Raw genomic sequence first — 57,671 nt, 5'->3', positions numbered from 1 at the left:
GTCCATCGCTTTATGCAGCTCAGCCGCAGACTGACCAAAAGCGTAACATGACTGTTCATCTTCAAGGTTGTTCTCGATGCCCTCAATATACCGAAACATCACTGCAACCCGCTTGCCTTCCGCGGCCTCCAACACCGTATATCCTGTGCGATCTTTCTTCTCGATGTATTCTCCAATATCGGTATATACAGATGAACCTAGAATGCCCTTTAATTGGGATAACAGGGACAGTTCGTAACGTACATCGTTTTCCGCAATTTCAGTACGGTAGACACGTAGAATAAACATACCAGTGGATGTAGTTACCCGGTAGGTATCATTTAACCCTCTCAGCCAAAATAAACATTCTTCCCACGGTCCGATGTCGTATTGATCACTCAATACAAACTCCAGATATTTAGGGTTGAGCACTGAACGTATAACAGTCGCTTGATTGAACATATGTATGCTCCTTCAGTTTGATATGATCATCACTTTATTTATAGATAAATGATCCCTTCATCTATCAACCTATAACATAGTATATTTTCAATTTATTTTCCATAATTTAAATTTAATTGGGCGAATGCTGAATTACATAAATAAGACTACTACTGAAAAAAATCCAGAAAAATCTCATTCAGCACTTGTAAATTGTATTATTCCGGGTATAATACTCGGTATATAGAAAAGCGTAGCTGACTGGAGTGAATAAAGCCATGGATGCTTTGACACAAGCTTGGGTTAACGATTATTTGGACTTATATAATTATGCCCGTACCATAGAAGACTCGGAATGGGCTGAAGATATTCTCAGGAAGCTTCGAGATCAGAAGGACGCGTTACTGGAGGAAGAACGAAAAGCGATACTGCTCCGTGAGCTGCTTACCAGCTATGACCGAATCAACAAACAACTGGTGGACATTTTCAGCAAGCTGAGAGTCGCTTCAGAAGGTTCCCAGACTGAATCCCTACAAGAGCAATGGTTCAAATTGAAGCTAATGCGGATTGATGTCTCTCGGAAGATTCTTCAATATAAATAAAAAAATAAGAAAAAAGCCGGTCTGCAGTTCGTCTGCTTAACCCGCCTTGATTAAAGGCTTACTATTCTTTTGATGCGTACAGTCAACTGTTCCACACATATGTAAAGCCCGCCAGCTTTACATGAAATGAATGATCGATAATTACATGGATGCTTTCTTCATGTTGCTCATCATGCCCATCATTGTTGTCATCATTTCGTCGCATTCTTGCATACAGGACATCATTTTATTCATGTCCATGCCTTCCATCATGCTTTTGTCTTCCATGCATTCCATCATCATCTTCATGGATTTCATCTTGCACATCATTTCTTCCATACACATGTTCATCATCATATTCATACACATATTTTCCATTTCAACTTCCTCCTTTCAAATATAGTAAACTTCCTTTTTTTAGCATAAACGATTCCCCACTTAAAAGCAATCTTTTTCCTCTTGCCTTTTCTGTAAAATCGATGTATAATACGCACTTCACTGATTAATCCAGTCGGAAATAAAGGCTTTTGTGAAGAGATGATCTCTCCGCAAAGGCCTTTTTGTATGCCTACCTAAGTCTTGAATAACTGGATGATCTATCAAATTTATCCTTGTTAGGCAAATGTGCGTCCTTTACAATAACTTTAGAAATTCCCGTATATCGATTTCTTTATCAAACGATATCCAGATATGGTATATGGCATAGCACTTCCTTAATTACGATATAAGCTCTTACTTGAGTTTATATAAAAAAAATGATACAGGAGGCTATCGAATGTTCAGATTCATTTTACCGTCTTCCAAGCTAGTATTGATTTGCTGTCTGCTGGTGCTTACAACGGTAAGCATGCTGTTCAACAGTCCAAAGGCGTTGTCACATGGTTACGTAGAGGGGCCAGCGAGCCGAGCTGCACTGTGTGCTTCGGGAGTCAATCAAGATTGCGGCAGTATCGTCTATGAACCCCAAAGTCTGGAAGCACCTAAGGGCTTCCCCGCTGCAGGACCTACGGACGGCCATATCGCAAGCGCTAACGGCGTCTTCCCTAAGCTCGATGAGCAATCCGCTACACGTTGGTCGAAAGTGAATATGTCTAGTGGCACGAATACGTTTACTTGGAAGCTAACAGCTAACCATTCCACGGCAAGCTGGAAATATTATATTACGAAAACGAACTGGAATCCGAATGCACCTCTATCCCGTGATTCGTTTGACCTGACACCATTCTGTTCAGTTCCTTATGATGGCAGCCAGCCACCATATAGCTACACCAACTCATGCAACGTACCCGAACGCAGTGGTTATCATATCATTCTAGCAGTCTGGGAGGTTGCGGATACTCCCAACGCCTTCTATAATGTCATCGACGTAAACTTCTCCGGGACGAACCCGGTTGATCATGTAGCACCCACACCTCCAGCTTCACTTGTGGCAACTGCAACGGCTGCGACCAGTACATCTTTATCCTGGAACGCTTCCACAGATAATGTAGGCGTAACGGGGTATAAAATTTACAACGGGACTTCCTTAATCGGCAATGTATCCGGCACAACTACAAGCTATACTGTAACAGGGCTGACAGCAAGCACGGCATATACTTTTACTGTCAAAGCAGTCGATGCAGCAGGCAACGAATCTGCAGCCAGTAATAGTGTAAGCGTTACCACGACTGCGCCTCCCGCAAACGACACTACCGCACCCACAGCTCCAGGCGGGCTGCATGTGATGGGAACACCAACCGCGTCCAGCATTCAACTGATGTGGACGGCATCTACGGATAATGTAGGCGTGACAGGGTACAAAATTTATAACGGCTCTACTTTAGTAACAACGACATCCGGGACGGCAACATCCTATACCGTAACTAATCTTGAAGCGAATACAACCTACAACTTCTCGGTTTATGCTGTTGATGCAGCAGGTAACCAATCTGCTGCCAGCACAGTCAGCGGTAAAACAGCCGCTGCTGCTACTGCACCTGCATGGGCAGCCAATACGCAATACACAGCAGGCACAATCGTGAGCTACAATAACCTAACGTACAAATGCCTCCTTACACACAAGTCTCAAGTGGATTGGATCCCTTCGGCAACACCAACCCTATGGCAGCTGCAATAACGGGATTGACTGGAGGATTAGTTAAAAAGAAGTCCATTTAGATTCTAATTACAACCATAGCCGGTCCATATTCAGAGGATCGGCTGTGTATTACACCATGCAAAATAAGACGCTTCAGGAATTAGTCCCGAACGTCTTATTGATTGCTTTTTATGTTTCTATACTGATTTTATTAAGCCAATATGGGTGATCTTGGTGTCATACGGATCTAATTCCACGGTTTGTTTTCCATAGTCGGTATCGATCGTCGTCGTTTGAACCTGATCACTATTGTTAATGACGACCAACATTTTACTCTCCGGATAATAAGTACACTCTGTAAATAAGTTATCCGTAATGTACTTCGTTTCATGAGATTCACGGCCCGTAAAACGAATCAGATTCAGCAGCAGCCTTGTGTTCTCCCAACTGAATTCGAATGAAGGCAGGTAGATTCCTTTCCCTTTACCAAAATCATGTGTAGACAATGTAATCATACCATCCGTTTCATCCACCACAGCAGCTGTTCCATCGGTAAGATATATGTTATTCTTCGGCGTTATTCTTGCCCCTTCCGGCAACAAACCATGCTCATCGCGAGTCTCATATGTCCATTTTCCATGAACCACCCTGGCGCCAGTATCCTCATCCACCCCAAGAACATGTGCCATTCTGAAAAAGCTGTCGTACCCTTCTACCGCCGATGGCTGGTTGATGCCAATAAAAGTACCGCCTTCATACACCCATTTGGTCAGCAGGTCCACACATTGGTGGTCATTCCAAAGTTCTCCGCCGCTCCAGGCTGAACCGGCAGAGCCGGCATTGATCACGACATCTATATGTTGCAGCATGCCCTGACGGATATCTTCAAAATCAATGAACTGCACTTCAACCGGTAAGCCTGACAAGGCTTCATTTACATGAATCAAATCATGCATAACCGTTTCATGGAAATGGCCGGACAACGTCCACGATCTTAGTTTGCCCCAGCTATGCAGAACCGCTACTTTTGTCTTTATTTGATAGGGCTTCCCTTCATGGTGAAGTTCTTTTATTTCCCTGAACTCGTTCGCAATCTTCTCAATATAATCGCAAAAGTCCGGGTAAGGCTCAACCAGATGCAGATATCCACCCAACCCAATCCGGTCAATCGGCTCTCTGAGCAAAGCTCGCCTGATATTGATCCAATACTTTTTGGCATCCAGCGTAGGGTCTCCACCCTCCTTAAAGGTAGGAAGCCCACCTAAGCCCACCGGAAACAAATAGGGATGCAGACGAATCTCATGGGTATCCACCTTGACACCAGAACACATTCTTGCCTCATAACCGGAGAACACACATTTAATCATCCCATCGAATCCAAACTCCTGAAAGCGGTCATTATAAGGCTCCATGCCAACCCAGCTATCATCATAGAAGACATACGCCAGCTTGCCGTGGTTATGCACGATATCAATTAACTTCTTACCGAATTCGATGACAAAATCATTGATAAACGCCATCCAGTCCAGCTTGCGCTGCTGCGCCGGGATATGACTTACGCGATATTTACCGCCATTCACAAAATCCTCAGCCGAGAGTGAATACCCATATTTTTGAGCAAACAGATCCAATGCTCTCGAACTTACCGTGAAATCGTATGAACCCCAGTCCGAGAAGAGATGGCGATTACGCTCGTCGCTGCCCCAGATCCAGGCGAAATTATAAAACAATGAGGTGAAACGAACCACCGTTGTTTCCTGATGCTGCTGACACCAATCCTCCATCCAATCCAGCAGATAGGTCTGCGTTTCAGAGTAAATCGGATCAATTTGCATCAAATGCTCCTTGTCCCAATGGTTCGTGGTGTGATTGTACATCGAAATCTCTTCCCAGATCCGATAGGCCATGAAGCTTACCGTATATTTATGCCAGGGGACGATGCCGGTAATGACTACATGGCCGGATTCCCTCTCATAATTCCACTGTCCTCTTGGCACTTCCTCCCCGGTTGTCCGGTCAAAGACCTGCCAATATTTAAACGCCTCTTTGGAATCATTTACCTTGAATTGTTCAGCAAAAAAGTCCTCCATCAGATAGAACGATACATAATCTTGTACAGCCACCTTCGGATTCGTAATTAAAAAACATTGCTGGAGTTTATCTTGATTTCGAGATGCCCACTCGTTATGATCCCGGATGATGCAGATCGTCGAATAAATGTCATACCCCGCGTTAATAATCTCATCGGATAATTGTGTGCCGTCACTGTCACGAATGACATCTGCCCCCCACCGTTCGGCAAGTTCCAAAGTCAGTGCCTCATAACCGGATTCGCCGGGTAGTGTAAAGGAGCCTTTGATTGGTTTGGACAACTTGGTTCCCTCCCTATCTCAACATATCGGACAGAAAAGCGAGCGCCAGGCCCTGACCCCAGCCCTGAATCCAGTCTTTTGGAATATTGCGATAACCTTCCCGATCTTTCATCACCGCCGTACCACCCGATACACCAAGCACACGTCCATCTTCACTAATGTTGTTCAGGATGCCTTCCAATGCCTTTTGCACGTATTTGGTATGTAGCGGATTACCGTTATTGATCATGGCTGCTGCAATACCAGCGGAAGCCGACACCTCTTCATACGACTCTTCGTCATCCAGGACTGTCCGCCACAAGCCATTCTCCGTCTGCACGAGCTTCAGAGCTGCCAGTTGATCCCGGAGCGAGCACTCCACGTCCATGCACTGTGGATATAAATACCAGTCCTTCAACTGTGGTTTTACTTGCGACATGGTGTAAGCGCCCCAGGCGTTCGCTCTACCCCAATATAATCCGGACATGTGGTCCTTGTTGACGTTATTGTAGCCATGGTACCAGAAACCGCTGCTCGGATCTTGCAGGTATTTGATATGCCAGTAATATTGATTCAGAGCATCCTGGATCATTTCCTGATCCTTTAATTTGCTTCCCACACGGAGCAGGAAAAATGCCGCCATAAATAAAGTATCCGCCCATGCCTGCTCGGGAAAATCATTGGAAATGGATACGGTATGCTGCAGCACGTTATCTCCAAATCTGAGCGCATGATTTTGAAGATAATCCACCTTGCTCATTACAATATCCCAGTATTTCTGGTTCCCTGTTTCTTCATATAAAGTAATCAGCATATGGCCCATCGCACATGTATTTACCGTCCAGTCCGGCAAGCCCAGCTCGATGTATTCATCCGCCCACTGGACAAGCCTGTCCAAATACTCTTGATTGCCTGTTGTTTGATAAGCTCTGGATACACCATAATACGCCACACCGCAAGGCCAATCCCACGTCAAATCCATCGCCAGTGTTTTTTTCGTAACGTTATCAATAACGTTTAAAATTTCTTCCCTGTCATATTTCACTTGAAGCATCGGTGATTCCCCTCTCGTGGCGCACATGCCCCCAAATGCGCTTGAGAGCTGTCCGTCCTTGGTTTGAAAACGCTTTACTTATTCCATTGTACGCAGTAAAATAGTGTAAATCTAAGCATATTCGCAACAAAACTGCGCAATTTCAATCATTTATGAATGGGAGTTATCGAATATGCCCAGAAAAAAGCAGCCTATTATTGAATACCGCCACTATAGCTTGCCGATCCATTTTCCTATTCTGCTGTTAAGCGGTGAACGCTGGAAAATATCCGATATCAAAAGTGAACATCTTCATTTTCACAACCATCTGGAGATTGGCATTTGCCATACGGATAGCGGCATGATGGAGATCAAAGGTGAATCGGTACCTTTTAAAGCCGGTGACGTGACCTTTATCCCCAGATATCTTCCTCATACAACGTATAGTTCACCCAATGAAGCCAGCTTATGGTCTTATCTCTTTTTCTCGCCCGAGGACCTCTTTCAACAGTCGTTTAAGAGCAGTGCCTACAGTAACTTTGAGCCCAATTTGAGGGCGATTAAGGGATTAAACTGCATTTTAAACAGGGAGGAACATCCGAAGATTTATACCCTTGCGACATCTGTGGTAGAGGAATTAAAGCAGAAAAATCCTTTTTATCAGGAAAGTGCCTATGGCTTGTTGTTATCCCTTTATATCGAACTCCTGCGAATCCATTCCCGGCATGAACCCTTGGCAGACCAAGAAACGCAGCATAATCTAAAAGGTGATCTTGTTATATCTCCGGTTCTGGAGTATATCACCAAAAACTATATGTCGCCCATCACCATCGATTCTCTCGCTGATCTGTGTCACCTAAGCACCACTCATTTTCGAAGAAAATTCCATGACATTATGGGAACCGCACCTCTGGATTTCCTAAACAGCACACGGATTGAAGAAGCTTGCAAGCAATTAAAAAGCACGGACGCTTCCATTCTTTCAATCTCCGAACAAGTCGGTTTTCAGTCCATTTCCAGCTTCAATCGCTGCTTCTCCAGACTTATGGGAAAGTCACCGAAAGAATGGCGCAAAGGCGCACAGTCCGAAGTGCAATCTGCGAAAGCCTCCATTTTGGAGTTTACGGGATGGGTGTAAGGAAGGGATATCTGAGATAGAGTTTAAAGGCAAATTAAAGACGCTTCGGGAGCGAGTCTCGAGCGTCTTCTACTTCTTACGTTCCTTGTATTATTATTCATTAATTCAACACGAATAAAGGGATTGATAAACGAGTCTACAATACCTCCGTCGTAAGCGTAAACCCTTCAATCACGACATCTTCGTCCACTTCAATCATGATACACCGTCTGCCTTGAAAATTCACTTGTTTCACATATCTCAAGTCTTGCGGGCTAACTGAAATCGTAGCGACTTTGGTTTCAATCTTAATGGACTTGGACGTAAACTTCGGCATAACACTCGTCGCTTTCATTTCATAATTCTTGTTGTCGACGATGGTTTCAAATGCACGTTCCACTTTCTCCGACGTCAGGTCCTCTATACCGCTTGCTGTCAGCACACGTTCCAGATCTTTATAATCGAGCTTCGGAGGTTCTTCCTCATGTGACTCTTCGTTAATTTCGATGACCCGGTTGATCTCCTCGTACACATGTGCAATGGTGGCTGAGTCGAGCTGTTCACCGGCCACTTCCTTCACGATATCTTCGAAGATCGCCCGTTCTTCCAGCGCTGTCACAGACCTTTCTCCATTCAATACATTTTCGACAAAATGAGGGTCCGGGAAATTCGATTTCCCTGTGCAGTACAGAATGCGATTAACATCGGAATAGTTGTCCGTCACACTCGGGTACAGGAAGCCCTGCTCCGGTGTGCTTAATTTGACAACCGGATCTACAATCACATTGTATTTAAATTCTCTCTCCACGTAATCAAACAAGAGCGTTTTCCGCTGCTTCTCCGTGGAATTCACACTGCACAGAATGAATGGATGTGCGAACACTTCATTTTTCTCGCTCTCTTCCGTAGCTTCGTTTCTAGCCTTGGTTGGCAAGTAATACTGTCCACGAACAAACGTGACCACCATATCCCGTTCATACTTGGCATCCGCCAGCATTCTTTCCACCAACAGGAGCATCAGGTCCTGCCATTCCTCCGGATCTCCTGTTACCAGTGCTTGGTGAAGCATCACCTGAGCTGGCTCCTCCGCTTGCTCCTGAAACTTCAACTCAAACAATTTCTGATCCAGCTCACCCGTCAGCAATTTTTTGAAATTGCCCATGTACAGTTCCTGCTTCTCTCTGTCCACCAGTTCAAAGGGATGGCGCTCCCAATGATAGATCTCGTTGGTTTCTTTCGTAATATACACGTTGAGAATATCGTAAATATTCAGTAAATCATGATCCATCTTAAACTGTTTACGTATATGCGCGACTTCTTTTTTATTCATGATTCGTTAGACAACTCCTCAAGTAAATTGGCCTTACAAGTATAAACGATATAAAAAACCTTCGCTATATAAGTTCAACTAAAGAATATTTCCACTGGTACTCCGATGACAGAACAACCTTCCGATCGCTGTTATCCCCAGATTTTTTTGATTTCTTTTTTTAATGGTAAAATCCGGGGATAAAGGCGAACGCTTCGCTTCTTCAGGTTATTTCTGTCCTCTCCGTTATCGTGTAAATGTTTAATTGAACTTATATAGAAGGACCTTTAACGTTATAAGTCATCTGCGGTAACTAAACAGAAAGACGCATCAGGAATGATTCCCGTGCGTCTGTTCTCGTTTCACTGCTTCTCTTTTCAATTAACTGCCGCTCGGCACCACATCTGCATTCAATAGGGGTTCGCGGCTGGGAGACACTTTCCTCGTTTCCCGCAGAAACAGTAACCCCATGAACAAGGATACAACGCCAATAATAATTAACAATGCCCCCAACTCCTGACTGTAAGCTGTAAGCGCACCGTCCCGAAAAGCCATTCCACGAATCAGGCGGTTAAGCCAGTTCATCGGTAGTGCCCATGCGAAAATTTGGAACGGTTCTGGAAATGCCAGCGGCGTTAGTTGAATTCCCGTAGCTAGAAAGGAGGGATACAATACAAAGCTGGTTCGTAGGCTGACTTTGGATATGTCTTTGGCTGTGTAACCAATCAACATACCCAGAAGTGACAAGGCGAAGGCATAAATAACGAGTGGGATGATAAAAAGATAAGGTTCCGCTTCAAACCGCATTCCCCCGACCTGCTTTAACAATCCATAGGATAGAAGCAGCGAAAGCGAACTCAATACAGCGTAAGGCACACTCCGAACCCAAAGTTGAAAAGGTGACTTTCCGTTTGCAAATAGCTTCCCTTCCTGACGAAGCCGAGGTGCAATCGATCCCGCTGCGCTTGTCGTAATCATCAATACAACGATATTTACAAATCCAAGTACCATAAAACCGACATAACTGGAGGTTGGATTAAACAGCATCCGTTGCTGAAGGGATAACGGTGACACGATTCCTTTAGCTGTTTCGGCATCCATCCCTTTATGCATCAGACTTGTCATGGAAAGGGTCATATTTTCCGTCTGGATGATCTCCTGAATCGCAGTGCGAATACCGGTTAGCCCCGAGGGCATCGTGTTATCCATCAAGATGCCGATATTTGTCGATTTCCCTTGTAGTTGACGCAATCCCAACTGACTGGGAAGCATAATCACTGCTACAGCCTGCTCATTGGCAAGCAATGTTTCCGGACTCATTCGGCTCGCATATACGCTTTTGACGCTCATATATTGCGAGGCATTTATTTTGGAGATCAACTGCCGTGAATATTCGCTATGATCCTCATCAATGACCACAACTGGCGATTTGTTAATTTGATTCTGCGAGAACATTAAACCAAAGAATAAGGCTGCAATAAGCGGGCCGATAAAAATCAATCGAACATACTTACTTCCCGATACGTACTTCCACTCGTCAATCAGTGATTTCATCAAGTTTCACCTCTGCTGTCATCCCGGGAAGTAAATCAGCATTCGAATCCATCGATATTCGGACCAGAAACATACTTAGATCAGCTTGCCCCTTTTCCCGTGACATGCGCAAGCTCGCGAATTGTGGGGCAGATGAGATGGAAGTAACAACTCCACTCACCTGTGTTGGCTGATCCAAATAGGGAAAATGAACATCAAGGGTTTGATTCACTTCAAACTTTTGAACTTCACTTTCCTGGATATAAAGGTCCGTATAGTAATTATTCTTTTGCAGAACCGCCAGCGGCACTCCTGCTTGTACTTGATCTCCCTGCTTTACAGCAACTCGGTCAACCAAACCATCATACGGTGCGAGTACATCCACATCTCCTTCCCCAGCTGATTTCACTTTAAATAGCACCTCTCCCTCTTTCACGGAGTCCCCCATAGACGCAACCGCCTCTGCAATCATCCCAGGACTATTCTGATAAAATAAAGTCGTTTGTTCTGCCTCCAGTATGCCTTGTTTCAGGCTCTCAGCCTGACTTACAGCATCCTTCCCTTTAACAGCCAGAAGTGAACCTCCAACAATAAACACCATCGCAATTCCGATATACAAACCCGCTTTTAACTTCATCTTTTTATCTCTCCCGTTCCCAATCCTCGTGTACATAAGTTGAACTAAAAATATTTACACTGGACACTCCGATGACAGAACAACCTTCCGATCGCTGTTATCCCCAGATTTTTTGATTCCTTTTATAAAGGGTAAATCCAGTGATAAAGGCGAACGCTCCGCTTCTTCAGGTTCTTTCTGTCCTCTCCGTTTCGTGTAAATGTTTAGTTCAATTTATATAGTTAAATTTGCTGTGCACTTTTACTTTTTCATTTTGGTGACCGCGTTCTCGGCAGCCTCCATGATCACTTCTCCCAACGTGGGATGAGGGTGAATCGTCATGACCAGATCTTCCATGGTTGCCCCCATCTCAATGGCAAGTGCAAGCTCCGATATCAGTGTGGATGCCTCCACGCCTACGATTTGCGCACCAATGACAATTCCTGAGGTCGGGTCTGCCACTATTTTCACAAATCCTTCGGTTTCCCTTAACGCCAATGCTCTTCCGTTGATCCCAAAAGAAGATTTTCCGATAACCACCGGAATGGCCTGTGCTTTGGCTTCCGTCTCACTTACTCCAACACTGGATAGCTCCGGTTCCGAAAAGACAACAAGCGGAATCACCTTGTAATCCACTTTGGAGGTAAGACGAGCAATGGCCTCTGCTGCTACTTTGGCTTCATAGGATGCCTTGTGAGCGAGTGCAGGACCGGCTGTAATATCTCCAATGGCATAAATGTGCGGGATAACTGTTCTGCACTGTTCATCCGTCTCTACCAGTCCTTTGTTCGTTACGGGCAAGCCTATGCGTTCCAGTCCTAACTGGCCGTCTGTATTGGGTTTCCTGCCGATTGTGACCAATACATATTCCGCTGTAACCTGATGCTGCTCCTGATTTTTCGAATAATGCAGTGTAATGGACTCAGCCTTCTGCTCCACCTTGTCAGTAATCGCTCCGGTTACGATGTGGATGCCATCCGCCTTCAATTGTTTGACTACAGGGGCTGCAAGTTCAGCCTCGAATCCGGGCAATACCTGTGCTCCACCCTCCAGAATCGTTACCTTTGTTCCAAATTTGGCATACATCTGTCCAAGCTCCACACCAATATACCCTCCGCCGATCACAACCAGACTACTCGGAACCTCCTGCAGAGACAGTGCTTCTGTGGAAGACAAGATGCGACCTCCAACTGGAAATGCGGGCAGTTCGATCGGACGAGACCCCGTTGCCAGTATGAGGTTTTTAAAAGAAATGCTTTGCTCCTGTTCAGCTTGCTGGATCATCGCTGTGTGCTCATCCACCAGACTGGCCTCGCCTTCGAGAATGGTCACATTCGCAGTCTTTAACAAATAGTGGACGCCACCTGCCTGTTTATTCACAACACTCTGTTTAAAATCCTGTGCAATCTTAAATGTCGCTTCCGCGTCAGCTTGATTGAACTGTCTGAACAAATCATGGCGATGTGATTCCGCAATTAATGCCTTGGATGGTATGCAACCCACATGCGTGCAGACCCCGCCGAGCTGTTGACGTTCGACGATTGCCGTCTTCATCCCCAGTTGCGAAGAACGAAGCGCCGCCACATATCCTCCCGGACCTGATCCAATAACTAACGTATCTACAGATTCAAGCTTGCTCATATTCTGATACCTCCCGATTTGAAGTCAATTTAAAATATGATGACCGTAATATATTATAACCATCATATTTTAAGATCGTCAACAACCGTATTTGGCCCTTTTGTAAAGCAACAGATATTCCGTCGCCAAATTGACAGGCTTTATTATGATGACTATAATATTTTAAAAAGCAGAATGATGAAGCTATGGAGTGAATGATCATGCCCTATCCCAAAGGCCATAAAATAAAAGTACGAGGTAAAATTGTTGAGAGTGCGGCTCGGGCTTTTCGTACCAATGGTATTCAGGACGTCAGTGTACCGTTCATTATGAAGGGAGCCGGATTGACTCATGGAGGGTTTTATTCACACTTTGACAACAAGGAACAGTTGGTCGCCGAAGCCTGTGAATATGCCATTAGCGATACCATCGCACTTCTTCAGAAAGTCGCGGATCAGGAAGAGCAGAACCCCAAAATTAATACAGTCATCGATTATTATCTCAGTCCCTATCACCGCGACAAAACGGAAATGAGCTGCATTTTCCCTGCCCTTTCCGGTGAAATATCCCGCTCCTCCGAAGAGGTTCGGCAGGTATTCACTCATGAACTGGAGCGGATGATCACTTTTATCTCCAATCTGGCAGATATGGATGTATCCAAAAGTCGTGCCCTGTTTAGTACATTAGTCGGCTCGCTTGTTCTTGCACGCTCTGTTAATGATCCAGAATTGAGCGACAGCTTTCTCGCGGCGGGCAGGCAGCAAGCCAAAGAAATGGTTATGAAAGGTTAAAAATAAAACTTTCGCAGACCTTGCAGGGCATACAGCCTTGGATGCTGTTTGATTTTAAATATTCTAGGCTGAAAGCATACAAAAACACGCCAGTAACGGCGTGTTTTCATTTTTATTCAAACCAAGGAACTACCTGTGAGCTGTCACGTTTTAGTTTGGATAATGCACCAAAGATAGTTAGCATGAACTCCCCTGTGCTGTAATTAATTTCAGACGATTCTAAAATTTATCATAATTGATCCAGTCACTCTAAGTAGCTTCGCATATAGTATACAAAAAAAACATTATATGGTGCGTTTTGGTTTATAACTGATCGTTCAGTTGCTAAGCACAAGATCGTTTAAGTATGGGTACAACAGTCTCTAGTGAGGGAGTAGATTCCACAACCAAATGATAGGGAGCATAACGATAGGAGAAAGGAGAGATGGAAATGGCATTACTTTCAACAGGCCCCATTGAAAATAATATTTCAATGGACACCGGTATAAGACCAACTCAAACTGTGACCGTGAAGATAGACAACCCCGATTCGGTTAATGTGTTCAGCGTTCTCCTGTTAGGTTATTACTTGGATGGTGTCAGAACATTGTATGTAGAAGAGCTTTTTAATGTTCTGCCTAATCAAGTAATTACAAAGGATTATAACGCAAACTTTGATGGTTTTGAATTTACATTTTCAACAGCAGATTTGGCAGCAGCTGAAGCACAAATTTCCGTCTGGGGCAAAAATTTGGAAGGAGACCTGATTGCAGCCCATCGACTTGTCTCGAATGAGTTATTGGGAGCTCTCGGAGCTACCGGGGTTACTGGAGCTACCGGCGTTACCGGAGCCACAGGAGTCACCGGCGTTACCGGAGCCACAGGAGCCACCGGCGTTACTGGAGCCACAGGAGTCACCGGCGTTACCGGAGCCACAGGAGTCATCGGAGATACTGGCGCTACCGGGGTCACCGGGGTCACCGGCGTTACCGGAGCCACAGGAGTCACCGGCGTTACCGGAGCCACAGGAGCCACAGGAGCCACAGGAGCCACAGGAGTCATCGGAGATACTGGCGCTACCGGGGTCACCGGCGTTACTGGGGCTACCGGAGATACTGGCGTTACTGGCGCTACCGGGGCTACCGGCGTTACTGGAGCTACCGGGGATACCGGAGCTACAGGGGTTACTGGCGCTACCGGCGTTACCGGGGTCACCGGAGATACTGGCGCTACCGGCGTCACCGGAGCTACTGGGGCTACCGGCGTTACTGGAGCTACCGGGGATACCGGAGCTACAGGGGTTACTGGCGCTACCGGGGATACCGGAGCTACAGGGGTTACTGGCGCTACCGGCGTTACTGGGGTCACCGGAGATACTGGCGCTACCGGCGTCACCGGAGCTACTGGGGCTACCGGCGTTACTGGAGCTACCGGGGATACCGGAGCTACAGGGGTTACTGGCGCTACCGGCGTTACTGGGGTCACCGGAGATACTGGCGCTACCGGCGTCACCGGAGCTACTGGGGCTACCGGCGTTACTGGAGCTACCGGGGATACCGGAGCTACAGGGGTTACTGGCGCTACCGGCGTTACTGGGGTCACCGGAGATACTGGCGCTACCGGCGTCACCGGAGCTACTGGGGCTACGGAAGTGACTCCTTCCAATCAAATTTACGTTTCGAATAATGGAAGTTCCGATGTCTCTGTCATTGACGGAAGTACAAATGCTGTCACAGCGACTATTCCAGTAGATAATGGACCAGCGGGTGTTGGAGTGAATCCTAACACAAACCTAATCTACGTCGCGAATTCTGGAAGTAACAGCGTCTCCGTTATTAGCATACTTTCCAATACTGTCACAGCCACTGTTCCAGTAGGTTCTACGCCAGTGGGTGTAGGGATAAATCCTAATACCAACCTGATATATGTGAGTAACGAAGGCAGTGACAATGTCTCTGTTATTGACGGACTTACCAATACCGTCATAGCCACAGTTACAGCAGGCTCCGTGCCAGATGGTATAGGGGTAAATCCCACCACCAACCAAATTTATGTGGCAAATGCCGGCAGCAGCTCTGTCTCTGTCATTGACGGGTTTACCAATACGGTTGTTGCCACCATTCCAGTCGGTGCTACCCCTCAATTTGGAGTAGGCGTGAATGCGATCACTAATTTGATTTATGTTGCAAATAATGGAAGTTCCGATGTCTCCGTCATTGACGGAACAACGAACACTGTGACAGCCACTGTTCCAGTAGGTTCTGGAGCACAAGGTGTAAGTGTAAATTCAAATACCAACCTGATTTACGTGACCAGTGATTCAGGTAATAATGTCTCTGTTATTAATGGAAATACCAATACCGTCATTACAACCATTGCCGTAGGTGCTTCTTCGTTTGGAGTAGGAGTAAATCCTCTTACAAATGCCATTTATGTGGCAAACAGTGGCAGTGATAACGTATCCGTTATCAGTGGTAATACGAATACCGTCATAGCAACCGTCACAGTTGACTCTTCTCCGTTTGGTATAGGAATACTTCCTTGATTAGAACGATAAGTCATCGATTCGATTCGCCATACCATGCAATAAACACAAGGATTGTACCTCAAGCAGCAGCCAGGTTGGATTAATCCAATCTGGCTGCTGTTTATTTGAGAAATTAAAGAAACTACAGGCACACATTCAACATTCATGTGCTTTTCAGCTATTCCTGCTTTTGAAACGGGGCAAGACGCTACATAAATAGAGAGGCCTCGCGGGTCCATTGCTGGCACCACGAGGCCTCTCTTTTAGCTCAAGATTTGCTATTCAAAATTTAGTTTTCCCAGTATTGCTTGGCAATCTTTTGATTTTGATCAATCTTCGCCCACTGCTCAGCTTCGCTTAGTTCGTTACCGCCATCGCAGGATGCAAGCAATCATCGAATTGCAGGATTTTACCGCCTACCGCAGCGAATTCTTCCACAAATTCCTTATATGCCTTCACAAGACCCGCTTTGGGCTCCTGAATGTTCTGATAAACAGCGTCAGTACCGCCGATATTATCGGACCAGGAGAGCACTTCAGTACAATTGGTTTCCTCGCGTGCCAACATACAGCATAACATCACCTGGGCCGGCTCCTCTGCTGGAGCCTGAAATCTCAACTCAAACCATTTCTGATCCAAAAAGCAGCTCGTGTGCTCCATTAAACATGTACATTTTTTTCGTTCGTTCTTTACCCTGCGTCTCCAGCTCTTGCATCACTTCATCCAGATTCACTTCGCATCACCGATCATAGCACCTATGCCATCGTTTCGCACAGGCACCTGAAAGGATATAACTTCTTGGCGAGTAGGCACTTCTCCTTTCTCCTTTCTTATTTTTATTCTGACAACATTCTGAATACCTTGCACTTGTCTAAAGCGGAAAAACTGATTCCACCAGCACAGCAGAGCATCATTTGTCCATGTCCAAGCAACGTCAAGCTATGGCAGAAAACAGCGCTCATCGTTTATGTTCAGTTTAGTACTGATAACGAAAATGAAAAGAGGAAGGATGCGAGATCATGAGCAACAATCAAGTGTTAGGCTTTGCCCCCGCCCTGGGCTGGAATTCGTGGAATACGTTTACGTGGGATATTAACGAACAGTTAATTCGGGATGTCGCTGATGTGTTCGTATCAGAAGGTTATCTGGCTGCTGGCTACGAGTATATTGTCATTGATGATTGCTGGAGCCTGAAAGAACGGGATGCGAGTGGCAATCTCGTAGCAGATCCCGAGAAATTCCCAAGCGGAATGAGAGCGCTCGCCGACTATATTCATGGCAAAGGACTAAAGTTCGGCATGTATTCATGCGTTGGCACGCATACTTGTGCCGGGTATCCAGGCAGCTTTGAGCATGAATTCCAGGATGCCGCGCTTTTTGCCGAGTGGGGCGTTGATTATTTGAAGTATGATTACTGCTTCAAGCCGCGACATATCTCAGGCGAGCTGCTGTACAAACGGATGAGCCTTGCGCTCAAAAACTGCGGACGTGATATCCTGTTCTCCGCCTGCAACTGGGGAGCCGACGATGTCTACGACTGGATTCGGGAATCGGGCGCTCATATGTACCGCTCCACCGGCGATATCCGTGACAATTGGGATTCAGTGAAGGAACTTGCCCTGTCTCAATTGGGAAAACAAAGCTACACCGGCTCCTTCTGCCATAACGACATGGATATGCTGATTGTAGGTATGTACGGTGGAAGCAACAATGATTATATTGGCAGCATCGGGGGATGCAACGACATCGAATATAAAACCCACTTCTCCCTCTGGTCCATGATGGGTTCCCCATTAATGATCGGATGTGACGTGCGCAAGGCTAACCAGATCACAAAAGATATTCTCCTGAATCCTGACCTGCTTGCCATCAATCAGGATGTAGAGGCGCGCGGAGCTTACCGCATTAAGCCAGAGCCGCAGTGGTTTCACACAGACGATGTATTTATGCTCGTGAAAGTGCTGACAGACGGCGATCTGGCCATCGGTTTCTTCAATCTGAGCGATAGCCAGCGGGAATTGTCTTTGCAATTTTGGGATATGGGTCTGCCTTACGCTGCCGGTTATGCCTTGTCCATGTACGATTGCTGGGAGCATAAGGAACTGGGCGTGTTCCGTGAACGCTTCGCTCCTGTTGTCGCAGCACATGATTGCCTCATTGTCCGGGCCAAGCTGGTGAAGTAGATGGCCAGCAACCGCCTGTGCCAGTCCTGTCAGGTTCCGCTTGCGGCGGACGATGTGGCCATCTACCTGAAGCTGGTATCGCGCTCTGCCCAACAATTTTCATGTATCGACTGCCTCGGCAATAAGCTGAATTGTGGACGCGATCCCATTGAAAAGCTGATTCGTTATTTCCGGGAATCCGGCAACTGTGCTTTGTTCCGCTGATGCTCGGTCAGTTCCGCATGCAGCATCATGTACGCTGATGGCGTATGTGATGTTGCTTTCTTGAATACTTTGGAGAAATATAACGGATCATTGTAGCCTACCGAATAGGCGACCGACTGAATGGGCAAGCCCGACGTCTTGAGCAATTCGCAGGCACGCCGAATCCGGTAGGATGTAATATACTCCAACACAGACTTGCCGGTAGCTCCCTTAAACCGTCGAAACAAATAGCTGCGCTCCAGATTGACTGCCTTTACGATTTCCGTGACGGTCAGGGCTGGCTTCCAGTAGTGCTGCTCAATGTACTTTCTGGCCAGCCAGACATAATCCTTGGTGTCCATCTGCGGCTCCTTCGGATAATATTCCATGTAATAGGAGAGCAGCAGACGTAAACGAGCATCCGCCCGCAGCATTTCGCAGAGTGATACGCCCGCGTTCCACGCCAGATGAAAAAAGGGCTGCAGCGTCTCCGGCGCCTTCGTCAGTACGGGTTGCACTTCTGAAAGCTGAGTCAGCTCCAGCAGCTGCCCGGCGTCAGCTCCGCTGAACTCCACCCAGACATACTCCCACGGATCGTACGCGTCCGGGTAATAGTAGATCTCTTTTTGCGGGAAAATGATGAAGCTTTCTCCCGCACCCAGACGAAAAACGTCGCCGCCCGTCTCCAGCGTCCCTTGGCCGCGAATAATATAGTGCAGCGCATACACGTCACGTACTCCTGGCCCCCATTGGTGAAGGTTAGCTGGCTTGTGACCGCCGCTGATAAAATACAAATGACTGGCTCTGCTGCTCTCTTGCCAAATCGGATTCAACCTTGATTCCCCCATTTCTGAAGACGCCCTGTTCTGGCATTCGGTGTACCTATTTACTATCGTTTGGTACTGGAAACATCGCTGCAAGTTGCTTATTATGGAAATAGAGGGCATCATGCCCACATAATTGTAAGCGCATCCACACGTCTTTGATCGGCATAATTGATATACGCTAAATCCAGAGAGGAGAATGTTGTGTTGCTTAGAATGGTAACGGTAGAACACGGACAAGTGCAAGGACTGCCCGCAGCGGACCCGCGTATTACCAGCTTTAAGGGAATCCCTTTTGCCGCACCTCCTGTAGGTGAGAATCGCTGGCGCGCTCCGCAGCCGCAGTCCAACTGGGATGGCACTCTGAAAGCTTTTGATTTTGCCCCCACCTCCATGCAAGCCAAAACAGTCATAGACGATAACAACATCTATACCCGCGAATGGGCCGTTGATCCGGATCTGCCTATGGACGAGGACTGTCTGTATCTGAACGTCTGGACACCCGCCAAACGAACAGATGAGAAACTGCCTGTCTTTGTCTGGTATTTTGGGGGAGGCCTTCAGGTCGGGAACACTGCCGAAATGGAATTTGATGGAGAGCGAATTGCCCGCAGAGGCATTGTCGTCGTCACAATTAACTATCGTCTGAATGCCTTCGGCTTCCTTTGTCACCCCGAGATCAGTGCCGAATCTCCACATGCACCGGCCAACTTCGGACATCTCGATCAGCAAGCAGGTACCCAGTGGGTCAAACGCAACATTGCCGCCTTTGGCGGTGATCCTGACCAGATCACAATTGGTGGGCAGTCGGCAGGCGGAGGAAGTGTGCTCAGCCAGATGACCTCTCCACAAAATAAAGGCTTGTTCCATCGAGCCGTCATCATGAGCGGCATCGCTACCGAGCTGTACCCGAAGGTCCGCGTGCCTGCGGTCCGCACCACACTGCGGGATGCAGAGCAGGAAGGCGTTGAATTTTTCCGCTTCCTTGGCGTATCCTCTCTGGCTGAGGCCAGACAACTGGATGCCGAATATCTGCGTGACAAAGCCCTGGAATACAAAGGCTTCTGGGGAACCGTCATCGACGATCAATTCTGCGCAGGTGATCCATTTACCCGCTTTATTCAGCAGGAACGCGAGCCGATCCCCGTGATGCTGGGGCATACCTCTTCCGAATTTTGGACCCGTCCCGCTGCAGACAATCTGGATGAACTGAAGCAGATGGCTGTAGAGCTTTTCGGCGAGGATGCTCCTGTCTTTTTGCAGCTATGCGAGGCCGATACAGGTCAATTCGAGCATGCCCTGCAACAAGCTTCTGTCCGCATGATCCAGCATGCCATCTTGCTCGCCATCCGTGCGAATAGCGGTCATCCATCTGAAACGCCGCTCTACTATTACAACTTCAACGCCGAGATTCCTGGCTGGGACCAGCCTGGTACCTTCCACTCTGTCGATCTGTGGTTTTTCTTCGAAACTCTCGCCAAATGCTGGCGCCCTTTCGTGGGTAAACATTATGATCTGGCCCGCCAGATGTGCAATTATTTGTCCAATTTTATTGCTACCGGTGACCCGAACGGCCCAGATGCCACCGGAAATCTGATGCCTCATTGGATTCCTTGCACCACTGCTCAGCCGTATCTCATGGAATTCGGGGATCAGTCTCAATTACATCAGGCTGAGCCCGGACCGATGCTCGCGTTTCTGATTGAACACTATTTCAAGAAGCAGAGTGTACCTGTTGTTTAAGACATGAAACCTGTCTTTTCATAAAATATGTATGGGCCATGCTGACGCATGGCTCTTTTTACAGTGTGATGGTTGAGCCATTTTTTCATTCGCCTGTTTGCGCGCCTTTCCCACCATTGAGTTATACAGACTTCTGTAAACGCTCTCGATTTACAAATGCGATTGGAGACACACCTTCCAACGATGTGAATATTCTTGTGAAATGATATTTTGAAAAACCTGAAACGTCAGCCAACATTCAAGGTTGAGCTTTTGATGACTATTTTGCCTAATATATTGGATCACTCTATCCATTCTATCTTTATATTCACTATTCATGTGTTGAACCCCTCAATTAATCTATGTATTATGAAATACCAAAATTATACACTCAGTATATCCGAACAGGATACTTTACAGGTACTTCGGTTGCATAAATTTTCTATAGAGTACTACTGCTTTATTCGTATACGTATCCATGCCCAAAACAAAAAAGCTCAAGTCGGCATACCACTTGAGCTTAAAACATAGGTAGATATTATTTAGGTTTAGTGGGCTTAACAATCTAGACCTTTAACGATCCGCGAAATCCTCTTGCACCATAGTAAGATTCTGCTCCATTGTGGTAGACAAACACCGTATCATAGCGACGATCGCAAAAAATGGCCCCGCCCCGTTTTCTAATATTAGCGGGTGTTGTCACCCAACTCGACGATTTCAAATCATAATTTCCCAGCTTCTGCAGCTCCCGGTACTGCTCTTCTGTTAAAAGCTCAATGCCCATGTCCGCTGCCATTCCAACCGCACTATTCTGTGGTTTATGCTCTTTCCTTGACTCCAGCGCTTCACGGTCATAACAGACACTTCTCCGTCCCTTGGGACTTTCCGCTGAACAATCCACAAAAGTATATTCGTCTGCCTTGCTGTCATAATGCACAACATCCGGTTCGCCGCCAGTCCTCTCCATTTCATGGAGTGACCACAGTTTTTCAGGTTGAGCCTCAAATTTGGCTTCCAGGCTGGCCCATTCCATACCTGGATGACGGTTCATGTTTTTTTCAAAACGGGCTTTCAAGGTGGTGAGCAGTCCCTCGCGTTGTTCTGGCGATAACTCCCTCTCATCCATTGGGCTTGTTGTCATCTATATTTCTCCCTTCAATAGGTTGTTTCTTTGTTAGATGTTATAAAGTCAGATATCCCAGAAGTGTTATCCGCTTCTTCTGTCTTCTCCTTGCCCCGATAAACATAATATCTCCGTAGTAAAGCCTTTATCCTCGAAACGAGTTCTGTATAGGAGAAGGGTTTGGACAAAAAGTCATCACTGCCTGAGGAAAAGGCCAATTGTTTGTCCGAATCCTGCGTTTTCGCCGTGAGAAACAGGATCGATGCGCTTGTTTTTTCACGAATCTACAGACACGACTTAAGCGCCTATTGCCTACGACCAGCAAACACCATCGACTTAAGAATTCTTCAGATCGTGGTTGCACCTATTCCAGGAGAAGTTGTACAACTCGCAGGCAGATATATTTACGGTACAGCCAATGGTTCATAGTATACAACTGTAGGTTTGATATTAGGCTCAGCGATTGCTTTTTACTTCAAGCGTTTCATCGGTCGTAATTTCGTGTCGCGCCTGTTACAGAAAAAAGAGTATAAGTGGATGTCCTTCATTCATGATGAGAAGATTTGAAGGGAAAGGGTACGCCGGTGAAAGCGCCAATGCTTTCATCGAGCGTCTCTTTATGGAACAGGGAATTAGAAGGCTGTACGCCTACGTCGAGGATGATAACTTCCGTTCCCAGAAGCTGTGTGAGAAGCTGGGCATGCGCCGGGAAGGTCTTTTTTTTGGAGTTCATTTCATTTGTCAAAAATGAGGACGGCACGCCGAAATACGAGAATACGTATCAATATGCTTTGTTGAAAAAGGAATGGCTGGCACAGCGTGAACAGCAGAAATAAAGAAGCAAGCCTCATCATTAGTTTAAAAAAGTTATAGCAATGAGAACATATCCATACGCAGCGTTCCAACACCAAACAAATACGGCGGCTTCTCCCTGAACGAATTCCAGAGGAAAAGTCGCCGTTTTATTATCGTACAGAACACTCTTGAACGGGCAATGCGTTTATACGGTCACAACACATTCAACTTGAAACCTAGACGGTGCTGCCCCAGTATTGCTTGGCGATCTTCTGCCCCTGATCGATCTTCGCCCACTGCTCAGCTTCACTTAGTTCATTACCGCCATCGCAGGATGCAAAGCCGCATTGGTGCGAAAGCAACAGGCGATCCTTATCAATGATTTTGGAGGCTTCGTCCAGCAAACGTATTACGCGCTCTTCATCATCAAGTGTATTGGTCTTAGATGACAACAACCCTAATACGATTTCCGTTTCCGGTCTGTCCTTGAAAACCTCCAAGGCTTCGATAGAACCCGCACGATCATCATCCCACTCCAGGAAGAAACGATCATATTTCAACTGCTTCAGGAACAGATTAGCGATTTTCGCGTAAGATCCGCCGCCCATATTGCGAGAATCATAGTTACCGCGGCAGTTGTGTGTCCACATTTTCAAGCCAAGGCTATGACCGAAGTCAATCACTGTATTGTTAATATCAATGAATTCGGTGGCGAGACCCTGTACTTCCTCTTGCTTAATATGCTCCCCTGTAAACGGAGAGTTTGGGTTGTCGTCTGCAAAAAGCTCCCACAAGCAATCATCGAATTGCAGGATTTTGCCGCCTACCGAAGCGAATTCCTCCACAAATTCCTTATACGCCTTCACCAGGCCCGCTTTGAGCTCCTGATTGTTCTGATAAACAGCGTCCGTACCACCGATATTATCCGACCAGGAGAGTTCTCCAAATATATGGGATGGCGACGGAACGCAAAGTTTCGTTTGCTGGTCACCCGCCGTGTCTTGCAGTTGTTTGAACAGTTGAATGAAATGATGATTTTTACCGCTCAATTCGCCAGTTATGCGCAGGCCAATATCTTTACGTGTTTCATATTTTGAAGAGCCATCCACATCACGGAAAAAATAGCCATGGTCTGCGATATAACGCTCAACTCCACCGAAGCCCCACACAAAATCCAGATGCCACATCGATTTGGAGAACTCGCCATCTGTAATAATCGACAGGTCATGCTCGATTTCCTTTTTCACCACTTGTTTGATGGCCTCAGTCTCACATTTCTCATAACCTTCAAAGCTTTCATAGAATGGATATTGGATATCATCACGATGTTCAATTTGCGTTTTATATGTCAGCAGCTCTTCAGGACGCAACAAACTTCCTACGATCTGGAACTTATCAGTCATGTCAAAAACCCCCTCGTTGTATACCATTATCATATCATGCAGAACGAGGTTGGCTGAGATACTTAAATGCCATAACTAGTTATAGTTAAAAGCTATAGCAGAAAAAAAATAGAACAATAAAAAAGTAGACTTTCCAATATTTCGAAGGTTGAAGTCTACTTGGTCATATCTTCTCTTGTTAGGCTAATGTTCATTAGGACACCCTTGATACAGGGTGCCCGTCATTGAAATTTATTAATTTTCACAACGTTCTACGTCGCAACTCATAAAAATACTGCACAGCTGGATGCTTTAACTTGATCTGCTCAGACATATTTAGAATTCGCTTTTTGCCAACTCGTCTGTCTATCAAAGCCAGAATATTCAACAAGATATCGTTGCTCTCCAGATTATCCTCTATCGAAGTAGATAAAAACGTAGTCGCTACAATAGTAAAATTCGATTTACTTAATACGGCCTGCGCAGAAAGGAGCTCTTTGGCATGCCCTGAGCTTTTTCTGCTTCTTGCTATGACTTGAAGACGATCCTCTGGAACGGTCCCTTTGGTTTCTTTTCTGACGGCTTCAATCTCTTCATGGCTCACAGGAATCATGGTCTCCGGGTCGTTCTTGATCTCCTGCTCCGTCTGATACCATCGGATTGGGGTTGTTGTATCACTCATGTTGAGTACATTCTTTTTATCTACAGTAATATAACAATTGCCTGATTTATCAGGTAAATAACGGTAGCTGGTTGCCCTGTATTCGACCGTTCCAACTAACGTGGGACTAAGGAAACTCTCCAGTTGCTGCTTCAATTTACTCCAGGACATATGACCTCCTGTATTCTATTCATTTTCCTCTGCCCCATCATGCTCCTTACTAACAAATTCATCGAGCAATTCGCGTACTCTAGTCGTTGTTTTGGCGTTCATCAAGCTGTTTCTCAGCTCACTTGCCCCGCGGAATCCACGGACATAGATTTTGAAAAAGCGGGCCAGCGGGCTGAACGAACGCGGTTCAAGCTCTGAATATTGATCATGCAAGTCCAGATGCAGTCGCAGCAAATGAAGGTACTCCTCCGTGGTATGCTCCCTTGGGTCCTTTTCAAAAGCAAACGGATTCTGGAAAATGCCTCGTCCAATCATAATGCCATCCACACCATACTGCTCGACGAGTTGGAGTCCGGTCGCGCGGTCAGGGATATCCCCGTTAATGGTCAGCAGCGTATTCGGCGCAATCTCGTCCCGAAGTTTCTTGATCTCCGGGATCAGCTCCCAGTGCGCATCGACCTTACTCATTTCCTCTCTTGTACGCAGATGAATGGACAGATTCACAATGTCTTGCTGCAATATATGAGTCAGCCAGTCGCGCCATTCGTCCACTTCGGTGAACCCGAGGCGAGTTTTGACACTGACGGGCAAGCCACCGGCTTTGGCCGCCTGAATAATCTCCGCTGCAAGCGCAGGACGGCAGATCAGACCGCTTCCTTTTCCATTCTCCGCCACATTGGCGACAGGACAGCCCATATTAATATCAATACCTTTAAAGCCTTCCTTCGCCATCCCGATGCTCATCTCGCGGAAGAACTCCGGCTTGTCTCCCCAGATATGGGCCACAATCGGCTGTTCATCTGCTGTAAACGTCAACCGCCCGCGGACACTTTTGTTCCCCTCCGGGTGACAGTAACTCTCTGTATTCGCAAACTCCGTAAAAAACACATCCGGTCTGCCCGCTTCACTTACGATATGACGAAACACAACATCCGTCACATCTTCCATGGGTGCCAGTATAAAAAATGGCCGTGGTAAATCAAGCCAAAAATTTTCTTTCATATTAGAAACTCCTCTATATATAGCAGGACAATCTTTGTCCTCATTAATAGTAAAAAATCGTAAGCCATACATCTGCAATCGTATCATTTACATTAGCAGATTCGTTGCAATTTACATTTTGATGTCCTTGCTTCTTCTTCACTTATACCTTTTCTCCATTGATCACTCCACCAATTTTACCACGTCTTTAGTTGATTTTCAGCACGGGTTTATTCGTGATTAATTGAAGCATAACTTTACCTTCTCGTTTTTGGCCCCCCAGTATAGAAATTAGACCGCCTCCATCGTTTTAAAGGATCGCTTCGTTTATTCTTGCCGAACCGGACAAGCTCCTCTACAATAAAAGCTCAGCAGGCTTTTGCACCTGCAAATCGTGACATGGAGGAGGCCTGAAACAAACATGGAAATTTCACTCGATATTATCAAAGACAAAGTCGAATGCCTGCAGGCTTATGACTTCCGGGAACTGGAACGAGCGATCGAAGAACGAATCGGAATGAACAAAGCGCTGTTGCTGCGGGTGAAGCAGGTTCAGCATCAAGTGACGTTCGACCCTCTTCGCAACAAGATGTTATATAGTGCAGTTGTGCATTTTTCTGCAGATTGATGAAAGAGGTTTTTTACTTTGTTAGAGCAACATGCGGTTGTACTCATCCACATATGGTAGAGGTATACACAAGAAATGGACGCAAAATCATTTGCGTCCACTTTTCATACCAAATTCAGTTATCTCATACACATAGATTCCATGGATCTCAAATTAACCTATTGAAATAGATCCGGTAAGATGTCATAAATATACTGGTTCACCCAAGACCAAGCATGCGTGCCGCCGTCAGCTACGATAAAGTAGAAATTTCCTTTTGTCAGATCCGATGAATAGACGAAGGTATTTGTGAATTGCTTCATGGCATCAATCTGAGGTTTCAAGTTAGGGTAAGCGGTATCCGCACTGCCTGTAGCACTGAATACGTAGAAATCCTTCGGTCCGTATCCGGCATCTTTTGCAGCCTTGGCCAGGTATTCTGCCGTTTCCACCGGTTTACTGCCTCCACCTGTTTGGCCCACGACCCAGCTGTCACCACTTAATGGCATAAAGTACTTGAAATAATCAAGCCCATTTATAAAAGTATACCAGGTCGTTACGGAACCCATGGAGAACCCGCCGAAGGCCCGGTGTGCTCTGGCTGCTTTCAAGTCATCCCGACTTGCCGACTCGGTATAGGTGTTAAATTCGGTTTCCACTAAGGGAAGCACAATATTAATCAGTTCCTCGTGGAATGTAGCCGTGTCATTGGTCCCACCATAGAAGGAAGGTGTCACCACAATAAGAGGCTCGATATCCCCTTTTGCAATCATGTTATCTATGATGATCTTCAACTCTTTACTCTGGCCAGGACCGCCGAAGATCGTATCCACATTCTCTCCGCCGCCGTGCATCAGATACAAAACATTATATTTCTTCGTTTTATCCGAGGAGTCATATCCGTAAGGAAGATAAACATTCACTCTCTTGTCGTCCATTCCGTTCACTAAATTAGGTGCTTTGTACGTTACACTCTGGATCGTCCCCGGTTTTTCGCTCTGCACGCGATATTCATTGGGAACCGCTTCGAAATATTTCTCGTTTGCCGCTTCATCTGTCATTTCCAATTTTCCGATTGCATTTTGCAAAGCAGTATACTGTTGATCGATTTGTTCTTGAGTGATCTTATGATTGTCCAGAACGTGCTCGGAGACAACTTTCATCATGGCCTCTTGTACGACATTTGCATTTTTATACAGATTAAAATCCATCTTGATCGTATGCTTGACCAAATTCAAAAGATTATAAGGATTCACACCGCTGATATCCCCCTTGCTCTTGCCGGTAAGCAGAACCTCTCCAAACTTCCCTGTATCATTCCAGGCGGTGCCTGTTGAGTCGAAAACATTAATGGTCCCGATTCGCTCCGATCCCTTCGCATCATTCACCTGCAGCTCGATGCCCATCACTTTTCCGTTTTCCGGTTTCGATTGGTGTGCGATCCTTGTTTCAACGACATATCCGCCCTGCACCTTTTTCGCAGATGAATAGATCTGCTCGGGTTTGCCGTTATCAATAGACTGGAAGTTCTCATAATTTACCCGATAATGCAAATCGTCCACACCATACTCTTGTGTCTTGTTATTGTTTTCATCAAGGAATACTTCCACGGAATCCTGCATATACGGTGTTACAGATTGTGCCGATAAGTCTTTGTCCTTAACTTCTGCAAGAATATAGAGTGCATGATCATCCCATAAAGCCTTAAATTCTACCGAAGTGTCGAGGTTGTCTGACACATGTTTAGGTGTAACCGCTTTAGCTTTGCTCCACACTTTATCGTTATTACCGTCAATAACTGGCGATCCAAATTGGGCCACCATTCTTCCGTTAGCATCGAACCCGTTTTGGTCATAAGAGACCTTTCCCGGTTCTGGGGATGGTATTTTGGATGCGTTATTTACAACAATCTTGGTGTGATGCATAGGCGCTGCTGAAACAGGAGACCGGAAACCGAAACCACTTGTACATACCAAAGGTATAACAGCCATGGTAACCAAAATAGGCTTTAACCACATTCTTGTTCTAGTCATCTGAATATCTCCTCCTCAGTCATCTATCTATCTCATCAAACGTTGTACCGATCCGCCAATTCATAAAAAGTACTTCCATTCATAGCAAAGGAGAGCTGATATAGCTGGGCCACGGTTCGCCTGTCTAAATAGAAGAACTACCCCCGTTAGATGATATACGGGGGAGTCTTTTTTAATTAGCTTATTCAATTAAACTGCAATTACATGTTACAGATGCGGTACAGAATCACCGCTGCTTCAGCACGGGTCAATGGTTCGGCTGGTGCGATTTTGCCATCTTTGCCGTTAACAATTCCGCTTCCTACGAGGGAAGCTACACTATCCATCGCATAAGTGGAAATGCTTGCAGCATCGGAATATGAAGCTAGATTTCCGTTGCCGGCAGATTGCTTACCCGCTGCTTTCAGGGCTTTCGCCGTAAGAACCATCATGTCTTGACGGGAAATGCTGTTGCCTGGTTTGAATGTGTTGTCTTCGAATCCAGAGGCAATTCCAAGTTCTTTGGCAATAGCCACGGCCTCTGCATAGTGAGCGGTTGGCTGTACATCGCTGAAGGGTGCCGTGTTCGTGCCCGTACCCTTCAATTCAAGTGCTCTGACAAGCCAGGTGATAAAGTCGGCTCTCGTGATAGAAGCTGAAGGCGCGAAGCTGTCATCAGAGATTCCTTTAATAATATCGCGTGCAGCCAGCGCTTCGACTGCTTGTTTTGCCCACAAGACATTTCGCACATCGGCAAAAGTCTTGGTTACGTAGGCTACAGCATAAGTGCTGAAATGAGTTGTTTTGAACACCATTGAACCGGATTTAGCATCATAGCGTCCGCTTGGCACGGCTGTTGCATGCCCTTGATTGTCAATGTAAATAATCACGATCTGATGTGCATTGACAAGCTCCTGTGCAGCAGGCGTGTACGGAACAGATACCGTTACAGGTGCCGCTGGATTGTTCCAGGCAAGGAGACGGTCACCAGCTTTTACACTTAGATCGATCACCGGACGGCTGCCCACAATAGCGCGAACATCTGCGCTCAGACGATCTGCCGAGACTTTGTTAATCAGAATAGAGACTTGATCCGCTTGCTCCGTAATATTAGAAAGCATATTGGACGGAATTTGAATTGTTGCATTCTCCGTCTTAAGCACAAACTCAACATTATTGTTGCTTTGCAGGCTGGAAGTCGGTAGCTGCACCACATAGGATTGGGCATTAGCCTGCTTCGGCACTTCGATGGTAATCTGCTTCTTGCCATTTGCACCTGGAGAAGCTTTTTCAATGGCTTTATTCAAGCTTTCGCTCGAAACGGTTGCTGTGGCTGTTCCATTTTCGACTTTTATTACCGGTATAATCACCGAGTCGTTGCCTGGAAGCTGTGGTTGAGGCTGGGGCTGCGAAGTAGTCCCTGAGTTCGATCCGCCACTACCGCCGCCATTGTTACCTCCGCTGTTGTTGCCTCCACCGTTGTTGCCGCCACCGTCGTTTCCTCCTGAAGAAGGTTTGCCCGTGAGCGTCAATTCACCGAATACAGACGTATCCTGGTAACCCTGACCAGATGCATCATTCCATGCATTCACGCTGATTCTGTTGCCGTCTTTCGCATCATTAATCTGCGCATCAAAGCCAATCTTGGCATTATTCGCAGGCTTCACCTTTTTGAACGGAATTTTCATTTCAACGGTGTAGTTGGTACCGGAAACAGAGACTTTGGATTCGAAACCTGCAGCGATTTCCGCAGGATTAAAGGTAGCAAGGTTCTCGAAGTTCACTCTGTATTGTCCATCATCATCCTGGAAGCTGGACGTTTTCCCGTTATTTTCATCGACGAATATCTCGACGGAATCCTGCTCCCATGCATTCGGGTTGGTCTTGTTCAGTTGATCGTCTCTGACTTGAACGAGCACATACAGATTGTCGTCATCCCAGAGTGCTTTTGCTGTTCCTGTTGCACCTGACCATGCCATTTGCTTCGTTTCCAGTTTCAAATCAGGAGCTTTGCTCCATACGCTGTCTACGGAGCCATCAATAGCTGGTGTTCCATAATAAGCGTTTGAGCGCTTGTATTCAAGCGCTTCAGGCGGATTTTCCGCCATGTACTTTTGCGGATCAACTACCGCGTAGAACGACTCTTTTGCTTGAAAATTCTTATCGAACAAGGTTGGGTTCTGCTCGGCTCTCCAGCTGGTGCTGTCATTTAATCCCCAGAAGGTGACACGCGAAATATGCTCGCTGTTCTTCTTATACAGATCCATCAATTGGGCATACAGATAGGCCTGCTGCTTCGCTTCTTTTTCAGTGATTGCAGAGTTGGTGCCTGCCATAATGTCCAATTCGGTGACACTGACTTCCACACCCAAAGAAATGAAACGCTCGAGTGACATCTTGACATTGTCCAATCTCGTGCCCAAATTGTAGTGGGCTTGCATGCCGATGCCGTCAATCAGTTTCTCGCCAGGGTGATTTGCAGCGTACTTCTCATTGATCTCTTTCACCATGCTGTAGATGGCTGTAGATTTATTCTGGTTGTCATCGTTGTAGTCATTGTAATAAAGCTTGATATCCCAGCCGTTATCATCAATGACTTCTTTGGCTGCAAGGAATGCCTGCTCAAGAAAATCAGGGCCGATGGCCTGTAACCAGCCTGAATTACGCAACGCATTTTTCCAGTCTTCCGGATTAGCCGGGTTATCATTCATCGCTTCGTTAACAACGTCCCAGGAAATAACTTGGTCACCAAAGTGCTCAACGACCGTTTTAACATGTGTTCTTAGGTTCGTCAGAGCTTCTTCACGGCTCAAAGGTTCGCCGTTTGCTGCCGTATGAAGCCATGTAGGAGACTGAGCATGCCATACGAGCACGTGACCGTGCAAATCAAGGCCTGCATCCTTTACTTTTTGAACAAGAGCATCTTCTGCAGTGAAATCAAATTGTCTGTCCGCGTTATATGCATAATCCGGCTTCATATCATTCTCAAACGTGACGACATTGTGATGCTTGGTCAGAAGCTTGAGCCGAGTCTCGTCAAAGGTAGCCGAATTAACAATGTTCCCGATCAGGAAATCATCCTCGTAAATATCCTTGATATTAGGAAGATTTTCTTGAATCGGAGGCGCGGCAGTTACAGGTCCCACATATTTTAGAGCAAAGTCATCCAAGAAGAAGGTACGGTTGCCGCCGTCATTGTTTGCTGTTTCAATATAAGCATTGAGTACGCTTGGAGTAGTGGTGAGCGTATACTTACCCGTTAAGTGTACCCATTCCTGATCTGTAACGGTTGCATTTGGTGAAACGTTCGCAAAGCCACTGTCCGCATATTGAACACTTATACGAAGTGTTGTGGGTTCTTGTCCAGGTGCCATTTTCACCCAAGCAGACAGCTCATATTCGTGATTCTTTGCCATTTTGCCATCAGCATTAACCAAGGCTGCATCATATTGTGCCGTAGTCGTCACAAGCAAGCTTTGTTTGCCGCCAGTTGTATGATTATCGTGTTGGGAAAGAACTACCGTTTCACGGCCGTTCCGTGCTTTGAATCCATTCAGGTCATTCTCAAAATCGGCAGCGATGCCCGTTGTATCTACAATCTCTGGTGTGGTTTGATCAGGGGTTACATCGGTAATCATGACTTCATCAATGTAAATATCCGAGGTTAACGTATTGTTTGATGGTTCAACGTAGATGATGACCTCATTCGTTTTAGAAGGAACTTCATAGCCTTTGGTTTCAAATAGCGTCCATTCGGAAGCGGTTACAAGTTTATTGCCTATAAGCCAAGGATACTTCTGATCTCCCGACAATATTTCAGAATCTATCTTGGAAGCCAGATGGAACTGGCCTTCACCTGAACTGAGTTTAACCTTGAGGGAAATATCATACTTATGGTCGGATTTCATTTTGCCCGTAAGTACGAGAGCAGGAACGGCCTTCTCATCGGCTCGGTTAAAGAACTTCAGAGATTTCGTGCCTTCGGAAGCTACGTCGTTAACGACCGTAGTGTCCCCATTCGATCCCCAACCCAGTTTGCCCCATCCACCGGTATTCCCGTCTTCAAAGCTTTGGTTAAGGACTACCGTGGGTTCGACAGGTGTTACTGTCTGGGTGATCGTGATATTCCCGATATAAAATTGGACTGCTTTCCCGGCATCATTCGATTTAATCCGCAGAGCTGTATTCTCCACACTGTTAACGGAGAGATCGGCGGATAGCGTAATGCCTTGTCCTGCTTTAAAGTCAGCAGAGCTAATTCCAGTGTATGCCTCAGATCCAGCAACGCCCTTATTGCTTACCATTTCCAGAACGGCTTTCCCGTCTGCAGGTGGGTTAGCATCAGAATCAACATATACGGAAGCGGTTACAGAATACTCTTTGCCAACTGACAAACCTAGGTCATCAAAAGCGAGGTCCACGCCATCCCAGTTATTAGATCGGTTACTAACATGTAGAGCCGCTCCATCATCATTGCCTTCAAACGGCTTGCCTGTTACAGCGTCCAGCTGGGCACCGCCTGATTGACTTGCCTTGCCTTGACCATTCTGGAATGTTTCCTGATACACAATTTGTGAATTAGTTGCCACTAGATCTGCAGCGTTAACTGTCGGAGCTATCAAGCCGCCCGGAAGAAGCAGAGCCGCTGCGAGTAACCCGGAAACGACCTGCTTAAATGATTTCCTCATTCGAAGCATTCCCCCCACACCAAATTTTTCATCAAACATATAAAGCGCTTACATAATTTGCCGTGACCAGCCTCCTTTCACCCAGATAATACCACTTCATGAAAGAGAAATCTTACTCCAAATTAAAGGGGAATCTTAGTTTTTTACAGAACAATACCAATTCTGATAATGGTATGGACATACTCTTCATTCCGCTGATCAGGCCGCGGCAGATAGAATCGTGAATCTATATAAGTTGAAACGTTGTTCATTACATTCAATTAACACCACTTGGCCTATTGAACAGGTGTCAGGTATTCCGGCGTTTCCGTGAATCCGATGCTTGTTAAACCGGTTGAAGTAAAGGATAATACCATTAATATACAAATAGTCACGTTTGAGGGCTAAGGGGGGGAAAGACCTTGCAGGAATTTATATTTAAGAAGGATTATAGAAATAATGAAGCACTTCGAACAAGTTTCTTCGAACTTGCTGCTAACACTTTTGATTTGAAATTTGAAAATTGGTACCAACAAGGGTGTTGGGGAGAACGATACATCCCTTTTTCATTTGTAGATGGAGATCAGGTTATTGCCAATGTTTCCGTTAACATCCTTGAGTTCATCATTCACGGGGAGAAGAAAAAAGCGATTCAAATCGGCACAGTGATGACACACCCTGATTATCGGGGGAAAGGACTTTCTGCACGTTTAATGAATAAAGTTTTAGAGGAATACGAGAACAAGGTCGATTACATGTACCTTTTTGCCAATGAATCGGTGCTTGATTTTTACCCCAAGTTTGGGTTTAAGCCTGTGGAAGAACATCTTTTTTCAATGAATTATACGGCAAAAAAATCACCGGAGCCTGCGAACATTCAGAAACTCGATGTTACTAACGCGGAGGATTTGCGCCTTATCCATAAATTTGCATCCGAAAGACTACCTGTTTCGCAGCATTTTGCAACTGATCATGCCCAGGGCATATTCATGTTTTACTGCCTGAATGTTTTTAGTGATGATATTTATTACTTGGAAAATGAAAACGTCATTATTATTTATCAGAAAGAAGACAATCATATTGAGCTCTTCGACGTTGTTAGCTTAAACGAAATGAATATGAAAGATATCTTGGATAAGATCGCAGATGAGGATACGGAGAAAATAACTTTTCATTTCACGCCAGATGCAACAGATCATATCGTTTTACAAAGTACACTCACCAATGACGGCTTATTTGTAAGAACCCATGGTGAAAACATCTACCCTATGCAAGTTAAACATCCGATTACTTCGATCGCTTAATGATTTATTTAATAATGCCTACCACCAGCCATACTTAAAAAAGATCAAAAAGGAGCAGGATTCCCCTGCTCCTTTGCTATGTGAAACTTCTTTCTCTCATCAAACGTAAATTCACAAGGTATAATGAAGTCAGATGACCGTTCAGCATGATCTTATGACCATCATAATGAAGGAGGGGACATTCGTGGCGTTTATCCCGTTAAACTGTCCCAATTGCAACGGAAGAATTGAATACAAAGAGGGTGAGATTTTAAAGTGTCCCTATTGTGAAACAGAGCTTTTATTGAAGCAAAATCATGTCTATTACGTAGACCAGACCATTAATCATTACCACGGAACGCCCCCTAAAGCACCGCTGAAGCAGACTGCCTCCGTAAAGGTAATGCTGATACTGATGTTAGTCCTAGCTGGCGCGATCGGTACTTATTTTTATTATAGCAACAGCTCCACCTATCCAACAACAGAAGCCAATCTGCCTGTGCGAAAGATGCCTGAAAGCGAGGTTCTGCTCTCCTTTTTGCGAGATATCTTCAATAAAGGGTCTGCCTTGCCGACAGAGGAGGAATTGGCTCGTCTTCGCTATTTAACCGTAGCGCATTCGGAGAATGATCAGTGGAAGTTTACATATAGCCTCTCCGATCCCTTCAGCGATGAACAGGCCGAGAAGATCACTTATGTTACTCAGGATAAGAAACTGAATAGCCAGGAGATCGATCAGCGAGATTTTGAAGCTTTTACAGGGCTGACTGCACTCGATCTGACGAATACCTATGAAATCTCCCAGACGGATCAAACCACTTTGGCCCATATGCCCGGATTAAAAAGTTACGGAGGCGCTTTTAACGAATCCTTCAGCAAATTTTCAGGCTACTTTGGTGACAAGTCTAAAATTACGGAGCTCTCCACTCAGCTTCGCAGCAATCAGGAATTGGCCCTGCTGCTGGAATTTCCTAATCTGAGCTCTTTATCCATTACCTATGTGGATGAGTCCGTAACGGATTTCTTTCTGTTGAATAAACTGCCGCTCAAGTCCCTGTCGCTCACCTTTGTCGATGAACTTGGATGGCTGTCTTCCATGACCGGGCTATCATCCTTGTCCATACATTACAGTGAAGCCACAGACCTGCAGCCGCTGTACGCCTTGACCCAGCTTCAGGAGCTTCAGTTGTCCTATTTATCGAATGTAAAGTCCATCGACTTTGTGCAAAATATGCCTGCACTACAAACACTAGATATCGAAAATGTAAACTTTTCCAACCTGGAGCGCTTGGCCGGTAAAAACTCCATTACTACGCTACGCCTGGCTTCTCTAAGTGAGCTTGGCTCGGTAAAGGTCATAAACAGTCTGCCCTCTCTGCGGGAATTAACGTTGTCCGGTTACTACAAGGAGGCAGAAGCGCTGACCTTGCCTAATGTAGTCCGGGTTGAAATACCGAGCTCCTTTCTCCCGGGGCTGAAGGCGCCGGCCGCAACCAGCCTGACGCTCCGTGGCGGAAGCGGAGAGTTGAATTTGGCTATTCTGGGGAAATTCCCGAAACTGAAGCAGCTTTCCCTCTGGGAGATCAGTGAAATAACACGTCTAGGCGCCCTGGACAGCTTGTCTCGTCTGGAGACTCTGAACATTTACGACTCGTCACTATATAAGGAGAGCGATGCTTTATTTCGTTTGAAGCAGGTCAAATCTCTGATGTGCTCCGAGTGCAGGCTGAACTTTAAACAAACGGCCGCCGCGGAGAACAGCATGCTTGAACATTTAACTTTAGAGCAGCCATACTTCAGCATAAACAATACCTCTGTTACTGAAGTTGACCAAATGATGCCTTACTTTGCCAAAATGTCCGCTCTACGTTCCTTCACTATGCAAGACAGCAACTTGGCTTCTCTCGAATTTATGAGTAACTGGCAGGCCATAGGAGAGCTTCATCTCGAGAACAATGCCATTTCCAATATAGAGCCCCTAAGCCAGCTGCCTAATCTGCAAAAGGTATATCTATCCGGTAATTTCGTACAAAACAAATCCGTGCTTGGTACGGGTGTGCACGTATATTAAACCCGTTACTTAAGTCATATTCTAAATATTATTCGTTACCAGATAATTATATTGAGCTATTAGAAGGTTTTTTTATTGCAGGACAACTTGAAACAATGAATTTTTGGCTGGGTCTACCAGACTCGCAGGAATGGTTACCAGACCATATTAGTAAATTAGCCAAAAGAGAAATTAATGCCTATGTAAAAAATGAATCGTTTCTCTTCAACGGGGTACCCTATTGAGAATAAAAATTTCTTATTCATAAAACGCTATTAATCTAAGTTTAATAAGTATACAAAAGAGCCACGTAGGGAGGTCTACATGGCTCTTACTCCTTATTTGATCACCTGTTAAGCTGTGCTGAAGAGCACCAATGATATATTGATTTTATGTTGTATGCAAGGTCAATTCTGAACTATCGTTCCCCGTTAGTCATGCATACAGCGCTAGCATACGCTGAGTATAGAAGACCGCCTATGAAGGTGGTCTCAAAAAAATTATCACTTCTGCCCGACAACAAGTCCTAAAGTTAACCAACGACCGTTATCTTCTAGAATAAAATCTTTTTCACCATCATAATATCGAAAATTATCAATCATCCATTGATACGCTTCCGGAAAGTAGTACTCCTCTGTAACTGATAAACCCTGATTTCTATATAAGTCACAGTTCCATTCCAATGATCTTAGCCAGTTCTTATACGAATTAAAGATTTCATACTTTCCCAAGTCAGACGGCATAGGATTACCGGTACACATAGGCTCTGCAATTCCGATATGCCCTGCTTTACGCGTGACTCTTATGATTTCTTTCAAAGCTTGTTCTCTATCATCAATCATAAAGAAAGAACCAATCCCAAAGACAGCATCAAATGATTCATCTGGGAAAGGCATACCCATTGCGTTTGCATTTATTGCAAGAACGTCATTTCCCACACCATGTTCAGTAGCGAAATCTTGAATATCTATTAAATTTTCCCATGGTTCAAGGGTAATGACGGATACTCCCCAATTTTTAGCCAATATGGCGGCTACTTGACCTGTACCAGCGCCTTTGACCTGTACCAGCGCCTATCTCCAAAACTCGCATACCGGCTTTTAAGTTCAGTGAATTTATTAAGGGAAGTGCCATTTCATACGAGCCTGCACCAAGTGGCTTAGGATTATTAAAAGATAAAAATGGATTTTCCAAAATAGTACCCTCTCAAATTAAGGGGAAGATGCAGTTTATTAGGCTAGTTATGCAATATTCCCCACAGTTGATTTGCCCAAAAGATTCCGTAACTTTTCATGTAAATCGCCTCCGTTAAATTTTATAGATCAAGTGTACCAAATCATACATTAGAGCGTCCATCGATTACTGAACTAATCTGCCCGTCAGCTTAACGTTAATATCGATAGGAATAATATATAATATTTAACAGTAAAGATTTCACCTATGTTTAGGTTCGACACAATGGCGACGGCATCGAGTTTAATGGTACTAGCGGGTTTTAGCGTATCCATACGAAGCGGGAACGTATACGTCCTATGTATCGGGGAAGAATGCTGTCATTTTCAAACATGCAGAGAAAAAAGCATATTAGGAATTAGCACACATCGTCTGTACATCTGTCAAAAGAGATAAGAATTAAAATAATACTTCCGTATTTGTTCAGAATAATGCCGAAGTAAATACATTTGCAGAAGAAATCCTGTTCTTTTACAGCTTAATTTTATAGCTGCAAAATACAAACGTCAGCCCTTTATTAGGCTGACGTTCGCATGTGAAACTACTGCATGTATATTAGGTATCAGTCCTTTTTGGAGAAAACGCATTATTTCAAGCCCGTATTGGCAATGCCTTCAATAAACTTGTTTTGGGCCAGGAAGAAAACAACCAGAATCGGGACTGTCGCTATGGTCGAAGCGGCAAGCAGCAGCGGCCAGTCCACGCCGGCATCCGTAGTCAGCATGGATAAGCCGATCGGCAGCGTAAACAATTCCTTCGTATTTAAATAAATAAGCGGTTCAAAAAACTCATTCCAGCTATTCATGAATGTAAAGATGCTTACGGTTGCCAATGCGGGCGTGGCGATCGGGAGCATGATCGACCTGAACGTGCGCCACGGCGAACACCCGTCCATTTTGGCTGCTTCATCCAGTTCAATAGGAACAGTAATTAGAAACTGACGTACGAGAAATACGCCGAACATTCCTCCCGATCCAAGCATTGGCGGAAGAATCAGAGGAATATGCGTATCGATGAATCCGAGGTTTGACATCCAGCTGAATAAAGGAATGGCCGTAACTTCGGTAGGAATCATCATCCCGCTGAGCAGGAACAGAAAGATCGCGTTTTTGAATGGAAAGTGCAATCTGGCAAACGCATAGCCTGCCAATGCGGACAAGAAACAAGTGCCTGCCGTGACGAGCGCCGCGATATACATGCTATTAAAAAAGTAGAGATGAAACGGCATTTCCGTAAACACGCGAATATAATTGATCCACTCCCAAGCTGCGGGTATCCACTGGGGCGGAAATAGAAACACCTCGGATTCTGTCTTCAAGGATGTGCTGACCATCCAAAAAAATGGGAACAACACGATGAGGGAAACGATTGTTAGAACCAGATAGGATGCAAGGTTGGATGTTATCTTTTTATTGTTCATAATGTACCCATCTCTTTCTTAGTTTCCACTGTATCAAAGTCAGAACCAGGATAATGCTGAACAAAATAAATGCCAGGGCTGATGCATAACCGAATTCGTAGGAGCGGAACGCTTGTTTGAAAATGTAGAAGACCATCACGTACGTGCTTGTTCCCGGCCCTCCACCTGTCATCACATAGATTTGTCCGAACACTTTAAGAGAACCGATAACGGTAATTATCGTTACCATGAATACGGCTGGCGTAATCATTGGCAGTGTAATGGATTTAAAGGTTTCCCAGCGCGAAGCGCCGTCAATTTTGGAAGCCTCGTAATAATCCTTCGGCACATCGTGCAGAGCGGCCAGGAAGATGACCATATTCATCCCCACACCTTTAAGCGCACTGACCACTATAACGGTAGGCATCGTCCAAGTTTCCGAGAAAAGCCAGGGAATCTCAGTTCCGCCAAACGTTCGGATCAGCAGATTGACTAATCCGCCGTCCGTAGAGAAAATAAACTTCCATACGATCCCCCAAACCACGAGGGAAACGACTACCGGCGTAAAGATCGCGGTCCGAAACAAGCCAATGCCCCATATTTTCCGTTTCAACAGCATAGCCAGCAAAAGCGATAACACAATGTTCAGCGGGACCAAGCCCGCAGAGAAATATACCGTATTCACAACCGTATCCCAGAAGACGGGATCATCGCGCACGGCATAAATATAGTTACCCAAACCAATATACTCCTTATTTCCAAATAACGACCAATTTGTAAAGCTCATCACGAAAGCGTAAACGATCGGGCCAAACAGAAAGATTAAATATCCCGCCACAATAGGCAGTATAAACAAATATCCCGTCCACATTTCTTTTGATTTCAAAGTTGCTAAACCTGCTGGCTTACCTCCGGCCATTTGCGCCTACCTCCTGTTGTGAATATGATGAAACCCTCCCTTTAAGATCCGAGATCGCCCTATTGTTCATATGGCGATCTCGCAATGCTCCATCGTTCTGGAGGGTTACTTCAATAGAGGATTAATGCTGTCTTCCATAATTTCCAACGCTTGCTCGGTTGTCGTGGAACCAAGCAAAATCGCATCCAGGTTTATTGTCACCTGCTCGTCAATCTTGACCCAGTTCGGATGGGAAGGCCGGATTGTACCTTCGGCCAACCGATCGTACGCAGCCACTTTCATCGTTTCAACAGTCGGGAACGGGAACTTGTTCAGATACTCATCGGAGTACAGGACGGACTCTCTCTGTGGTACAAAAAACTCCGCTACTTTAGCTGCATTTTCCTTATTACTTATAAATTTTAAATATTCCAATGCTTCTTCCGGATACTCTGCGTCTTTGAAGATCGAATAGCCTCCAAAGCCAATAGGCATCTTGACGCCATGGTCGCCTTCCGGAAGCGGAGCAATATCCCATTCGAAATCGACTTTGTCACGATAAGCGCTTGTACGGGTAACGTTCTCAAACGCCATACCAAGCTTACCTGTATCGAAAGTTAACTGCTCGCCGATGCTTGGATGCGCTTTCTTATCGAGCAGCCCTTTAAAAAGATTGATCGCTTTAGCCGTCTCCGGCGTGTTCATAGCGAATTGCGTTGTGTCTTCGTTGAAGATTTCGCCGCCCATCGCCCAAATCAATGGAATCAGATTATCGGACCAGTTGGAGGAATTTTGTATGAACTTCACGCCGTATACCCCTTCCTGCGGTTTGGAGATCGCTTCGGACGCTTTGACCATCTCATCGTAAGTCCAGTTGCCCTCTTCATAAAGCTGCATTGGCGACTTCAATCCATTCGCTTCAAACAGATTTTTATTGTAAAAAACGACCTGAGGCGGCGTAGAGAATGGAATGCCGTAGAGTTTGCCGTCCTTTTCAAATGCAGTGAGTGTGGATGGTATTATATCATCGAACGTATAAGCCGCGTCCTCTTTCACGGACGAAATATCCAGCAGCTGGCCCCCATTCATAAATTGCGGAATCATGCGCTCTGAGATCCATACGATATCAGGAGAGGTTTTGGTCGCTGCCATGATCGCCAGTTTTTGCTGGTAGTCCGCCCACGGAATCACGGAAGTTTTGACTGTTACATTCGGATGGAGCTTCTTGTATTCCTCAGCAAGCTCGTCATACAATGCCACCTGGGCATCACTGCCCCAAACGGACATCTCAAGCTCTATAGGATCTTTTGACTCAGCAGCCACTTCCGCACTCGGCGTATTGTTCGCATTTTCCTTGTTTGTCTTTCCGGTGCCATTATTGTTATTTCCGTTTCCTCCGCAGGCGCTCAGCAAGCCGAGCAGCAATACAACAGACAGCAAGATTAACCCGTATTTCTTCATCTTTATGCCCCCCTCAATGTTTGTAATCGCTTTCTATTACTAGTATAAATTTGATGGCATTCAGAAAAAATAACACAAAATCGAGAAAAACTATGTAAATTCGAGTACTTTAATAGAACCAGCTATATAACAGAACTTCGGCCTAAGCCCGCATGACAAGTACATAGGCCGAGGTGGTTCCTAATCGTTGACGAAGCCGACAAACACCTCATGGATTCTGGCCATCATATCATTCGAATTGCCATTGCCCCATGACGGACGGACAAAATGGAAGCGCAAGGCAGTCGTCACGACGGGGTTTTCCAAATTCAACATGGTATACTGACCCCAAAAAGCGTCCTGATCATTATCTCGAACTTCGGCTATCGTCTTCCATTCTCCGTCTTCCAGAAACTGCAGATCAAAATCTCTGACATGCCAGTTGGCCGAGCCTATAAGCGGCACATGTCCGCTCCACAGCTTCACTTGGTTGATCGTTTGCTCTGTTGTCCAGTCCAGCATCAGATAAGGCGTTTGGGAGCCGTTTGATATCCAGCGGGTTTCCAAGCTTCCGTCAAGTACGCTATCTTTTGTATTTTTACCCAGCGTGGAGTCGACCGACAGCTGCGCAGTAATCGCCAGATTATTAGTTACATTAAGAACGAACTCTCCAGTGCGAGCAACGCCATCCAAGACAACAGCTGCCTGCAATGTTGCTTCCCCAGCTTGAAGTGCGGTAACCACGCCGGTATGATCAACAGTCACTAGATCCGGCGTCAGACTGTTGAAAGATATGTCCGCATTTTCCAACGAAACGTTCGATCCTGTATTGTATGTGCCGATCACATGCAGTTGGGTAGTCATGCCCGGCACCAGTTGCGAACGATCAGCCGTTACCGCTACGGCCGCAAGTTCGACAGGAGGGTAAGTTTCAACCCGCAGGTAAGGCCTATAGCTGGAGTCGGGTCCATTGTATAGCTGCGTCAAGTAACCGGTTTGATCGGAATCCTGGGCAAAAGCAAGTGATATCGTCCGATCTCCATCCAGACGTTCTTGCACGAGCACAGTCGCATCGAATACATACCAGACGTTCTCGCCGTTATTATTCAGCTGAACAGTCGAGAGCTTCTGGCCAAGCTCTGGCGGAGACTGGTACGTATTCCATTGCATTGTATCGCTGTCCCAGTCATTGCTGTCCACTGCATAGAGAGAAGTTGCAGCTCCCGTCTCTCCAGCAGGGCTCTCCAGCGCCCGTCCATACACATAGAGCCATGCGGTAGCCAGCCTGCCTTCAATGGAATTCAGATCGAATTGCAGATAGCTTCTCGCCGATTCGCTATCTTCTCCACCTTTAATCTGTAAGAGATCCGTAACCGGGGCGTACTGAGCATTTTTCTGTACACTTGCCGCCTTGGTTGCAGGCAGCAGTTCGGAAACCGCCACTTGATTCTCATAATCCGTCCCGGTATTTCCACTGATCTCATTACCGGAAAGACGAATATTCGTACCGTGCGAGATCATAACGCCATTCGTATTCCCCGTAACATGATTGTCCTGAATGACAATATTCTCGGGTATGCCAGCGCCGTTCCCGGCGTTGGTCGGATCGCCGTCGTCTTTCATGGCCATTATGCCCCAGAAGTCAGAAGCCGTATTGTTCACGATCTGATTGCCCTTCACTATCGTTCCAGGCGCATTTTTCAGACGTATTCCCTGACTCCCCGCGTTCGTAAATCCAGTAATGATATTATTCTCGATAATCGTATCCGGAGATCCCAGGTACACCTGTACCCCATACCGTTTCACATTCTCGATTAAATTGTTATGAATATAATTGCCTGGTCCCGCGGCATCATGTGTAGCGCCCGGATTGCCAACACCGACAGCCGCTTCGCCGCCGCCAACGATATGGTTGCCGCTTACTTCATTCATATACTCGTCTTCTCCATGGAAATCGATAGCATCTAATGCCGAGTTCAAGTAGTAGTTGTTTTCAATGAGATTGTTATGCGTGTAAGAATGCGCCATCGTTCCGTGACGCAGATAGGGACCGATAAACTCGTTGTTGCGAACGACATTGAAACGAGAATCATCCTCTCTGCCGAGCCGATTTTCCTTGGATTTGCCTTCGATGGACACGCCATATCCATTTCCGCCCTCGGCTAAGTTCGTCGCATTGCGAAAAAGCGAATTTTCCACAATGACATCATGACTATTCGTAATGACAACGCCGATCCGTTGAAACTTCTCGATCGTCAGACCGTCCAGCGTAATGTTATATGACGGTTTGCCGGAAGCGGCGGTAATCATGATCACCTGCTTAGGTCCGCCCCGATCCGGATTCGCAACCGACGTATTCGTTGAATAATTCAAGTCCCAACTGGATGTAATTGTCATGTTGCTGATCTTAATATTGTTTTGTCCAGCCATGCGAAATACGATGCCTTCAACCGTAGCATATTCTCCCTGTTCATTAGCATGGTCGGAGACCAGCAGAACGCCATCCTGGCTCTCGCCGCGAATCTGGACGCCTGATTTCATAATGAAATGTGTAACTCCGTCCATATCTGTGCTCGTTAATTGATAGTGTCCGTTCGGAATATACACTTCGTCCCCAAACGCCGCTGCAGCCAGTGCAGCCCGGATAGCTTGAGCGTCATCCATTCCGTTGTCGGCAGGATCGGCGCCGAAGTCCAAGACATTATACGTAGAGCCGGTCACTGTCTGAGCCTCATGCGGCACATGCGGTGTGCCATCCGCATAATAAAGACCAGCTTTTGTCGGAATTGGGGAATCCGGATCCGGTCCCGTTGGCGGAATCTCCAAATGCCTTAATATAACCCCGTCCACATGGGGAGGGTAAACCTGAATTTCCGTTATGCTTGTCCATTCGCTTGCTCCGCGCCCGACAACCCGTACATAACGGGCAGTGACGGCTTCAAAACCAAAGGCTTCAACCTGGGTCGTCGTGCCGCTGCTGTCGCCGCTGTATACGCGGGTCCAGTTGGTCTGGTCGTTCGAAGCCTCGATATCAATGGTTTTACGGCGATTGTCTCCCCGGTAGAAAGCGACTCCCAGATAAGAAACCAGCTGTTCCGAGCCCAGATCCAGTTCGATCCATTGCCCGTCATCATACGCCGACCACCTTGTCTGAATATCGCCGTCAATGGCATACTCCGGAATATTGGAATCGCTGCCGCTTGCCCGATAATCCGCGACCGTCAGCGGGGTTGCTGAAGCTCCGCTAAGTGCCGGTGTGGATACGATCACCTCATTGCTCGACACAGAGGCAAGCTCAGTCGGCGTATGCGCTTTTATGGTAAAAGCATATTCGGTGCTAGGCTCCAGATTGAACACAAGCGCGCTATATAGACCGCCATTCGCATCATAGGTGGAAAAACTTACGGAAGCCGCAGGACTGTCGCCGTTGTAGATCACATATTGGCTAACATCCGAGCTTGGCAACGGATTCCACTGCAGCTTGACAGTTGTGCTCGTCGTCTCCATGACGTGAACAGCGAATGGCGGTTCCGCCTCAACACTGTGATCGTCCGGAGCGCCGTTCTCGGAATCCTCGAATACGATCCGGTTGGCAGATTCGGCTTCGGCCTGCACGCGGCTCGAGCCCATCAAACCCGTGAACAGCATAATCAGGATTAATAATAACGCTGTAGATCTTTTTGAAAGAATAATCATTACCTACCACATCCTTTCTTTCATGTCATTTCATTCGTCCCTCTCTTACAACCTCATTGTAAGCGTTTCCAATAGAACCCAACCCAAGCTCCCTCTTACACCTCCCGAATATCCGAATGAAATCATTCTGTCGCAATACATGAAGTCTCTGCGCCAATTGGAAGCGCTCAATCATAAGTATACAAGTCAGCCAGTCAGTGAAAAACAACGCATTTTCGAGAAAAACTACGATATTTATAGCATTTTTTTGTGCTCAATGATCTAATCAGCCTTAGCTCAGCGGCCTTTTTCTATATTCGGTAGGCTTCGCTCCGCAATGCTGCCGAAACACGGCCATAAAGTGATTGGCGCTGGCATAGCCGCAAAGGTTGGCGACCTCGTATATTTTCAGATGGGTATGGGTCAGCAGCTCCTTGGCTTTACTTATCCGGCAGGCCGTCACATAATCAGAATAGTTTTGTCCGGTTTTTACTTTGAACAATGTGGATAAATATTGATGATTCAAATGCACCTGCTCCGCGATGAATGGAAGTGAAACATCCTGATCCAGACAAGAGACGACCAGTTCCTTCACTCTTCGAATCGTCAGATCTTCATGGGCTGCTTCGGCGTTAGGCATCTCTACCGACCGCTCGCGGTCCAGCCGCGCTTTCAAATTCAATAGAAAATAGGAAAGCTCAATCCGGTCCACCGGCTTCAGGATGTAATCCGACGCATTGTGACGTATCGCCGCCTTGGCATAAGTAAAATCTTCATGCCCGCTGATGATTAATACAGGAAGGTTGGGATACAACCTCCGGACATGCCGCAATAACTCGATTCCGTTCATCTGGGGCATTCGGATATCCGTAATCAGCAAATCCACCGATTGCATTCTGAGAAGCTCCAGCGCAGCGAAACCGTGCTCCGCCTCTGCGGTTACCCTGTAACTGCCGATCACTTCCTCAATCATTATCTTTAACCCTTCCTGAATTTTCTTCTCGTCTTCTACCAGCATCACATTGTACATTCTAATTCCCCCATCGTAATGGCAGTCGGATTCTCCATAGTGTACCGGAAGCCTCATCGCTCTCCACGCTTAAGCCGTATTCCACGCCATAAAGCAGTTGAATGCGATGGTGAATATTTTTGATGGCATAGCCTTTAAGTGTATCTCCAAACTTTGGACGGCTGCCGTCCCGCTCCGGCTTGCACAACATCTGCTCGCGAACCTCCAATAAACGTTGCGTCGGCATCCCCACCCCATTATCCTGTACAGTCAGGAGTAAATCCTGATCCAGCACGGATGCCCTGATCGTTATCGTTAATCCGCAATTCCCCATTCCGTGCTCCAATGCATTCTCAACCAGCGGCTGAAGCAGCAGCTTGGGTACAAGACAAGATTCGAAGGACGGATCCACATACATTTCCGAACTCAGCTTCTCGCCAAGCCTGGATAACTGAATTTGCAAATAAGCGTGAACGAACCGTATCTCCTCCTTCAATTGCACCGGCCGTTCCTGCTTGTCAACCGTGTATCTCAGCATTTTTCCCAAGCTGGCAACAATGTCGCTGATTTCGAGATTTCTCTCCTTCAGCGCCTGCATGCTTACCAATTCCAACGTGTTGTACAGAAAATGTGGATTAATCTGGCTTTGCAGAGCCGACAGCTCGGCTTCGCGTTCGCACAGCTTCGTTTCATATACTTCCTTGACCAGCCGCTCCACTTCCGTCACCATCAGATTGAAACCCTGGGCCAATTGCCCAATTTCATCGCGATTCATCAAGCTCAAATCTGCCCGTTCACTGAAAGCCCCGTCCTTTACCCTCCGCATGCGCGACTGAAGATAACGAATCGGCCTGACCAGCCGCTCTGACGTAAAGATCGCAAGCAAATAGGCAATGATAAGCGATATGACTGAAATGAGGATCGTAAATCCGACGATTTCCTTGCCGCCCCGTTGTAAATCGGCCATCGGGATAAGTCCGTGAATATTCACTTTCGTTGATTTGGAGTGCATGGTTGTGTACAGATAAGTCTGGCCGTTCCAATCTACCGTTCCGTCCCCCGGACCGGTATTCGGGAAATTAACCAGTTCATCCGGAAATAACAGCTCGCCGTTATCCTTTGTCAAGTAAAACTGGCTGTTGTCGCTGAGCCATACTTCTGACAATAATGCTTCGAGTTCTTTCATGTTAAAATCAATTTTGACAACCCCGATGCTTTGGCCCGTTGTAGGGTGATTCAATGCTCTGGCAGCGGAAATTACCCGCTCAGATCGTTTGTAATAAGTCGTATCGTGAGGTTCGATAATGACAAGCCTTCCTTCCCCGTCCAGCACCTCCTGCATCCAGTCATTCCCTTTCTCGTTCCAATAACGCTGCGTCAGTTTTTCCTGGACGCTGTACATAATGCCGTCGCGGGTAAAAAAAATCATTCGTTCAATTCCGGGCTGATCCAATGTGAGCGAAGCTGCTACTCTTGCCATTTTAGTAATTTCCGCCGACGGAATAAGCTTCTCCTCGCCTGGCACTTCATAACTGTGCTTCTCCAAAATACGCAGCACGTCTTCGTTATACAAGGGAGCCACGGTTATTCTGTCCGCGCCTTTTATCGTATTTTCCAAATTAATTTTCACTTGATTCATAATTTGCATGGAGTACGCCCTGGAGTTTTTTTCGGTTTCCTCCGCAAATTTATTGTAAGTGCTGATTCCGCTTATCAGGAATGGAATGGTGATGAGCAGAACGAACATGGTTATAAATTTGGCTCGTATCGAAATATACCGCTTCATTTCACCGACTCCTCCTGACAGTTTATAAGCGCAAACCTATACTATCACACGGTAAAAAAAAGCCGCTCATCCGGTAGAATGTTTGTTTTCCAACAAACTTCCGATACGAGGCGACCTTATGAAAAAGTCTACCATGTTCCAATTATTTCTTCAATTGAATTTGGCCGTTATCTCGCTGTCGGATGCGAGCTATAAAGTCTGCCCACTGCGTAGCAGCGCGCCGTTATGAATTAGACGCTCCTGCAGCCGTCCAATGTCGATTTTTCCCGGTGATATTCCCTGCTCCCATGCCATTGCTGCCGCCGTACCCGCAGCCTGTCCCGTCGCCATGCAGCTAGGTGTCAGACGCGTCGTTGCCAGCGCCTCATGCGTCGTCGAGATGCAGCGGCCTGCCACGAGCAGATTGTCAATCCGCTTCGGCAGCAAACAGCGGTAAGGAATATCGTATGCGCCGTCTCCCTGGACCCATGCGGCCTGTACGCCCTTGCCGGACGGATCGTGAATGTCGATGGGATAGCCGCTTCGTGCAATGCAATCATCGAACGCGCGTCCATCTACAACATCCTGTACCTGGAGTGAATAGCAGCCGTCTATTCTTCGGCTCTCCCGTATGCCGATTTGCGCTCCGACCGAAGAGATGGAAGCGTTCTCGAAGCCTGGCAAGCAGCGGGTCATGAAATCCGCGACCATGCGCACCTGCTTCCTGCCCTGCACCTCTCCTTCCGTCAAATCCTCCAATTCAGTTCCGTCCAGCCCTTGAACACGAGTTGTATTGACAAGCACTTCGTCCGGTCCCGGACCTGTGAAGAAAAGGACCTGATCTCTGTTAATGGGCAGGTCAGCCTCCTTCCAATGCTTGAAGTAACCCAGTACGCCGGACAATGGCAGTTCCTCCAGCTCATCGAAAGGCGTCTTCTTGTAAAACTCGTCCGGATGGTCGAGCATATACCGTTTAACTCTCGCCAGGTCAACGCCTCTCATTCGGAATTTCATCGTCATCGGCTGCGTCAAATTGTCACTGTCGCGTCCTTGCAAGCACGGCGCGCCTGAGAGATAGGCCAGATCGGCATCCCCTGTCGCATCGATGAACTGCTTAGCCGAAATTTCGTACTTCCCTGACTTGGTAGCGAGTCGTACCGTTTCAATGAGGCCGTCCCTGGTCTGCACTTCGTCCATGAAGCTGTGCAGCAGCACCTTAACGCCCGCCTCGCGCAGCATATCGATGATTAACACCTTATATACCTCAGGATCATAAGGGGTTATTGTCTTTACAAAGCCTACCGTATCGCGAACGTGACCGGGGGAAGCTCCCCCGGCCATCAAGCGGTCTACAATTTCCTGCGCCGTTCCGGCAATGACTTGCTTGCCATCCATCGTGTGAAAGGTCATCCATGGATAGACCAGAGCTGTAGTCGACATGCCGCCAAGAAAACCGTATCGTTCAACTAGCAGCGTTCGCGCCCCGCTCCTTCCAGCTGCCAGCGCCGCATTGATCCCCGCCGGCCCTCCGCCGCATACCACAATATCCGTCTCTATTTTTCTCATGCTTAACCCCTCCTCTGAAAGTATTTTCATTATAGGAGTTGGGGGACTTCTAAAGTAGTTGAACTTTAGTTTAAAATAGAGCTGTCAAGCGTTAGCATGGACGATAGCTTTATGTTCGCATTCCCTAACCACACAGAGAAAAGAGGAAGGAGGTTTTGAAATTGGGGACTCGTAAATCGATTACTCTGCACGATCTTTCCCAAGAACTTGGTCTTTCGATTCAGACCATATCCAAAGCGCTGAGCGGACGAGCCGGCATGTCCGAGGAAACGCGAAGCCGCATTATCCGAACAGCCTTCGTACGTGGCTATTTAACTGTATCTCAGGCGCGTGCGATGGTCAGCCGCGGCATCACGCCCTATCCAACCTTCCAATTTCGATTTGTATTGATACAATTCCGGCAATCTATGAATTACAACGTATTGTTGACAGAGGGGATAAGAGAGAGGCTCGATCAATTGGAGCATCGACTGGAAAGCTATGTGCTGGATGAGGATGTGCCGGATCACGCATTCTCGGACTGGATGGAGCAGCGCAATTTGCCTACGGCCGACGGTCTGTTCATTGCGCCCCGTCTGCTCTCGGACTCCACAGAGCGCAAGCTGTTCGAGCTGCCTTTACCCAAGGTGCTGATTAATTATCCGAGACCGCTTTGCCGAATCGACAGCGTAATCTGGGATGTGTTCGAAGCCGTCTGCATGGCCGTGGACCGACTCGCGCAGCTTGGCCATACCCGTATTATGTACGTTGGAGATATTCACAGCCAGCGGGGGTATACAAGAAGGTGGCAGGCGTTTGAGGAAATGATGGATGAGCTTCAGTTGGACTATGACGCAGAACTGCAAATAACAGACATTTGGGACGAGTGTATGCTAATCGACAAGCTGCGCAGCCAACCAACAGCAATCATTGCCGGCATCGATGAAGATATCGTAAGGCTGTACGACAGTCTTACCTCCCTCGGCTACCTCATCCCGGAGGACATCTCCCTAGTCGGCTTGGCCAACGGACCGGTGGCGACGCTACCGCATTTAAGCCGCCCCCAGCTTCTGATCAGGGAGACCGGATATAAAGCGGCTGAGAAAATGCTATGGCGTCTCGCAAACCATGGCGCGCCTTGCGAGCATATCCGTATTGCCGGTCCTTTCCATAACGGGCAAACCATCCGGCGCTTCAGCTGAGAAGCGCCGGATGGTTTGACGCTCGGACGCATTGTCCTCTCTCTACAAAAAAGCAAGCAAAGCTGTTCCGGTTGTTCGTTCCACGGCTCATTGAGGTCCGCCTTTTCCGCAGTCGCGTTCTCAGGCTTCACCGAACAGAGTCGGTTGCAGATTGGACATTAATTGATATAGATTGGTAAAGCTAGTTTGCACGCAGCCCATCGGTGCTGTTCTGCAAACATCCTGTTCTACTACGTACCACTCGACTCCGTTCTCCTCTCCCCAGCGAATAATCGGTTCGAATTCAATCAATCCTGTACCGATTTCCGCAAATGCCTGCTCACCGTCTGCGGTCATATCCTTCATATGGATAATCGGCATCCTGTTCGCATAGGACTTGAAGAATGATGCAGGCTCAAAACCGCCCTTTTGAAGCCAATATACATCCAGCTCTGCGAGGATTTCATTGTCTACAGCAGCTTCAAGCAAGTATGAAAGTGCGTCCTGCCCCTCTATCATTGTTTCAAATTCAAAAGCATGATTGTGATAGCTGATTCGAAAGCCTTCGCCCTTCAGCTGCTTCGCAATACCGTTCAAATCTTTCTTCAGTTGTTTGTATCCGCCTTCATTTCGCAGTTCAGCTGGAATACTTGGGCAAATAATATCCCGTGTGCCGAACAGCCTGGCGTCCGAGACCACTTTGCTTGTGTTTGCAACAATGTCATGGAAGCCAACATGCATGCCCGCGGTCTTCAATCCAACTTCGTCCAAAACCCCTTTGAGTTCCTGCGGGTCATAGCCTTGAAAACCCGCAAACTGTACACCGCCATAGCCAATTTGACTTATTTTACGAAGAACTCCCGGGAAATCTACATGGCATTCCTCGCGAAGCGTATACAATTGAATCGCAATCTTATCTTTTAACAAACTACCATCTCCTTTACTTAATTAATCCCCAGTATAGTGACAATTGATTTAGAAGTGAATATCCGATTCTCTGCTTGTTGACTTATTTTGCAACATTGATGATAGTAGAAATAGTTTACTCACTTGGAGGTGACAGCAAATGATAGACTCATCGTGGATCGATTGCCTGTTGATCGGTTATTCTCATCATACGTCTCCATTCACCGGTTCCTTGCAAAAGGGCACAGCCGACAATCGCTTGCTCCTGCGCTTCCAGGTAAAAGGAACATGCCGTGTCGAGATTAACAATGAGTCACATGTTGTGCAGCCCGGCGATCTGATCATCCGCAAGCCAGGAGAATACTACCGGTTAGTGGTTGAGGCCGATAAAGACACTGAAGCCTCTCAGCCAATTGAGAGCGCCGATTACTACTTATTCTGCAGCCAGGCATGGGTTCAGCAGTGGTGCAGCAGAAATGATTTTCCAAGCAAGGTTCATCTGGATACGACGGAAGACTTCTTGGCATTGTGGAGAAAACTAATGTATGAGAAGCGGAATATTCATGGGGAAAATGCAGAAATGATGGACGCCTTGATCAAAGTTTTATGTCTAACTATCGAGAGGTATGTAGTACGGAAGCAGACGGCTCCGGCCTCCAGGCCGGAGCTCAACATTCCTTACAAAATGAAGCAGTATTTGGAGAAGCATGCTACCGAGCCGCTGACGCTGAGCCATATCGCAGAACGTTATGGCATCAGCGTATCGACAGCCTCCCACTTGTTCAAGCAAGCGTTCGGGCAATCTCCAATGCGTTATGTCATTGAGATCAGGCTGTCTATTGCCTCAGAGAGAATTCTATACAGCGACATGAAACTGGAAGATATCGCCGAAGCCTCCGGGTTTCGCAGCTATCCTTATTTCTGCCGCGCCTTCCGGGCTCATTTTCACGCCAGTCCCAGCAAATACCGCGCTCGGAACCGGCTTCACAAGGCAGAGAATCCTTAATTGGAACGAAGCAGCTATTCTATTACCGCTGCTCCCCGCTACAGCTTCAGGCGGTATTGATGCGGAGACACGCCCATAATTCGTTTGAACAGGCTAATAAAATAAGAGGTGCTTGTAAAGCCTACTTGCTCGCCAATCACTTCTACGGATTTGTTCGTCGTTTGAAGCAGACTGCAAGCCTGCTGCATTCTGCGGGCTGTCAAATAGCCCGTAATATTGCTACCCGTCTCTTGCCGAAACAGCCGGGACAAATAAGATTTTGACATGTGGAGCTCGTCCGCAAGCAGCTCCAGCTGAAAGGGCTCCCCGTAATGATGTTCAATCCATACCATAACACGTTCCGATTGGCGAATCGGCTTCATATGTTCCTCCTGCTTGGGCCCCGGAATAACCTTTCGTATAATTAACGACAGCACCTTCAACAAATAAAGCGCGCTCTGCTCATCCTTGCTGCTGGCGGAGGAAGCGAGCAGACTATTCTGGAATGCGGAGCAAGCGGCATTCAACTCTTCATTGCAATCGAACATATCTATGCCCTGCAAAGCGATAAGCCCTTGAAGCATACGTTTATAGACGTCATATAGAGCCGGAAACGGCTTTAAGTAGCTCTTCATAAATACAGGGTCGAAATGAAAGACGCTGCGTTCATAAGGCCGGCTTTCATCCACTTCCACATAGACATTATGCAGCTGATAGGGCTTGAAATAAAACAGCATGCCGGGCTTAAGCTCGTACGTCTTCTGATTGACGGTAACCGAGCCGTGTCCCTGATGCACAGCCAACACCTCGAAGCCCCGATGCCAATGATAATACCCCTCGAAATCTTGCTGCGACCAGTTGCGGTACGACCAAAGAAAAGATAGTCCCCCGTAGTCCATTTCCTGAAACAGCGTCCCCTTCACTGACTGCACCCCTTTATTTCAACAAAGTCAACAAAGTCAACAGAACAACATTTTTAACCATTGTAGCGTAACTTTGCCCATTTGTCAGAGACTATAATGATAGCAAGCAGCTTAACCACAATCATGGGTCAACGAGGAGGCTTACTACAAAATGAATCAGGCATATAAAGAGAAAACATTGGCGCAATTAACCAAAAAGGTAAAGCGCATGATAAACCAAATTGGGGATAAAACGCCCCATGTGGCAAAAGCCAACGGCAGCTATGACAGTACAGACGATAACTGGTGGACGTCCGGCTTCTGGCCCGGCCTGCTCTGGGTTATGCATGATGCAACAGGAAAAGAGTCATTCAAGGCAGCTGCTTGGGAATGGGACGCCAAGCTGCAGCGCTGCTTCCGCGAGCATCCCGTACAATTGCATCACGATGTCGGCTTTCAGTTTCTGCCGACTGCTGTCATCAAATACGAATTAACGGGCGATCAGGAAGGTCTGCGAAACGGCTTGGAGGCGGCAAACTTCCTCGCGGGACGCTTCAACGTGAATGGCGAGTTTATTCGTGCGTGGAACGGGCAAGAGGCGCTCGGCTGGGCCATTGTTGATTGCATGATGAATATCCCCCTGTTGTTCTGGGCAAGCCGCACAACCGGCGACCCGCGTTACAAGCATATCGCGATACGTCACGCGGACACCTTCCTCCGTTACGCCGTTCGCGAGGACGGTTCGGTATGTCATATTTTATCTTTTGATCCAGAAACGGGCGCGTTTATTGAACCGCTGGGCGGTCAAGGCTTGTCCGGCTCCTCGGCGTGGAGCCGAGGCAATGCCTGGGCACTTTATGGCCTCGCGATTGCTTACCGATGCACCGGACTTGAGCGTTATTTGCACGCGGCAAAGCGGGTAGCGCATTACTTTGTCGCTGCCCTGCCGGAAGATTATGTGCCGTATTGGGATTTCCGCGTAGAAAACATAGAAAACGAGCCGCGCGATACTTCCGCTGCCGCGATCGCAGCATCCGGTCTGCTAGAACTTGCTGAGCTGGTTCCATCCGCGGAACGCAGGATCTATAACGCGGCTGCCGAGAGAATCCTGTATTCACTTAGCGAGCATTATGCGACCTGGGACAATCCGGACCATGAAGCGATTCTTCTCCAAGGCACCGGACATAAGCCTCAGAACGCCAACATCAACGTATCGCTTATATACGGAGACTATTACTTCGTAGAGGCATTCGCCAAGCTTAACGGCTGGAGCCATAGGATCTTTTAGCCTGCCTCATGCCGTTTATTTTAGAGCCATTTTTTTGATTTTTGCACTATGGAATACGAATTATAAGAAAATATAGCCTCCAACACAACTCTCACTGAGATTTTGGAGGCTTCCTCATTTCATATTTGTATCTGTCCCTTTCTGTTACGATCTATGACCCGACTATTTTTTCTCCACTGGTTGGCTGCTGTCAGCACCTGGTTCGACGGTAAGGGTATTGTCGCTGTTCTCCCTATACTTTTTGACGAGGTGAGGATTTACGAGAACAGCTTCAATTCCTTGATCTGCAAGCCAGCGAGCGCGCATATACACCTCCCGTATCTAAATGCCTCCTTATCCCCATCTTCAAGGGTGAACTTCCTAAGTGCCGCCTGCGGGATTCTGATAACCCGCCCCACCTTTACAGACGGGATAGTGCCGTTTGAGACTAGACGGTGTAATGTTCGATAGGAAACCCGCAAAAGTTCTTTAGCTTCCTGCATTGTCAGTAGTAGTTCCACTACCTTCAACTCCTTTCAATGATTGTCTACATACAATACGGTAAATTATGTAATCTACTGAGCAAGAAGAACGTAAAGCGTTACAGAAGTTCATAGTAAGTCATTGCAGGGGTTGTGAATATTTGTTTATATTTCGAAAGGTAGGGACAAAGGCAAGCTAAGGCAATTGAGGTCTGAAATGATGGTATCTAAGAATTATAGGTCTTTTTTTGGGGGAGGACATATGCAGGAAAGGGGTACTTTCTAAAGCATTTAATTTTGATAGAAAGACAGGTATATTAGCAGCTTCATGTTAATTATAGAATCACACGCTCCTTATTTTGCCCCCGCCGATACGGTTGGGGCTTTCTTTGTGCGTACAGAAGATATTCGCAAAAATTTCAGGCGGGTATGACAAGCCTTAACTTCAGGGTATGTTCAACAGCCTTTTCTCTAGGCACTGGGTAGAAGTATAATGAAAAATTAAGTAAAGGAAGTTCTCTTAAATTGGAATGGGGGGGGGAGTAAGTGGTTAAAAAAAATGAACTATATTTAAGTTGAATACATTTTACGGTCAAAAGTTGGGACAGAAATATAACTATAAGTATTTTTGTAAGAGCAGGTCTTTTAGGGCTTCCTTCAGAGGAAGCGAATTTAATCATGTTAACTTTAGAGGTGCAATAATTACTTCGAGCAGTTTCAAAAAGTGTAAATTTAATGGGGTAGAATTTCTTGGTACAAACCTGAAGAAGTGTAATTTCGAGGGGGCGCATTTCAAGAATACCATTTTTGTGGGTGCTTTATTAGAAAGTTGCAAGTTTAAGAGCGCTACTTTTAAAACTGTTATTTTTGTTAATATGAACTTCGATAATGTGAGGTCATTAGATTTAAGTAACCCTCAAATTACCATATTAAAAGAATACCCTAGAATTGTAATCAGTACTGACTTGCAGACGAGTCTTGATGACTTAATTGGTAATTCCTTTATATCGACCTATAAAGTTTTGCATTTGAGCACTAAAAAACTTAATCACCTGAACTTAAAGATCTTGTTAGAAACATTTTCAGAAGAAAGTCTAATAAAAGGACTAAAAATTCTGAAGGAGAAGAATACGAAGGATATTTATACAGTCAGTTCTTTAATGAACTATTTGAAACGCGAACTGCGAGTATGATATATTTTTAATGTCCGGTCTCAGCAATCGGAAGATTGTTAAGCTAATGTCAATAGCGGACAAGGCGTAATAGCTGGCATTCGGGAGGTGGTGTCTATGGTAGGAGACGTAGCAACTGTAACAGGGTTTATTGCTTTAGTTGTAGTGAAGCTTATCAATTACTTAAGCACTAACTTCCGATTGTTTGAGATAGATCTATAAATAATTAACAAGCACCCTTTTAGAAGATGGGTGCTTTTTTTGTGTTACTAGGAAGTATACTGAGCAAATGTTATTTGTAGCCCTATCAATTCTAATAATATTAAATCCCCAAGAATTGAACACTAAGGAGAACTAGATAAAGAGGATACCCAAGGTTCTCAACCGCCATCTATCGTATGATCATAAACATTAAGTGTCCCTATTATGTCTCACCGATACATCTCAACCATTAGTCTTTCCTGACTAAGAATGAGTAAATTTCATTTTTGTTGAATACATATTTTAAAATTTGATATCTCAGCAATATAAAGAATCACTAAATTTTTTTTTATCTTTCGACAAGTTCCTAGTATCTTCCTACTAGTCTCATCGAATAAACGCGAAAAATTAAAAAAAGAAGCGGGGTTTCCCCCGCTCTGCTGTATACGCCAATACACCTAAACTATTAGTCTTTCCTGACTAACAGTGAACAGCACTCCACATGAACCGTATGCGGGAACATGTCCACTGGGGTTACCTCAACCGTCCGATAACCGCCATCCTCCAATAATCGCAGATCACGTGCCAAGGTACTCGGATTACAACTCACATACACCACGCGCTCCGGCTTCATCTCCAGGATTGTATCCAGCAAACGTGGATCGCAGCCTTTACGCGGTGGATCGACGACGATGACATCTGCTTCGATGCCTTGCTCTTTCCAACGTGGGATTACATCTTCGGATGCACCCACTTCGAATTTCACGTTCTTCATCTCATTTAGCAGCGCATTGCTACGCGCATCCTCGATCGCTTCAGGCACAATCTCCACCCCGTACACCTGATCCGCATGTTGCGCGAGGAAAAGAGAAATCGTTCCGATGCCGCAATAGGCATCAATGACGGTCTCTTTACCACTCAGTCCTGCGTACTCCACCGTCTTCCCATAAAGCACTTCCGTCTGCACCGGATTCACCTGGTAGAACGAACGTGCCGAGATGGCAAACTGCACA

General features: G+C 46.3%; 42 protein-coding genes and 3 pseudogenes (2 of these 45 cut by a window edge). 15 read left to right on the top strand and 30 right to left on the bottom strand.

All coding sequences use genetic code 11. From position 1 onward, the window contains the following. Positions 1-441: the start of a phosphotransferase gene (locus BMW94_RS21345; RefSeq protein WP_091000934.1), read on the bottom strand. It extends 549 nt beyond the left edge of the window; only the first 441 of its 990 coding nucleotides appear in the window; the start codon lies at positions 439-441; its stop codon lies beyond the left edge, outside the window. 257 nt (positions 442-698) lie between these two features. On the opposite strand from BMW94_RS21345, the gene BMW94_RS21340 reads away from it, so the two are divergent. Further along, entirely contained in the window at positions 699-1,022 is a 324-nt protein-coding gene (locus tag BMW94_RS21340; RefSeq protein ID WP_091000933.1) for a hypothetical protein, read from the top strand. A 141-nt stretch (positions 1,023-1,163) separates the two neighbouring features. On the opposite strand, the gene BMW94_RS21335 is transcribed toward BMW94_RS21340, so the two are convergent. Beyond that, a complete protein-coding gene (locus BMW94_RS21335; protein ID WP_063567124.1) occupies positions 1,164-1,379 on the bottom strand; it encodes a hypothetical protein in 216 nt (71 codons plus the stop codon). Between the two features lie 397 nt (positions 1,380-1,776). Here BMW94_RS21335 and BMW94_RS21330 point away from each other — a divergent pair, with 397 nt between their 5' ends. Next, positions 1,777-3,117: a lytic polysaccharide monooxygenase gene (locus tag BMW94_RS21330; RefSeq protein ID WP_091000932.1), complete on the top strand. Its 1,341-nt coding sequence runs from the start codon at positions 1,777-1,779 to the stop codon at positions 3,115-3,117. 158 nt (positions 3,118-3,275) lie between these two features. Here the strand turns inward: BMW94_RS21330 and gnpA are convergent, their stop codons facing one another. Together gnpA and BMW94_RS21320 are read right to left on the bottom strand one after the other, a co-directional pair. Continuing rightward, a complete protein-coding gene (gnpA, locus tag BMW94_RS21325) occupies positions 3,276-5,450 on the bottom strand; it encodes a 1,3-beta-galactosyl-N-acetylhexosamine phosphorylase (protein ID WP_091000931.1) in 2,175 nt (724 codons plus the stop codon). A gap of 13 nt (positions 5,451-5,463) precedes the next feature. Then, on the bottom strand, positions 5,464-6,483 hold the full coding sequence (locus BMW94_RS21320; protein ID WP_091000930.1) for a glycoside hydrolase family 88/105 protein: 1,020 nt from the start codon (positions 6,481-6,483) through the stop codon (positions 5,464-5,466). Between the two features lie 172 nt (positions 6,484-6,655). On the opposite strand from BMW94_RS21320, the gene BMW94_RS21315 reads away from it, so the two are divergent. Beyond that, the gene (locus BMW94_RS21315) at positions 6,656-7,600 is read left to right on the top strand and encodes an AraC family transcriptional regulator (protein ID WP_091000929.1); all 945 of its coding nucleotides are present in this window, start codon (positions 6,656-6,658) and stop codon (positions 7,598-7,600) included. Between the two features lie 136 nt (positions 7,601-7,736). Here the strand turns inward: BMW94_RS21315 and BMW94_RS21310 are convergent, their stop codons facing one another. The 4 genes from BMW94_RS21310 to lpdA form a co-directional block, all read right to left on the bottom strand. Next, positions 7,737-8,909, bottom strand: coding sequence for a DUF4317 domain-containing protein (locus tag BMW94_RS21310; RefSeq protein ID WP_091000928.1), 1,173 nt, complete (start codon positions 8,907-8,909; stop codon positions 7,737-7,739). A gap of 360 nt (positions 8,910-9,269) precedes the next feature. Beyond that, positions 9,270-10,442 (bottom strand): ABC transporter permease, encoded by a 1,173-nt coding sequence (locus tag BMW94_RS21305; protein WP_091000927.1) that lies wholly within the window; start codon positions 10,440-10,442, stop codon positions 9,270-9,272. Continuing rightward, complete coding sequence (locus BMW94_RS21300; RefSeq protein WP_091000926.1) at positions 10,426-11,058, bottom strand: biotin/lipoyl-containing protein; 633 nt, start codon at positions 11,056-11,058, stop codon at positions 10,426-10,428. The genes BMW94_RS21305 and BMW94_RS21300 overlap by 17 nt, the downstream gene beginning before the upstream one ends. A gap of 240 nt (positions 11,059-11,298) precedes the next feature. Continuing rightward, on the bottom strand, positions 11,299-12,678 hold the full coding sequence (gene lpdA, locus BMW94_RS21295) for a dihydrolipoyl dehydrogenase (RefSeq protein WP_091000925.1): 1,380 nt from the start codon (positions 12,676-12,678) through the stop codon (positions 11,299-11,301). Positions 12,679-12,878: 200 nt separating this feature from the next. On the opposite strand from lpdA, the gene BMW94_RS21290 reads away from it, so the two are divergent. Continuing rightward, positions 12,879-13,448, top strand: coding sequence for a TetR/AcrR family transcriptional regulator (locus BMW94_RS21290; RefSeq protein WP_091000924.1), 570 nt, complete (start codon positions 12,879-12,881; stop codon positions 13,446-13,448). Positions 13,449-13,872: 424 nt separating this feature from the next. Continuing rightward, on the top strand, positions 13,873-15,972 hold the full coding sequence (locus BMW94_RS21285) for a beta-propeller fold lactonase family protein (RefSeq protein WP_254790319.1): 2,100 nt from the start codon (positions 13,873-13,875) through the stop codon (positions 15,970-15,972). Between the two features lie 366 nt (positions 15,973-16,338). Here the strand turns inward: BMW94_RS21285 and BMW94_RS21280 are convergent. Together BMW94_RS21280 and BMW94_RS30975 are read right to left on the bottom strand one after the other, a co-directional pair. Beyond that, positions 16,339-16,485, bottom strand: a pseudogene (locus BMW94_RS21280) (5-methyltetrahydropteroyltriglutamate--homocysteine methyltransferase); the annotation flags it as partial. 103 nt (positions 16,486-16,588) lie between these two features. Further along, a pseudogene (locus tag BMW94_RS30975) lies at positions 16,589-16,687 on the bottom strand (DNA alkylation repair protein); the annotation flags it as partial. A gap of 286 nt (positions 16,688-16,973) precedes the next feature. On the opposite strand from BMW94_RS30975, the gene BMW94_RS21275 reads away from it, so the two are divergent. Beyond that, complete coding sequence (locus tag BMW94_RS21275) at positions 16,974-18,137, top strand: glycoside hydrolase family 27 protein (RefSeq protein WP_091000922.1); 1,164 nt, start codon at positions 16,974-16,976, stop codon at positions 18,135-18,137. A 164-nt stretch (positions 18,138-18,301) separates the two neighbouring features. Here the strand turns inward: BMW94_RS21275 and BMW94_RS21265 are convergent, their stop codons facing one another. Continuing rightward, positions 18,302-19,153 (bottom strand): AraC family transcriptional regulator, encoded by an 852-nt coding sequence (locus tag BMW94_RS21265; protein WP_091000920.1) that lies wholly within the window; start codon positions 19,151-19,153, stop codon positions 18,302-18,304. A gap of 207 nt (positions 19,154-19,360) precedes the next feature. On the opposite strand from BMW94_RS21265, the gene BMW94_RS21260 reads away from it, so the two are divergent. Next, the gene (locus BMW94_RS21260) at positions 19,361-20,887 is read left to right on the top strand and encodes a carboxylesterase/lipase family protein (RefSeq protein WP_254790321.1); all 1,527 of its coding nucleotides are present in this window, start codon (positions 19,361-19,363) and stop codon (positions 20,885-20,887) included. A 544-nt stretch (positions 20,888-21,431) separates the two neighbouring features. On the opposite strand, the gene BMW94_RS21255 is transcribed toward BMW94_RS21260, so the two are convergent. Further along, positions 21,432-21,992, bottom strand: a complete 561-nt coding sequence (locus BMW94_RS21255; RefSeq protein WP_091000991.1) for a DUF4256 domain-containing protein — start codon at positions 21,990-21,992, stop codon at positions 21,432-21,434. Between the two features lie 556 nt (positions 21,993-22,548). Between BMW94_RS21255 and BMW94_RS21245 the strand changes: the two are divergent. Further along, positions 22,549-22,825, top strand: a pseudogene (locus tag BMW94_RS21245) (GNAT family N-acetyltransferase); the annotation flags it as partial. 195 nt (positions 22,826-23,020) lie between these two features. Here BMW94_RS21245 and BMW94_RS21240 read toward each other — a convergent pair. The 3 genes from BMW94_RS21240 to BMW94_RS21230 form a co-directional block, all read right to left on the bottom strand. Then, positions 23,021-24,187: a cobalamin-independent methionine synthase II family protein gene (locus tag BMW94_RS21240; protein ID WP_091000918.1), complete on the bottom strand. Its 1,167-nt coding sequence runs from the start codon at positions 24,185-24,187 to the stop codon at positions 23,021-23,023. Between the two features lie 241 nt (positions 24,188-24,428). Then, the gene (locus tag BMW94_RS21235) at positions 24,429-24,998 is read right to left on the bottom strand and encodes an SF0329 family protein (protein WP_091000917.1); all 570 of its coding nucleotides are present in this window, start codon (positions 24,996-24,998) and stop codon (positions 24,429-24,431) included. 15 nt (positions 24,999-25,013) lie between these two features. After that, positions 25,014-26,000 carry a tRNA dihydrouridine synthase gene (locus tag BMW94_RS21230; protein ID WP_091000916.1) on the bottom strand — a complete coding sequence of 329 codons (987 nt, stop codon included), beginning with the start codon at positions 25,998-26,000 and terminating at the stop codon, positions 25,014-25,016. A 400-nt stretch (positions 26,001-26,400) separates the two neighbouring features. Between BMW94_RS21230 and BMW94_RS21225 the strand changes: the two genes are divergently transcribed. Then, complete coding sequence (locus BMW94_RS21225; protein WP_091000915.1) at positions 26,401-26,607, top strand: DUF2536 family protein; 207 nt, start codon at positions 26,401-26,403, stop codon at positions 26,605-26,607. 158 nt (positions 26,608-26,765) lie between these two features. Here BMW94_RS21225 and BMW94_RS21220 read toward each other — a convergent pair whose 3' ends face one another. Together BMW94_RS21220 and BMW94_RS21215 are read right to left on the bottom strand one after the other, a co-directional pair. After that, on the bottom strand, positions 26,766-28,619 hold the full coding sequence (locus BMW94_RS21220; protein WP_217648194.1) for a sugar-binding protein: 1,854 nt from the start codon (positions 28,617-28,619) through the stop codon (positions 26,766-26,768). Positions 28,620-28,819: 200 nt separating this feature from the next. Further along, a complete protein-coding gene (locus BMW94_RS21215; RefSeq protein ID WP_091000989.1) occupies positions 28,820-33,286 on the bottom strand; it encodes an endo-1,4-beta-xylanase in 4,467 nt (1,488 codons plus the stop codon). Between the two features lie 401 nt (positions 33,287-33,687). Between BMW94_RS21215 and BMW94_RS21210 the strand changes: the two genes are divergently transcribed. Both BMW94_RS21210 and BMW94_RS21205 read left to right on the top strand, forming a co-directional pair. Continuing rightward, the gene (locus BMW94_RS21210) at positions 33,688-34,569 is read left to right on the top strand and encodes a GNAT family N-acetyltransferase (RefSeq protein ID WP_091000914.1); all 882 of its coding nucleotides are present in this window, start codon (positions 33,688-33,690) and stop codon (positions 34,567-34,569) included. Positions 34,570-34,753: 184 nt separating this feature from the next. Then, positions 34,754-36,619: a leucine-rich repeat domain-containing protein gene (locus BMW94_RS21205; protein WP_091000913.1), complete on the top strand. Its 1,866-nt coding sequence runs from the start codon at positions 34,754-34,756 to the stop codon at positions 36,617-36,619. A 482-nt stretch (positions 36,620-37,101) separates the two neighbouring features. Here BMW94_RS21205 and BMW94_RS21195 read toward each other — a convergent pair whose 3' ends face one another. The 8 genes from BMW94_RS21195 to BMW94_RS21160 form a co-directional block, all read right to left on the bottom strand. Next, positions 37,102-37,668 carry a class I SAM-dependent methyltransferase gene (locus BMW94_RS21195; protein ID WP_091000912.1) on the bottom strand — a complete coding sequence of 189 codons (567 nt, stop codon included), beginning with the start codon at positions 37,666-37,668 and terminating at the stop codon, positions 37,102-37,104. A 749-nt stretch (positions 37,669-38,417) separates the two neighbouring features. Further along, the gene (locus tag BMW94_RS21190; protein WP_091000911.1) at positions 38,418-39,251 is read right to left on the bottom strand and encodes a carbohydrate ABC transporter permease; all 834 of its coding nucleotides are present in this window, start codon (positions 39,249-39,251) and stop codon (positions 38,418-38,420) included. Next, positions 39,241-40,149, bottom strand: coding sequence for a carbohydrate ABC transporter permease (locus tag BMW94_RS21185; RefSeq protein WP_091000910.1), 909 nt, complete (start codon positions 40,147-40,149; stop codon positions 39,241-39,243). Before BMW94_RS21185 ends, BMW94_RS21190 begins: the two co-directional genes overlap by 11 nt. Before the next feature lie 105 nt (positions 40,150-40,254). Beyond that, the gene (locus tag BMW94_RS21180; protein ID WP_091000909.1) at positions 40,255-41,589 is read right to left on the bottom strand and encodes an ABC transporter substrate-binding protein; all 1,335 of its coding nucleotides are present in this window, start codon (positions 41,587-41,589) and stop codon (positions 40,255-40,257) included. A gap of 180 nt (positions 41,590-41,769) precedes the next feature. Continuing rightward, positions 41,770-45,264 (bottom strand): galactose-binding domain-containing protein, encoded by a 3,495-nt coding sequence (locus BMW94_RS21175; protein ID WP_091000908.1) that lies wholly within the window; start codon positions 45,262-45,264, stop codon positions 41,770-41,772. A gap of 271 nt (positions 45,265-45,535) precedes the next feature. Beyond that, entirely contained in the window at positions 45,536-46,273 is a 738-nt protein-coding gene (locus BMW94_RS21170) for a response regulator transcription factor (RefSeq protein WP_175480791.1), read from the bottom strand. A gap of 1 nt (position 46,274) precedes the next feature. Then, a complete protein-coding gene (locus BMW94_RS21165) occupies positions 46,275-48,038 on the bottom strand; it encodes a cache domain-containing sensor histidine kinase (protein ID WP_091000906.1) in 1,764 nt (587 codons plus the stop codon). A 189-nt stretch (positions 48,039-48,227) separates the two neighbouring features. Beyond that, complete coding sequence (locus BMW94_RS21160) at positions 48,228-49,583, bottom strand: FAD-dependent oxidoreductase (protein ID WP_091000905.1); 1,356 nt, start codon at positions 49,581-49,583, stop codon at positions 48,228-48,230. 161 nt (positions 49,584-49,744) lie between these two features. Between BMW94_RS21160 and BMW94_RS21155 the strand changes: the two genes are divergently transcribed. Then, a complete protein-coding gene (locus BMW94_RS21155) occupies positions 49,745-50,764 on the top strand; it encodes a LacI family DNA-binding transcriptional regulator (RefSeq protein WP_091000904.1) in 1,020 nt (339 codons plus the stop codon). A 120-nt stretch (positions 50,765-50,884) separates the two neighbouring features. Here BMW94_RS21155 and BMW94_RS21150 read toward each other — a convergent pair whose 3' ends face one another. Continuing rightward, complete coding sequence (locus BMW94_RS21150) at positions 50,885-51,670, bottom strand: sugar phosphate isomerase/epimerase family protein (protein ID WP_091000903.1); 786 nt, start codon at positions 51,668-51,670, stop codon at positions 50,885-50,887. Between the two features lie 139 nt (positions 51,671-51,809). On the opposite strand from BMW94_RS21150, the gene BMW94_RS21145 reads away from it, so the two are divergent. Continuing rightward, positions 51,810-52,655, top strand: a complete 846-nt coding sequence (locus BMW94_RS21145; protein ID WP_091000902.1) for an AraC family transcriptional regulator — start codon at positions 51,810-51,812, stop codon at positions 52,653-52,655. A 38-nt stretch (positions 52,656-52,693) separates the two neighbouring features. Here BMW94_RS21145 and BMW94_RS21140 read toward each other — a convergent pair whose 3' ends face one another. Continuing rightward, complete coding sequence (locus BMW94_RS21140) at positions 52,694-53,557, bottom strand: AraC family transcriptional regulator (RefSeq protein ID WP_091000901.1); 864 nt, start codon at positions 53,555-53,557, stop codon at positions 52,694-52,696. 151 nt (positions 53,558-53,708) lie between these two features. On the opposite strand from BMW94_RS21140, the gene BMW94_RS21135 reads away from it, so the two are divergent. Next, a complete protein-coding gene (locus BMW94_RS21135) occupies positions 53,709-54,824 on the top strand; it encodes a glycoside hydrolase family 88 protein (RefSeq protein ID WP_091000900.1) in 1,116 nt (371 codons plus the stop codon). 162 nt (positions 54,825-54,986) lie between these two features. Here the strand turns inward: BMW94_RS21135 and BMW94_RS30610 are convergent, their stop codons facing one another. Beyond that, on the bottom strand, positions 54,987-55,130 hold the full coding sequence (locus BMW94_RS30610) for a hypothetical protein (protein ID WP_175480787.1): 144 nt from the start codon (positions 55,128-55,130) through the stop codon (positions 54,987-54,989). After that, positions 55,082-55,306, bottom strand: coding sequence for a helix-turn-helix domain-containing protein (locus tag BMW94_RS31360; protein ID WP_139209381.1), 225 nt, complete (start codon positions 55,304-55,306; stop codon positions 55,082-55,084). The genes BMW94_RS30610 and BMW94_RS31360 overlap by 49 nt, the downstream gene beginning before the upstream one ends. A 554-nt stretch (positions 55,307-55,860) precedes the next feature. Between BMW94_RS31360 and BMW94_RS31355 the strand changes: the two genes are divergently transcribed. Further along, positions 55,861-56,478: a pentapeptide repeat-containing protein gene (locus BMW94_RS31355; RefSeq protein WP_175480790.1), complete on the top strand. Its 618-nt coding sequence runs from the start codon at positions 55,861-55,863 to the stop codon at positions 56,476-56,478. 646 nt (positions 56,479-57,124) lie between these two features. Here the strand turns inward: BMW94_RS31355 and rlmD are convergent. Next, positions 57,125-57,671, bottom strand: the end of a protein-coding gene (gene rlmD / locus BMW94_RS21120; RefSeq protein WP_254790318.1) for a 23S rRNA (uracil(1939)-C(5))-methyltransferase RlmD. It continues 1,061 nt past the right edge of the window; the window shows 547 of its 1,608 coding nt (coding positions 1,062-1,608); the start codon falls outside the window, past its right edge; its stop codon occupies positions 57,125-57,127.

The organism is Paenibacillus sp. OK003 (genome assembly GCF_900109515.1).
In the GTDB taxonomy this organism is placed as follows: Bacteria; Bacillota; Bacilli; order Paenibacillales; family Paenibacillaceae; genus Paenibacillus; species Paenibacillus marchantiae.
This window is presented reverse-complemented; position numbering and strand designations above follow the sequence as displayed.

Bases quoted from the DNA above. Each gene is read 5' to 3' on its own strand.
- BMW94_RS21340 (WP_091000933.1), top strand. From the start codon at position 699: ATGGATGCTTTGACACAAGCTTGGGTTAACGATTATTTGGACTTATAT.
- BMW94_RS21335 (WP_063567124.1), bottom strand. From the start codon at position 1,379: ATGGAAAATATGTGTATGAATATGATGATGAACATGTGTATGGAAGAA.
- BMW94_RS21330 (WP_091000932.1), top strand. From the start codon at position 1,777: ATGTTCAGATTCATTTTACCGTCTTCCAAGCTAGTATTGATTTGCTGT.
- BMW94_RS21320 (WP_091000930.1), bottom strand. From the start codon at position 6,483: ATGCTTCAAGTGAAATATGACAGGGAAGAAATTTTAAACGTTATTGAT.
- BMW94_RS21315 (WP_091000929.1), top strand. From the start codon at position 6,656: ATGCCCAGAAAAAAGCAGCCTATTATTGAATACCGCCACTATAGCTTG.
- BMW94_RS21310 (WP_091000928.1), bottom strand. From the start codon at position 8,909: ATGAATAAAAAAGAAGTCGCGCATATACGTAAACAGTTTAAGATGGAT.
- BMW94_RS21305 (WP_091000927.1), bottom strand. From the start codon at position 10,442: ATGAAATCACTGATTGACGAGTGGAAGTACGTATCGGGAAGTAAGTAT.
- BMW94_RS21300 (WP_091000926.1), bottom strand. From the start codon at position 11,058: ATGAAGTTAAAAGCGGGTTTGTATATCGGAATTGCGATGGTGTTTATT.
- lpdA (WP_091000925.1), bottom strand. From the start codon at position 12,678: ATGAGCAAGCTTGAATCTGTAGATACGTTAGTTATTGGATCAGGTCCG.
- BMW94_RS21290 (WP_091000924.1), top strand. From the start codon at position 12,879: ATGCCCTATCCCAAAGGCCATAAAATAAAAGTACGAGGTAAAATTGTT.
- BMW94_RS21285 (WP_254790319.1), top strand. From the start codon at position 13,873: ATGGAAATGGCATTACTTTCAACAGGCCCCATTGAAAATAATATTTCA.
- BMW94_RS21275 (WP_091000922.1), top strand. From the start codon at position 16,974: ATGAGCAACAATCAAGTGTTAGGCTTTGCCCCCGCCCTGGGCTGGAAT.
- BMW94_RS21260 (WP_254790321.1), top strand. From the start codon at position 19,361: ATGGTAACGGTAGAACACGGACAAGTGCAAGGACTGCCCGCAGCGGAC.
- BMW94_RS21255 (WP_091000991.1), bottom strand. From the start codon at position 21,992: ATGGATGAGAGGGAGTTATCGCCAGAACAACGCGAGGGACTGCTCACC.
- BMW94_RS21240 (WP_091000918.1), bottom strand. From the start codon at position 24,187: ATGACTGATAAGTTCCAGATCGTAGGAAGTTTGTTGCGTCCTGAAGAG.
- BMW94_RS21235 (WP_091000917.1), bottom strand. From the start codon at position 24,998: ATGTCCTGGAGTAAATTGAAGCAGCAACTGGAGAGTTTCCTTAGTCCC.
- BMW94_RS21230 (WP_091000916.1), bottom strand. From the start codon at position 26,000: ATGAAAGAAAATTTTTGGCTTGATTTACCACGGCCATTTTTTATACTG.
- BMW94_RS21225 (WP_091000915.1), top strand. From the start codon at position 26,401: ATGGAAATTTCACTCGATATTATCAAAGACAAAGTCGAATGCCTGCAG.
- BMW94_RS21220 (WP_217648194.1), bottom strand. From the start codon at position 28,619: ATGACTAGAACAAGAATGTGGTTAAAGCCTATTTTGGTTACCATGGCT.
- BMW94_RS21215 (WP_091000989.1), bottom strand. From the start codon at position 33,286: ATGAGGAAATCATTTAAGCAGGTCGTTTCCGGGTTACTCGCAGCGGCT.
- BMW94_RS21190 (WP_091000911.1), bottom strand. From the start codon at position 39,251: ATGAACAATAAAAAGATAACATCCAACCTTGCATCCTATCTGGTTCTA.
- BMW94_RS21185 (WP_091000910.1), bottom strand. From the start codon at position 40,149: ATGGCCGGAGGTAAGCCAGCAGGTTTAGCAACTTTGAAATCAAAAGAA.
- BMW94_RS21180 (WP_091000909.1), bottom strand. From the start codon at position 41,589: ATGAAGAAATACGGGTTAATCTTGCTGTCTGTTGTATTGCTGCTCGGC.
- BMW94_RS21175 (WP_091000908.1), bottom strand. From the start codon at position 45,264: ATGATTATTCTTTCAAAAAGATCTACAGCGTTATTATTAATCCTGATT.
- BMW94_RS21170 (WP_175480791.1), bottom strand. From the start codon at position 46,273: ATGTACAATGTGATGCTGGTAGAAGACGAGAAGAAAATTCAGGAAGGG.
- BMW94_RS21165 (WP_091000906.1), bottom strand. From the start codon at position 48,038: ATGAAGCGGTATATTTCGATACGAGCCAAATTTATAACCATGTTCGTT.
- BMW94_RS21160 (WP_091000905.1), bottom strand. From the start codon at position 49,583: ATGAGAAAAATAGAGACGGATATTGTGGTATGCGGCGGAGGGCCGGCG.
- BMW94_RS21145 (WP_091000902.1), top strand. From the start codon at position 51,810: ATGATAGACTCATCGTGGATCGATTGCCTGTTGATCGGTTATTCTCAT.
- BMW94_RS21135 (WP_091000900.1), top strand. From the start codon at position 53,709: ATGAATCAGGCATATAAAGAGAAAACATTGGCGCAATTAACCAAAAAG.
- BMW94_RS30610 (WP_175480787.1), bottom strand. From the start codon at position 55,130: ATGCGCGCTCGCTGGCTTGCAGATCAAGGAATTGAAGCTGTTCTCGTA.
- BMW94_RS31360 (WP_139209381.1), bottom strand. From the start codon at position 55,306: ATGCAGGAAGCTAAAGAACTTTTGCGGGTTTCCTATCGAACATTACAC.